52 protein-coding genes (2 of these 52 running past the window's edge) are annotated in these 57,671 nt (G+C 56.1%); 32 read left to right on the top strand and 20 right to left on the bottom strand.

The annotated features are described in order from the left end of the window. Positions 1-52, top strand: the 3' portion of a protein-coding gene (locus ACR0A1_RS13975) for an HlyD family type I secretion periplasmic adaptor subunit (protein ID WP_170625511.1). 1,259 nt of this gene lie to the left of the window's left edge; 52 of the gene's 1,311 nt are visible here — the last part of the coding sequence; the start codon falls outside the window, past its left edge; its stop codon occupies positions 50-52. A 77-nt stretch (positions 53-129) separates the two neighbouring features. Here ACR0A1_RS13975 and ACR0A1_RS13970 read toward each other — a convergent pair whose 3' ends face one another. From ACR0A1_RS13970 to aspT, 4 genes are read right to left on the bottom strand one after another with little or no spacing between them, the layout of a single operon-like run. Beyond that, positions 130-831 (bottom strand): response regulator transcription factor, encoded by a 702-nt coding sequence (locus tag ACR0A1_RS13970; RefSeq protein ID WP_480868014.1) that lies wholly within the window; start codon positions 829-831, stop codon positions 130-132. Beyond that, complete coding sequence (locus ACR0A1_RS13965) at positions 832-2,733, bottom strand: PAS-domain containing protein (protein ID WP_480614389.1); 1,902 nt, start codon at positions 2,731-2,733, stop codon at positions 832-834. Between the two features lie 55 nt (positions 2,734-2,788). After that, positions 2,789-4,405 (bottom strand): bifunctional aspartate transaminase/aspartate 4-decarboxylase, encoded by a 1,617-nt coding sequence (locus ACR0A1_RS13960; RefSeq protein ID WP_480751169.1) that lies wholly within the window; start codon positions 4,403-4,405, stop codon positions 2,789-2,791. A gap of 18 nt (positions 4,406-4,423) precedes the next feature. Next, positions 4,424-6,109, bottom strand: coding sequence for an aspartate-alanine antiporter (aspT, locus tag ACR0A1_RS13955; RefSeq protein ID WP_170394528.1), 1,686 nt, complete (start codon positions 6,107-6,109; stop codon positions 4,424-4,426). 396 nt (positions 6,110-6,505) lie between these two features. On the opposite strand from aspT, the gene ACR0A1_RS13950 reads away from it, so the two are divergent. The 4 genes from ACR0A1_RS13950 to ACR0A1_RS13935 are packed head-to-tail and all read left to right on the top strand — an operon-like array spanning position 6,506 to position 10,422. Next, positions 6,506-7,630, top strand: a complete 1,125-nt coding sequence (locus ACR0A1_RS13950; RefSeq protein ID WP_480868012.1) for an ABC transporter permease — start codon at positions 6,506-6,508, stop codon at positions 7,628-7,630. 1 nt (position 7,631) lies between these two features. Beyond that, positions 7,632-8,447 (top strand): ABC transporter ATP-binding protein, encoded by an 816-nt coding sequence (locus ACR0A1_RS13945; RefSeq protein ID WP_170394521.1) that lies wholly within the window; start codon positions 7,632-7,634, stop codon positions 8,445-8,447. A gap of 5 nt (positions 8,448-8,452) precedes the next feature. Further along, a complete protein-coding gene (locus ACR0A1_RS13940; RefSeq protein ID WP_170394518.1) occupies positions 8,453-9,769 on the top strand; it encodes an MlaD family protein in 1,317 nt (438 codons plus the stop codon). Then, positions 9,766-10,422, top strand: coding sequence for an ABC-type transport auxiliary lipoprotein family protein (locus ACR0A1_RS13935; protein WP_170596158.1), 657 nt, complete (start codon positions 9,766-9,768; stop codon positions 10,420-10,422). Before ACR0A1_RS13940 ends, ACR0A1_RS13935 begins: the two co-directional genes overlap by 4 nt. Positions 10,423-10,428: 6 nt before the next feature. On the opposite strand, the gene ACR0A1_RS13930 is transcribed toward ACR0A1_RS13935, so the two are convergent. Then, a complete protein-coding gene (locus tag ACR0A1_RS13930; protein ID WP_480868010.1) occupies positions 10,429-12,009 on the bottom strand; it encodes an FMN-binding glutamate synthase family protein in 1,581 nt (526 codons plus the stop codon). A gap of 216 nt (positions 12,010-12,225) precedes the next feature. Between ACR0A1_RS13930 and ACR0A1_RS13925 the strand changes: the two genes are divergently transcribed. Together ACR0A1_RS13925 and crcB are read left to right on the top strand one after the other, a co-directional pair. Next, the gene (locus ACR0A1_RS13925; protein WP_255612218.1) at positions 12,226-12,633 is read left to right on the top strand and encodes a fluoride efflux transporter FluC; all 408 of its coding nucleotides are present in this window, start codon (positions 12,226-12,228) and stop codon (positions 12,631-12,633) included. Then, positions 12,630-12,992 carry a fluoride efflux transporter CrcB gene (crcB, locus tag ACR0A1_RS13920; protein ID WP_170394509.1) on the top strand — a complete coding sequence of 121 codons (363 nt, stop codon included), beginning with the start codon at positions 12,630-12,632 and terminating at the stop codon, positions 12,990-12,992. The genes ACR0A1_RS13925 and crcB overlap by 4 nt, the downstream gene beginning before the upstream one ends. Here crcB and ACR0A1_RS13915 read toward each other — a convergent pair. From ACR0A1_RS13915 to ACR0A1_RS13890, 6 genes are read right to left on the bottom strand one after another with little or no spacing between them, the layout of a single operon-like run. Further along, on the bottom strand, positions 12,989-14,506 hold the full coding sequence (locus ACR0A1_RS13915) for a DHA2 family efflux MFS transporter permease subunit (protein WP_170663497.1): 1,518 nt from the start codon (positions 14,504-14,506) through the stop codon (positions 12,989-12,991). The two genes, crcB and ACR0A1_RS13915, sit on opposite strands and share 4 nt — an antisense overlap. Then, a complete protein-coding gene (locus ACR0A1_RS13910; RefSeq protein WP_170625518.1) occupies positions 14,503-15,480 on the bottom strand; it encodes an HlyD family secretion protein in 978 nt (325 codons plus the stop codon). The genes ACR0A1_RS13915 and ACR0A1_RS13910 overlap by 4 nt, the downstream gene beginning before the upstream one ends. A 35-nt stretch (positions 15,481-15,515) precedes the next feature. Continuing rightward, positions 15,516-15,842 (bottom strand): cytochrome o ubiquinol oxidase subunit IV, encoded by a 327-nt coding sequence (locus ACR0A1_RS13905; protein ID WP_255612219.1) that lies wholly within the window; start codon positions 15,840-15,842, stop codon positions 15,516-15,518. After that, positions 15,835-16,467, bottom strand: coding sequence for a cytochrome c oxidase subunit 3 (locus tag ACR0A1_RS13900; RefSeq protein ID WP_170422821.1), 633 nt, complete (start codon positions 16,465-16,467; stop codon positions 15,835-15,837). Before ACR0A1_RS13900 ends, ACR0A1_RS13905 begins: the two co-directional genes overlap by 8 nt. Continuing rightward, positions 16,464-18,554 carry a cbb3-type cytochrome c oxidase subunit I gene (locus ACR0A1_RS13895; protein WP_170422823.1) on the bottom strand — a complete coding sequence of 697 codons (2,091 nt, stop codon included), beginning with the start codon at positions 18,552-18,554 and terminating at the stop codon, positions 16,464-16,466. The genes ACR0A1_RS13900 and ACR0A1_RS13895 overlap by 4 nt, the downstream gene beginning before the upstream one ends. Further along, complete coding sequence (locus ACR0A1_RS13890; RefSeq protein ID WP_480706210.1) at positions 18,551-19,513, bottom strand: cytochrome ubiquinol oxidase subunit II; 963 nt, start codon at positions 19,511-19,513, stop codon at positions 18,551-18,553. Before ACR0A1_RS13890 ends, ACR0A1_RS13895 begins: the two co-directional genes overlap by 4 nt. 132 nt (positions 19,514-19,645) lie before the next feature. Here ACR0A1_RS13890 and ACR0A1_RS13885 point away from each other — a divergent pair, with 132 nt between their 5' ends. The 8 genes from ACR0A1_RS13885 to ACR0A1_RS13850 all read left to right on the top strand — a co-directional run bounded on the left by ACR0A1_RS13885 (position 19,646) and on the right by ACR0A1_RS13850 (position 30,540). Further along, a complete protein-coding gene (locus tag ACR0A1_RS13885) occupies positions 19,646-20,881 on the top strand; it encodes a lytic murein transglycosylase (protein WP_480868005.1) in 1,236 nt (411 codons plus the stop codon). A 391-nt stretch (positions 20,882-21,272) separates the two neighbouring features. Further along, on the top strand, positions 21,273-22,901 hold the full coding sequence (locus tag ACR0A1_RS13880) for a peptide ABC transporter substrate-binding protein (protein WP_170407804.1): 1,629 nt from the start codon (positions 21,273-21,275) through the stop codon (positions 22,899-22,901). Between the two features lie 66 nt (positions 22,902-22,967). Continuing rightward, entirely contained in the window at positions 22,968-23,891 is a 924-nt protein-coding gene (gene oppB / locus ACR0A1_RS13875; protein WP_170422826.1) for an oligopeptide ABC transporter permease OppB, read from the top strand. Positions 23,892-23,901: 10 nt separating this feature from the next. Continuing rightward, complete coding sequence (locus ACR0A1_RS13870) at positions 23,902-24,831, top strand: ABC transporter permease subunit (RefSeq protein WP_170394482.1); 930 nt, start codon at positions 23,902-23,904, stop codon at positions 24,829-24,831. A 1-nt stretch (position 24,832) separates the two neighbouring features. Further along, positions 24,833-26,638, top strand: coding sequence for an ABC transporter ATP-binding protein (locus ACR0A1_RS13865; protein WP_170818178.1), 1,806 nt, complete (start codon positions 24,833-24,835; stop codon positions 26,636-26,638). Positions 26,639-26,880: 242 nt separating this feature from the next. Beyond that, positions 26,881-27,774 carry a UTP--glucose-1-phosphate uridylyltransferase GalU gene (gene galU / locus ACR0A1_RS13860; RefSeq protein WP_480868002.1) on the top strand — a complete coding sequence of 298 codons (894 nt, stop codon included), beginning with the start codon at positions 26,881-26,883 and terminating at the stop codon, positions 27,772-27,774. A 77-nt stretch (positions 27,775-27,851) separates the two neighbouring features. Beyond that, complete coding sequence (locus ACR0A1_RS13855) at positions 27,852-29,282, top strand: mannose-1-phosphate guanylyltransferase/mannose-6-phosphate isomerase (protein ID WP_170625829.1); 1,431 nt, start codon at positions 27,852-27,854, stop codon at positions 29,280-29,282. 181 nt (positions 29,283-29,463) lie between these two features. Then, positions 29,464-30,540 carry a DUF2793 domain-containing protein gene (locus ACR0A1_RS13850; RefSeq protein WP_480868000.1) on the top strand — a complete coding sequence of 359 codons (1,077 nt, stop codon included), beginning with the start codon at positions 29,464-29,466 and terminating at the stop codon, positions 30,538-30,540. Between the two features lie 171 nt (positions 30,541-30,711). Here ACR0A1_RS13850 and ACR0A1_RS13845 read toward each other — a convergent pair whose 3' ends face one another. From ACR0A1_RS13845 to ACR0A1_RS13835, 3 genes are read right to left on the bottom strand one after another with little or no spacing between them, the layout of a single operon-like run. Further along, on the bottom strand, positions 30,712-31,791 hold the full coding sequence (locus ACR0A1_RS13845) for a helix-turn-helix domain-containing protein (protein ID WP_480867999.1): 1,080 nt from the start codon (positions 31,789-31,791) through the stop codon (positions 30,712-30,714). A 59-nt stretch (positions 31,792-31,850) separates the two neighbouring features. Further along, a complete protein-coding gene (locus ACR0A1_RS13840) occupies positions 31,851-32,588 on the bottom strand; it encodes a hypothetical protein (RefSeq protein ID WP_170611657.1) in 738 nt (245 codons plus the stop codon). Next, positions 32,585-33,109 carry an RNA polymerase sigma factor gene (locus ACR0A1_RS13835; RefSeq protein ID WP_255612221.1) on the bottom strand — a complete coding sequence of 175 codons (525 nt, stop codon included), beginning with the start codon at positions 33,107-33,109 and terminating at the stop codon, positions 32,585-32,587. Before ACR0A1_RS13835 ends, ACR0A1_RS13840 begins: the two co-directional genes overlap by 4 nt. A 98-nt stretch (positions 33,110-33,207) precedes the next feature. On the opposite strand from ACR0A1_RS13835, the gene ACR0A1_RS13830 reads away from it, so the two are divergent. Next, entirely contained in the window at positions 33,208-33,789 is a 582-nt protein-coding gene (locus tag ACR0A1_RS13830; RefSeq protein WP_480867996.1) for a YceI family protein, read from the top strand. A gap of 37 nt (positions 33,790-33,826) precedes the next feature. On the opposite strand, the gene ACR0A1_RS13825 is transcribed toward ACR0A1_RS13830, so the two are convergent. The 3 genes from ACR0A1_RS13825 to ACR0A1_RS13815 all read right to left on the bottom strand — a co-directional run bounded on the left by ACR0A1_RS13825 (position 33,827) and on the right by ACR0A1_RS13815 (position 36,762). After that, complete coding sequence (locus ACR0A1_RS13825) at positions 33,827-34,849, bottom strand: trans-3-hydroxy-L-proline dehydratase (protein WP_480751204.1); 1,023 nt, start codon at positions 34,847-34,849, stop codon at positions 33,827-33,829. A gap of 63 nt (positions 34,850-34,912) precedes the next feature. Beyond that, positions 34,913-35,971 carry an ABC transporter ATP-binding protein gene (locus ACR0A1_RS13820; protein WP_170407775.1) on the bottom strand — a complete coding sequence of 353 codons (1,059 nt, stop codon included), beginning with the start codon at positions 35,969-35,971 and terminating at the stop codon, positions 34,913-34,915. Beyond that, positions 35,968-36,762, bottom strand: coding sequence for an IclR family transcriptional regulator (locus ACR0A1_RS13815; protein WP_170394450.1), 795 nt, complete (start codon positions 36,760-36,762; stop codon positions 35,968-35,970). The genes ACR0A1_RS13820 and ACR0A1_RS13815 overlap by 4 nt, the downstream gene beginning before the upstream one ends. A gap of 140 nt (positions 36,763-36,902) precedes the next feature. Between ACR0A1_RS13815 and ACR0A1_RS13810 the strand changes: the two genes are divergently transcribed. The 12 genes from ACR0A1_RS13810 (at position 36,903) to ACR0A1_RS13755 (ending at position 51,073) form a co-directional block, all read left to right on the top strand. Beyond that, positions 36,903-38,162, top strand: coding sequence for an ABC transporter substrate-binding protein (locus tag ACR0A1_RS13810; protein WP_170394448.1), 1,260 nt, complete (start codon positions 36,903-36,905; stop codon positions 38,160-38,162). Between the two features lie 94 nt (positions 38,163-38,256). Beyond that, positions 38,257-39,183 (top strand): carbohydrate ABC transporter permease, encoded by a 927-nt coding sequence (locus ACR0A1_RS13805; RefSeq protein WP_170394445.1) that lies wholly within the window; start codon positions 38,257-38,259, stop codon positions 39,181-39,183. 1 nt (position 39,184) lies between these two features. After that, a complete protein-coding gene (locus ACR0A1_RS13800; protein ID WP_170394442.1) occupies positions 39,185-40,033 on the top strand; it encodes a carbohydrate ABC transporter permease in 849 nt (282 codons plus the stop codon). Between the two features lie 22 nt (positions 40,034-40,055). Further along, the gene (gene melA, locus ACR0A1_RS13795) at positions 40,056-41,396 is read left to right on the top strand and encodes an alpha-glucosidase/alpha-galactosidase (protein ID WP_170509616.1); all 1,341 of its coding nucleotides are present in this window, start codon (positions 40,056-40,058) and stop codon (positions 41,394-41,396) included. Between the two features lie 55 nt (positions 41,397-41,451). Then, the gene (locus tag ACR0A1_RS13790) at positions 41,452-43,161 is read left to right on the top strand and encodes an IlvD/Edd family dehydratase (protein WP_480867992.1); all 1,710 of its coding nucleotides are present in this window, start codon (positions 41,452-41,454) and stop codon (positions 43,159-43,161) included. Beyond that, positions 43,161-43,928: an SDR family NAD(P)-dependent oxidoreductase gene (locus ACR0A1_RS13785; RefSeq protein WP_170625528.1), complete on the top strand. Its 768-nt coding sequence runs from the start codon at positions 43,161-43,163 to the stop codon at positions 43,926-43,928. Before ACR0A1_RS13790 ends, ACR0A1_RS13785 begins: the two co-directional genes overlap by 1 nt. A gap of 4 nt (positions 43,929-43,932) precedes the next feature. Continuing rightward, positions 43,933-44,826, top strand: coding sequence for a 2-dehydro-3-deoxygalactonokinase (locus ACR0A1_RS13780; protein ID WP_480867990.1), 894 nt, complete (start codon positions 43,933-43,935; stop codon positions 44,824-44,826). Beyond that, positions 44,823-45,428 (top strand): 2-dehydro-3-deoxy-6-phosphogalactonate aldolase, encoded by a 606-nt coding sequence (locus ACR0A1_RS13775; RefSeq protein WP_480867988.1) that lies wholly within the window; start codon positions 44,823-44,825, stop codon positions 45,426-45,428. The genes ACR0A1_RS13780 and ACR0A1_RS13775 overlap by 4 nt, the downstream gene beginning before the upstream one ends. Next, complete coding sequence (locus ACR0A1_RS13770; protein ID WP_170511969.1) at positions 45,425-46,285, top strand: SMP-30/gluconolactonase/LRE family protein; 861 nt, start codon at positions 45,425-45,427, stop codon at positions 46,283-46,285. Before ACR0A1_RS13775 ends, ACR0A1_RS13770 begins: the two co-directional genes overlap by 4 nt. Next, entirely contained in the window at positions 46,282-48,195 is a 1,914-nt protein-coding gene (locus ACR0A1_RS13765; RefSeq protein WP_480867985.1) for a beta-galactosidase, read from the top strand. The genes ACR0A1_RS13770 and ACR0A1_RS13765 overlap by 4 nt, the downstream gene beginning before the upstream one ends. Before the next feature lie 67 nt (positions 48,196-48,262). Further along, positions 48,263-50,107 (top strand): family 1 glycosylhydrolase, encoded by a 1,845-nt coding sequence (locus ACR0A1_RS13760; protein WP_480867983.1) that lies wholly within the window; start codon positions 48,263-48,265, stop codon positions 50,105-50,107. A 39-nt stretch (positions 50,108-50,146) separates the two neighbouring features. Beyond that, a complete protein-coding gene (locus ACR0A1_RS13755; protein WP_480867981.1) occupies positions 50,147-51,073 on the top strand; it encodes a carbohydrate kinase family protein in 927 nt (308 codons plus the stop codon). 135 nt (positions 51,074-51,208) lie between these two features. Here ACR0A1_RS13755 and ACR0A1_RS13750 read toward each other — a convergent pair whose 3' ends face one another. From ACR0A1_RS13750 to ACR0A1_RS13740, 3 genes are all read right to left on the bottom strand, one after another. Beyond that, positions 51,209-52,474: an ABC transporter permease gene (locus ACR0A1_RS13750; RefSeq protein ID WP_170394412.1), complete on the bottom strand. Its 1,266-nt coding sequence runs from the start codon at positions 52,472-52,474 to the stop codon at positions 51,209-51,211. After that, a complete protein-coding gene (locus tag ACR0A1_RS13745; protein ID WP_170394409.1) occupies positions 52,471-53,277 on the bottom strand; it encodes a taurine ABC transporter ATP-binding protein in 807 nt (268 codons plus the stop codon). Before ACR0A1_RS13745 ends, ACR0A1_RS13750 begins: the two co-directional genes overlap by 4 nt. Positions 53,278-53,351: 74 nt before the next feature. Beyond that, positions 53,352-54,347 (bottom strand): taurine ABC transporter substrate-binding protein, encoded by a 996-nt coding sequence (locus ACR0A1_RS13740; protein ID WP_170394406.1) that lies wholly within the window; start codon positions 54,345-54,347, stop codon positions 53,352-53,354. Between the two features lie 176 nt (positions 54,348-54,523). Here ACR0A1_RS13740 and ACR0A1_RS13735 point away from each other — a divergent pair, with 176 nt between their 5' ends. From ACR0A1_RS13735 to hisD, 4 genes are all read left to right on the top strand, one after another. Next, the gene (locus ACR0A1_RS13735; RefSeq protein WP_170394403.1) at positions 54,524-55,498 is read left to right on the top strand and encodes a LysR family transcriptional regulator; all 975 of its coding nucleotides are present in this window, start codon (positions 54,524-54,526) and stop codon (positions 55,496-55,498) included. Positions 55,499-55,716: 218 nt separating this feature from the next. Then, on the top strand, positions 55,717-56,730 hold the full coding sequence (gene cuyA, locus ACR0A1_RS13730) for a D-cysteate sulfo-lyase (protein WP_480751227.1): 1,014 nt from the start codon (positions 55,717-55,719) through the stop codon (positions 56,728-56,730). A 35-nt stretch (positions 56,731-56,765) separates the two neighbouring features. Next, a complete protein-coding gene (gene cuyB, locus ACR0A1_RS13725) occupies positions 56,766-57,461 on the top strand; it encodes a cysteate racemase (protein ID WP_223118486.1) in 696 nt (231 codons plus the stop codon). 8 nt (positions 57,462-57,469) lie between these two features. Beyond that, on the top strand, positions 57,470-57,671 hold the beginning of the coding sequence (gene hisD / locus ACR0A1_RS13720) for a histidinol dehydrogenase (protein ID WP_480762781.1). The gene runs 1,073 nt beyond the window's last position; 202 of the gene's 1,275 nt are visible here — the first part of the coding sequence; it begins with the start codon at positions 57,470-57,472; its stop codon lies off the right edge, out of view.

The raw sequence follows: 57,671 nt of genomic DNA, 5'->3' as shown, positions 1-57,671 counted from the left end.
TTATCTGATCCAACCTGTTCTGAAGATAAAAGACGAGGCGCTGCGCGATTGAAGAGAACGACAGATGGGCAGCAGATAGCAAAGCGCCAGCCGATAGACATCTTAGGCGTCCGGGGGGGGGACCGACGACTAAGACCAGGTCACGTCACCAAGAAAGATATATCCCGCACCATATATCGTTTTAATAAGGCGCGGGTTTTTGGGATCTTCGCCCAGCTTCGTTCGCAAGCGGGAAATCCGAACATCCATAGCGCGGTCAAAGCTGTCACCTGCCCCGCCACCCAACATGTCCTGCATGCGCGCGCGGCTGATCAGGCGTTTGGGACTTTCAAGAAACAATCGCAGAACCTCACCTTCGGCGTGGCTGAAAGGTGTCTCGACGCCATCGGCATTGATCAAGACATATCGGTCAAACTGTGCGGTCCAACCATTGAATTCGGCTATATCTGAATTCGGCGTTGCTGGTCCGGTAGAACGCAGCCGGGCGCGGACCCGAGCAATTACTTCGGCGGGATCAAATGGTTTGGTGATGTAATCATCTGCGCCAAGCTCCAATCCCGTTACCCGGTCCTGTACCTGAGCACGGCCTGAAATGATGATGACGGCAACACCTTGCTCAAGCGCAAGTTTGTGCACAAGTGCAAGTCCATCAGTATCCGGCAATGATAAATCCACCAAACACAGATCTGGAGTGACCCTTTTCAGCGAAGCTTCAAATTCACGGGCACGTGAAAAGCTTTGAGTTTGAAACCCGGCATCTTCCAGCGCTTCCGTTAGGATACGGCGGATTTCAGGTTCGTCATCGAGAATGGTCACCAAAGGTTGTGTCATTCAGGCGGCCTCGGTTCGGATCAACGCCGACAATTGCGACGATGTGAATGGTTTGCTTAGGACAGGTGCACGGGTCAATGCCTGATGATGTAGCGGGTCATTTAGCGGCAGCGACGTCATCAGTATACAGGGCAACGCACCATTCAGGCGGTCGACAATGTCGATCCCAGTGCCTTCGCCCTCCAGCTTAATATCCGATAGAACCAGCGCGATATCACCGATTTCCGACGTCAAGGTCAAAGCTTCATCGACCGAGCTTGCCTCGATCACCGAACACCCCAAATCGACCAGCATATCCCGGAACTGACTGCGCAGGTCATCGCTGTCTTCAACCAACAATACGAGACCCGCTTGCGCGGACGGGGCAGGACGGTAGGGCAAACGTATCACGACCGAAGCACCAGAAGGCGTGTTGCGCAAATTAAGGTCACCGCCCGCCAGCTTTACCGTGTCGTAGACCATTGGAAGTCCCAACCCCGAGCCATCGCTGCCTTTGGTGGAAAAGAATGGGTTTAACGCCTTCTTTAATGCTTCCCCGGTAAACCCCGGGCCGGTGTCCGACACCGTGATCTCAACCCATATTGTCCCGATTGCATGCGCAGTGATCGTGATCTGGCCCGATGTGCCGCAAGCATCCCGCGCATTCAGAACCAGGTTCAGCAGTGCATCCTGAACCATGCCGGGATCTAGCATCAGCGCCTTGTCGGGTAGAGTATTGACCACCGACAACCCCATGCCCCGCGGCAAGGACGGGGTGGCAAGGATTCGCAAATCTTCAAGTAAACCGCGCATATCCGTCGCCTGAGGTTGAGGCGTGCGATTGCCGGTCATGTCTGCGATGCGATTCAGCAATTGCCCCCCGCGTCGGGCAGTTTGTTGCGTAGCCGTGACTAGCTGATCGGCTTCCTCGGGCAGATTCATCCTCTCTAATCGCGCCTGCATGCCCAGAATGATGGTCAGCAAATTAGAAAAGTCATGGGCAAGCCCGCTTGTCATCTGCGCCGCCATGGCTCTGCGCCGCGTTTGCTGAAGGGCGACACGGGCTTGAGTTTCTTCGGTGATATCCACCGACATGACATAAACACCACCCGCTTTATCCGGGGTGAATGATACCCGAATGCGGCGTGAATCCTGATCTTCGGTAAACTCGAAAACCGAAGGTTGGCCTCCATAGGCCTGTTCCAGATGTGGCTTTACCCGGTCATAGGCAGATGACCCCAAAGCCTTTGATATATGAAGGCCCAGAATGTCAGACGGACGGCCGGGCATGACCGAACTGAGGCGGCGGTTTGAGTAATCGTATCGTCCATCGGCATCCAGATGCGCGATATGAGCCGGCATCATCTCGGTCGTCATCCGCGTGCGGGCCTCGATCTCGGTCAGTTGACGCTTGGCTTCTTCCAGCGCGGTGATGGTTGCGGCCAGTTTGCGGTTGGTTGCGGAAAGCTCTTCGGCATGGCTCAGAAGTTGGCCAGACAGTTCTTCTGAACGGGCACGCAGCAAATCTTCTACCCGCTTCGTGCGAGTAATGTCGGTATAGACGGCCACCCAACCCCCATTGGGCAAAGGTGCACCTTCGACCGAGATCACCTGACCATTGGGCCGGGTCCGCTCCATATAGTGCGGCTCGAACGCGAGGGCCTGCGAAACGCGTAGCTCGACCATCTCGTCAACATCGCCGACCGAACCGTATTCCCCGCGGCTAGCGAGAAAATATATGGTGTCGCGAAACAGAGCCCCCGGCTCGACAAGTTCGTTTGGCAGGTCGAACATTTCCTGAAACCGCAGGTTGCTGACCACGAGACGCAATTGGCTGTCATAAATTGACAGCGCCTGACCGATCAGGTTCAGGCCAGCCGTGGTCATCGCCTTGATGCGCTGTTCGGAAATGTCCAAATTCATCCTCCCCTGCGCCCATGGGTATCACCAGTTCAGGCGCAGGTGTAGGGAGATTTACCTATCCGTGCAGCGGCAAATTGTTCGCGGCACGGTAGGCTTGAACATAGCCGCGTGCCACTGATCGAACGGCTGTCCCGATCTGAGAATACGCCTCGTCCGGCAGGTTCGCAAAGGACACGCGAGCCGACCAGCCCGGAGCATCAAATCCGCTGCCGTTCAGCAGAACGATCCCATAGTCTTCCGCCAATTTGAACGCAATATCCAATGGGTGAACATTCTGCTTGATCCAAGCCACGACATCTTCACCGACATATTTTCGCAACCAATATTCGAAATCGATGATGCCGTAATAGGCGTCGTAATGCTCACCTGCCTGCACCTCGACGCCCATCGCTTCGGTCAGCAGTTTGAAACGGCGATGAACCAGCTCCATGCAGGCGGTCTGATAGATTTTCTTGCTGTCGACCAATTCACTGAGTGAAAACAGCGTCATCATCACCTGCTGCGGCAGCGACAGGCCTGCTGTGTGGTTCAGGGCCACATCGCGGCTATCGGCCACAAGCCGGTCGATAAAGCGAATGTCACGTGGTGTCAGGCTAAGCGTGCCATAGCGCCTGTCCAGGGCCTGTTTGATCTCATCCGGATGATCCGCCAGCTTGAGATCGAAGATGTTGTCTTGCGCCACGGCAATCACGCCGAGACGCCAGCCGGTGCAGCCAAAATACTTCGAGTAGGAATACACACCGATTGTGTTGCGCGGCAGATGGCCCATGACCGAGGTAAAATCGTGCACAAAGGTGCCGTAAACATCATCCGTTAGCACGATCAGATCAGGCCGGTGATTCTCCACCAAATCCGCTAGTTTGCGAAGTGACGCGGTACTGAGCGCGACCGAAGACGGATTGCCGGGATTGACTAGGAAGAACGCTTTTACATTGGGATCTTTCAACTTTTCCACTGCTTGGTCGGTCAGTTGAAAACCATCCTCTTCATCGGTTTCCACATGCACGGATTCAAGGCTGTAATCCTCCAACTCAGGCATTTCCAAGTAAGGCGTGAAGATCGGAGTGCACAGAGCTATCGTGTCACCCGGGTTCAGCAATCGGTTGGCTTTGAGCGTCTTGAAGATGTAGCACATCGCCGCCGTGCCGCCTTCGACTGCGAACAGATCGAACTGAGCGTCAGGCCGGTGGCCCCGACACATGGACCACATCAGGTATTCATGGGCAATGGTGGCATTGTGTTTCAGGATGCGGTCAGGCACCGGATAGTTATCACCGATGATCGAATCCGTCAGTTCATGCACAAACTCGTCCGCATCGAAATCAAATGCGGATATGGCATGCGCCACGAGCTCAAGCAGCGTATCGACGCCCGGCGTTTCGGAATTATCAGACGCCCAGCTTTGCAGCCGCCCATGGCAACCTTTTTGCGCCGGCATTCCGCCTAAACCAGCGGGGTGATCCATCACACGTTTGGATTCAGTTATGGCAAATTGACCAAGGGCAAAGAACGCTTCACGCGGACGGGTGGCAACCCAGTTAGGATTGCCACGCCCCGCATTCAGGAAAGCGCTATTGGCCTTACGCGCCTCGGCCGAGGCCAGTTTGATCAGCTCATCCTTGATCTGAAACGGGCTGAGTGCTTCGTAATCGTGCAGCGTTACTCTATCCATAACGTGAACCTCTCCAAATCAGCTTAGGATCAAAACAACGACCATCCCGAAGATGGTCAATAATGTATTTCCAATCGCATACGGCATTCCGTAGCCAAGCGCCGGGATGCGACTTTGCGCGGCTTCCTGGATCATACCCAACGCCGCTGTCGTGGTGCGCGCACCTGCGCAGGCACCAAACAGAATGGCCGGGTGGAATTTGAACACGTAATGCCCGACGTAAACTGCAAAGATCATTGGTAGCGAAGTCGCGACGATTCCCCATAGCAGCAGCGCAATACCGGCCTGTTGCAGTCCCGCGACAAATCCCGGCCCTGCGGTGATCCCTATCACCGCGATAAACACGTTCAGACCCAGAGTGTTCATCAACCAAAGCGCCGGACCCGGGATGCGCCCAAAGGTCGGGTGCACCGTACGCAGCCAGCCCAGCACCAGCCCAGCCAGCAGCGCGCCTCCGGTGGTGGAAAGGCTGATCGGGAAACCACCCATCATGACTGACAGTGTTCCAATGATGCCACCGATGAATATCCCCCAGCCTACAAAGGCCAGATCTGTAGTGTCTACCGGGCGATCGGCATAGCCAATCTGGGCAACGGCGGCCTCGACATGCCGCTTGCTGCCCTGAATTGTGACGATGTCACCACGATGCACGACGGTCCCGGGTAGCAGCGGCAAATCCTGCATGTTTCGCATCAGTTTCGAGACATAAATGCCCCGCGCAATCGACAGTTTGCTTAGCTCTTCAAGCGTCTTGTTATGAACCTCTTTGCTGGTGATCAGCACATCCAGTTTTTCCGACGGTATGCTCAGCAGATCAGGCGCGTCAGCTTCTGTAAGATTGGTCTCAAGCAAACCCACCAGATCAGCGCGGCGGCCTGAGAACATCACAACATCTCCGGCCTGCAATACGGTGTTATCATCTACCTCTATGATCTTCCCGTCACGTCTCAGGCGTTCGGCATAGATGCGGATACCGGGCATCAGATCTTTGACCGGTTGCCCCAGCAGATCGCTACCTTCTGGGATCTCAAAGGCCCGCGCCTCGATCGCGCGATATGCCGAGACGATGCCATCACCGGTTTCAACCGACGTCGTGCCACCCAGCTTAGCTTCATATTCCTTGCAGGCCGCGACCAGATCGACGCCGATCAGGCGCGGGCCGATCTTGGCCAGAATGATGGCCGATCCGATTGTGCCGTAAATGTAGGTCACCGCGTAGGCGATCGGAATCTGGTTGGCATAGGTCTTGGCCTGTTCCGCCGACAGGCCCAGCTGACCGATCTGGTCAGTGGCAACCCCAATCGCCGCTGAAATCGTCTGCGATCCGGCATAAAGCCCCGCGGCATAGCCAAGTTCCAGACCAGCGACCTTAGCTGCGATGATCGGGATTACAAGGCAAAGTGCGAGCACGCTGAGAGCAAAGAACACCTCGCGCGCGCCGTCTGCTTTCAGGCCGCGGATGAACTGAGGTCCGACACCGTAGCCCACAGCAAAGATGAACAAGATGAAGAAAGTCGATTTGACCGCCGAGTCGATTTCAATCTGGGCCTGACCGATCACCACCGCCGCCAACAACGTTGCCGTGACCGTGCCCAGACTGAATCCCATCAGTTTCCAGGGACCAACGAGAAAGCCGATACCGATGGACAGAAACACCGCCAGTTCAGGGTAATTTTGAAGAATATGCACCAGCCAATCGACCATCAATCACCTCTCAATCCGCGCCTGACAGGCATTTGAGGCAAAAGCCGGAGACAAGGTGAAGAAGCGCCCAATTGGCCCACTTGCTGCCCGACCAAGCCGCCTGTTCGAACACACAACCGCAACAGGAAAACTTCGGCCTCACGATACCTTACAAAGGACATTTGTCTATAATTATCTGAATATTAATAGTTCTGCTTGTCCGCCCTCATTCAGAACACCCCGACTGAGCCTGCGCCACAATGCAAACACGCGAAACGCATGGCTCGCCCGCTCTGCCTGCTCCAGAACCGGAACCATGGGCTTCACTGTCGCTCTACCGCAATGCGCGGGTGCAAAATCCTGAGGGGTTCGAACAAATCCATTGCAGCGACCCGGTGTTTGCCATCACATACCGCTATGACACGGCCGACGATTATTTCCGAGACCAGCGCAACCGGCGTTTGTATCCGCCTTGCCGGAGATCTGCGCACTCAATCGTTGGATCGTGTCGAAGCGGGTTTTGCTGCCCAAAAGCCCAACGGCCAAGATGTCATTGTGGACATGTCGCAGGTGGAATCGCTGGATACCGGAGGGGCCTGGCTAGTCGCCAATTTGGTGCAGCGGATGGGAAGCGAGGGCGTTCAGGTCCAGCTCGAAGGGTTGGCCCCTGCGCATTCGTCATTGATCGAAACAGTATCGCACAACATATCCGAGGTTACAGGAGAAGAACTGCCGCCGCATGGCTTTGTGAATTGGGTTGCCCGGATTGGGCAAAAAACTTTTGGCGCCTGGCAGGACACATTATCAATCATCGGCTTTCTTGGCCTTACTCTGCATCGATTGGTCCGGACTCTGATCATGCCATGGCGACTGCGTCGTGCTGCCTTGGTGTCACAGATGGAGCAAGTCGGCTTCAAGGCGCTGCCGATTGTGTCCTTGATGGGTTTCCTGATCGGCGTCGTTCTGGCCTTTCAGGGCGCGACGCAGTTGAAACAGTTCGGGGCTGAGATCTTTGTTGTCGAATTGATCTCCATCTCGATCCTGCGTGAGCTTGGTATCCTGCTGACAGCGATCATCGTCGCTGGTCGCTCCGGTTCGGCTTTTACGGCTTCGATTGGCTCGATGAAGGTGCAGGAAGAGATTGATGCGATGCGCACCCTGGGGTTGGATCCGATTGAAGTTCTGGTCATTCCCCGTGTTCTGGCGCTGTTGATCATGTTGCCCATTCTTGGCTTTGTTGCCGATATGGCTGGCCTGATCGGCGGAGCGTTGATGAGTTGGATCGACCTCGGTGTCAGCCCCGGCATGTTCCTGACCCGGTTGAAGGAAAATACCGGCGTCGCACAGCTTGCCGTCGGGATGATCAAGGCACCGTTCTTTGCACTGGTGATCGGTGTCATTGCCTGCTGGCAGGCTATGCAGGTCAAAGGTTCATCCGAAAGCGTTGGTCAGCGGACGACGGCCTCGGTCGTGCAATCGATCTTTATGGTCATCGCCATCGACGCCCTGTTTTCGATCTTCTTCTCAGAGTTGGGGATCTGACATGGATGGAGCCGCGCTTCAGGACAAGCCCCAATCCGACACGAAACGCGAGGCCGTTATTCGTGTGCGCAATTTAACCAACCAGTTCGGCGAGCAAGTGGTCCACGACAACCTCAACCTCGATGTCTGGCGCGGTGAAGTGCTGGGTGTTGTCGGTGGATCGGGCACTGGGAAGTCCGTGCTTTTGCGTACGATCGTCGGGCTGAACAAGCCCAAGTCGGGAAGTATTGAGGTTCTTGGCGTCGATGTTCTTAATGGCCCCGAAGAAGAACGTCAGCGGATCGAAAGAAGCTGGGGCGTGGCATTTCAGGACGGTGCGCTGTTTTCCTCACTGACTGTATTGCAGAACGTGATGGCGCCTCTGCGCGAGCACACGGGTATCAGTGAAAAATTGATGGCCGCACTAGGTGGGCTGAAGATCAGTCTCGTTGGCTTGCCTCAACTAAGTTGCAGCAAGTTCCCCTCGGAACTGTCCGGTGGAATGCGCAAACGCGCTGCGTTGGCCCGCGCCCTGTCGCTGGACCCCGAAATCGTTTTTCTGGACGAACCAACTGCCGGGTTGGACCCGATCGGGGCCGCCGCATATGATGAACTGATCGGGGAACTTCAGCACACGTTGGGGCTGACCGTGTTCATGGTAACGCATGATCTGGACAGCCTTTATGCCATATGTGATCGCGTCGCGGTACTTGCGGAAAAACGCGTGCTGGTTGAAGGTCCGATAGAAGAGATGACCAAGGTCGACCATCCTTGGGTTCAGGAATATTTCACAGGCCCCCGCGCCCGTGCGGCACAACAGAAGGGGCAGGACAGGTAGAGGCGATGGAGACCCGAGCGAATTACATCCTGATCGGTGCGTTCACCCTGGCGGGCATCCTTGGTGCCTTCGGGTTCTTTCTGTGGCTCGCCAAATTCGAAGTGACCCGGCAATACGCCTATTATGATGTGTTGTTCGACAATGTCTCGGGCCTGTCGGCTGCAGGTGGCGTAAATTACAACGGCTTGCCCGTGGGTCAGGTGGTTTCCTTGGACTTGGACAAAGATGACCCGTCAAAGGTGCGAGTGCGGCTTGAGGTTGATGCCGACATCCCTGTTACCAAAGAAACCATCGCACAGTTGCAATCTCTGGGTGTGACAGGGGTTGCTTATGTTGAGCTTTCCGGCGGGTCCCCAACCGCAGAAAGGCTGGCCCAGAATAGTGTCATCCCAAGCAAGCGCAGTTCGATTCAATCCTTGCTTGAGGGTGCGCCAGAGGTTCTGGAAAAGGCGGTCACCCTGTTGGAGAACCTCAATTCGGTTGTTGATGACAAAAACCGAAAGGCGGTGTCGGATATCCTGAACAATCTGGCAGAAGCGTCGGGCAAGCTGGATAAAACTCTGACGGATTTCCAGTCGCTCTCGTCCGATTTGGGCGGTGCGGCCAAAGACGTTGGAGAATTTACCAAGAGACTGGATACGTTGGCGAATACGGCCGAGACGACGTTGAGCACAGGAACGGACACGCTGAAGAGCATCAAAGAGACCTCAGAATCCGCCAAAACAACGCTAGAGACTGCAAATAACGCCATTGCCAGTGCTGAAAGCGTGATTCAGGAAGATATCCGGCCCTTTATCGAACGCGGGTCAATCCTGGCCGAAAGGCTGACTCGGCTGTCAGATGAAGGCAGCGTTACGCTTGAAGTAATCAGCGAGACTGTTCTGAATGCAAACACCACCCTTGAGTCGGTTACATCGACTATGGATTCAGCCAAAGGGGCGCTCGATTCAGCAGAGAGGGCGTTTGACTCGGCAAACCGGGTGATGGACGAGGATATCTCACCTGTCGCTGAAGATGTGAGTAAGGCGGCTAATCAGGTTGCGGAAACCGTCTCGAATATCACCGAAAAGATTGACAAGATTTCCGACGATGTTCTCAGCGCCTCCCAATCGGCGTCGGATCTGCTGGGAACCATCGACGGGATCGTTCAGGACAACCGCCGTCAGGTTTCGGACTTCTTGCGCGTTGGGTTGCCTCAGTTCATCCGGTTCATCGAGGAATCACAGCGTCTGGTCATCAGTCTGGATAGATTGGTCGACAAGGTCGAACGCGACCCGGCCCGCTTTTTGTTAGGCACCCAAGCATCGGAGTTTCGTCAATGATACGGCCCTTAATATTGACTCTGGTTTTGGCCGCTTTGACGGGCTGCACGGGCTTGGGCACGCTGCGGCAGGCTTCTAAGCCCAATGACTTGTATTTGCTGACACCCAAAAGCACGTTCTCGTCATCGCTGCCGCGAATCCAAAAACAGATCGTTGTCGAAGAGCCCACAGCGACGGCGGCCGTGAACACCGATCAGATCGCCGTGCAGCCCACCTTGCTTCAGGTACAGTATCTGCCGCGGGCCCGATGGGTGGATCGCGCGCCGTTAATTGTGCAGGCGCTGATGGTCGAAAGCTACGAAAATTCGGGCAAGGTCGCGGCGGTAGGACGTTCGACCGTAGGCCTGAGAGCGGACTATGTGATCGCGCCTGATCTGCGCGAATTTCAGGGCATCGTCATCAGCGAAACCGAAGATACGAAGACGGTCCGCGTAGAAGTGCGCATCAATATTAAGATTATCGATGAGTATGAGGACAAGATCATCGCTTCAAGCTCATTCCAGGAAGCAGTGCTGGCGACCAGCGATAAAACACCCGAACTGGTTGAGGCCTTTGATATCGCCTTGGGCAAGACAATGCGGGATGCCGTGGAATGGAGCATCCGCAAAATCCATACGCATACGCTCAATAACCCGCGATCAACACCTAGCTAGCGGTCGCTAGAACTGGCTCGCTGAGGCGACTTGCCAGTCAGCGGCGAACTCTTCAGGGATGGTCTTGCCCAACAGAGAGCCGTCATCCAGAAAGCTGTATAGCTCGGCATAAGACCGCTCTCGTTCATCCGCATTTCGGCGCCGGATGTCGGCAGGGCGCAGGTCGGAAACTTTTGCTTTGCCCATAGCCCCTAATATCTCGCGGAAGCTTTCAAGCGTCGCGTCATGAAACCGATGCACGCGCTGTCTTTTCTGTGGCACATTCACCGCCCGCCCACGGATCGGATCTTGCGTCGCCACCCCCGAAGGGCACCTGTTGGTGTTGCAATGCAGCGCCTGAATGCACCCCACCGCAAACATCATCGCCCGCGCCGCGTTACACATATCCGCACCCAAAGCGAATTTCTCGACCATATCGAACCCAGTGGCCACTTTGCCCGAACAGATCACCCGCACCTTGTCGCGGACCCCGATACCGCGCAGACAGTTGTTTACAAATATCAGTGCCTCGTTAAGCGGCATCCCCAATCGGTTGGTGAACTCGACCGGGGCAGCGCCAGTGCCCCCTTCCGCGCCGTCCACCGTGATGAAGTCAGGCAGAATCTCAGTTTCCAACATCGCTTTGCAAATCGCCATAAACTCGGATCGACGACCGATGCACAGTTTGAAGCCTACGGGCTTGCCACCTGACATCTCTCGCAGATGCTGAACGAAATGCATCAATCCAGTCGGTCCATCAAAGGCCGAATGAATAGGTGGGGAAATCACATCCTGATGTACTGGAACCCCACGAATCTCGGCGATTTCTTCATCCACCTTTGCTGCCGGTAGGACCCCGCCATGAGACGGCTTCGCCCCTTGCGACAATTTGATCTCGATCGCTTTGACGACATCTTTCTTGGCCTTTTCGGCAAACAGGTCCTTATCGAACCCACCATCAGGCGTGCGGCATCCAAAATATCCTGTTCCAATCTGCCAGATGATGTCTCCACCTTCGGCCAGGTGGTGGGGGGACAGCCCGCCTTCGCCCGTGTTATGCGCAAAACCCCCATCTTTTGCACCGCCGTTCAAAGCACGGATTGCGTTGGAGCTGAGTGCACCGAAACTCATTGCTGATACGTTCAGACGCGACGCATTGTAGGGTTTGTCGCACTGAGGGCCGCCCAGTATCACCCGTTCCTCGCTCTCTTCGACGTGCTTGGGGGATAGCGAGTGATCAGCGCGGTGATAACCTACCGTCATGATATCGTACTGAGTGCCAAACGCCTGAGTATCCACCTGCCCCTTGGCGCGGGAATAGACCAGACTGCGGATGATCCGATTATAGGGCCGCCCGCTTTCATTGGTTTCAACGAAATACTGCCGGATTTCAGGGCTGACAAACTCCAACATATATCGGAAGTGACCCAGTACCGGGTAGTTGTTCAGCACATTATGCTTGGTTGTCAGCATATCGTAGAGACCGACAACCGCATAGGGGATCAGTATGATCAGCAACCAGTGAGCGGGTGGCCAGAAAAAACCCCAAAGCAAAGTCAAAGGCAAGCAGACATAGCTGAGGAAATAGTAAAGCCTGCGAACAATCATTTCCTATCTCCCTGAGTAGCGCTGTGACAGCGTGACCTTGAATGGACATTGGGTCCATGACCCTGCTCTTCATCCAGAACGTGGAACAAATTGACCTGTTTGCGCAAGCCCTTGCTAATCAAACAAAGATAACGGTTGGGTTAGCGAGGCCGGTTGAACCAAGCAAAAGCAGTCTGTATGCAAAATGAAACGCTGGTCAGAGCAGGATCAACCGCAGTGTCGAAAACAGCGCCTGTATTCGGGCATCGCGCCCTGATGTATACAGCCGTCTTTGTGGGGGGTGCTGCAGGGTCGTTGCTGCGCGAGCTATTTTCGCTGGAGATCCCCGGCGCTCCGTTCCTAACCGCGACTTTCGGCATTAATGTTGCGGCCTGTTTCGTTCTAGGTTGGCTCTATGCCATTCGAAATCGTGTCCACGCCCACGTCCTGCATCTAGGGGCCGTTGGATTTTGCGGTGGGCTATCGACGTTTTCCTCATTCGTCGCCGAGCTGGAAAGACTGGCAGAAACCGGGAATTGGTTTGTGGTTATCGCCGTAAGCGCGGAGATCGCATTTGGTCTTACGGCGGCGGTTCTTGGGGAAGCGCTGGGTCGGCGGCATCATTCCCGGGAAACATCGGAATGACGACCTTGTATCTGCATGCCATGTTCGCATTGGGCGGAGGATTGGGGGCTGTACTGCGGCATTGGCTGGCGCTTCGGGTGACGCATGATCTGCCGTACTCGACCCTGATCGTGAATGTTCTGGGCAGCCTTCTGCTGGGTCTATGGATTGGTTATCTGGGTGGCTCTGCGGAAATGGGCGAAGAGGAAAAACGCCTTGTATTCGGGTTTTGCGGCGGCTTTACCACATTCTCAAGCTTCGCCTATCAATCGCTCCAATTGCACCGTGAACGGACGATCGTATTTGCCGCCGGTAACATCGTTCTCAGCCTCGTCTTGTGCTGGTTCGCGCTATGGCTGGGCCTTGTTCTGACGCGCTAGTGAACGGGTGCTGCAGCCCTTTGATCGGGCCTGGGCGCGCGGCAGAAGAACAACAGTGGGATCGTGGCCAACGCCAGCAGTCCAAGATTGTTGAATACAGTAAGGTACGAGATCATCTCGGCCTGTCGAGAAATTTCTTGCCCCAGAATGGAGGCACCCTGGGCGCTATCGGGTGTCAGCCCCAGCGGCGCAAGATAAGCCTGTGCAGCAGGATTGTAGGGTGTCACATTCTGGCTGAGCACTGCCGTATTGGTTTGCAGGCCTCGCACGACCCAAGTCCCCACCAATGAAATACCTACCGAAGAGCCAAGCTGCCTGGTGACGTTGAATAGGCCCGAGGCCTCATCCTGCCTTGATTTACTGATGCTCTCGAATGCCAGAATAGACATCGGCACAAACACCAGCCCCATCCCCAGACCACTGACAAAGCCCGGCCAAGCCAGTTGCCAGAAACCGGCGTCGAGGTTGAGCGTGCCCAACATGAAATTCCCCACTGCTGTCAACAGCATCCCCAACCCGGCTAAAACTCGTGGATCAAACCGGGTGACCAGTACGGCCCCGGTCAGCACCATCGATGCACCTGCGGCGATCCCGCGCGGTATGAACAAATGACCGGATTCGATCACGGGGTAATCGAGCAGGCTTTGCACAAAGGTTGGCAGTATGGCGATCCCGCCAAACAATGAGATCGCGAACCCCGCTATCACCAGGTTGCACAGGGCAAAGTTGCGATCCGCAAAAAGGCGCAAATCAACGACAGAATGCCGGGATGTCAGAGAATGGACTATGAACCCCAGCGCCCCAAGAACCGAAGCGATCAGCGCCAGCTGTATCATCCTCGATGACAGCCAGTCCTTGGTCTCACCTTGGTCAAGAATGAATTGAAGGCATCCAATGCCAACTGCCAGCAGCGCCAGGCCTTTCCAGTCGATGCGCACCTCTTCGGTTTTGTCGTCCGGCAACTCGCCCGCCAAAAGCAGCAGGGCCATGGCAGCGACCGGAAGGTTGACGAAAAACACCATTCGCCACGAAAAATACTCAGTCAGGACTGCACCTACAGTTGGGCCCAACACCGGTGCGACCACCACGCCCAAGCCAAAGACCGCCATGGCCTGTCCCCGTTTTTCACGCGGAAAGGCGTCAAACAGGATGGACTGCGATAACGGGATCAGGAACGCGCCGAACATCCCCTGCGCCAGGCGGAACGCGACGATAGTCTGAAGACTCCATGACAGGCCGCACATGACAGACATTGTGGCAAAACCCGTGACCGCAGTCAGGATCAGCCTGCGCCGCCCGACCCGACGCGCGACAAACCCGGTCAGCGGCATGACCACAACGGCTGAGACGATATAGCTGGTTAAGATCCATGTCGCCTGATCGGTTGTGGCCCCAAAAGCCGCCTGAATATGCGGCAACGCAACATTGACGATGGTACTGTCCAGAACTTCGAGAATTGCACTGAGCACGACGGCCACGACAATCACGCGATTGATATGGCCGGCATCAGTCATTGGCTGGGTCCGGTTGTATCCACCGTAACTTTGCTGCTGCCTCCTACACGCAGCGGAGCATCAGTTGGATCAAGCTCAATCCGCACCGGGAAACGTCGAGTGACCTTGACCCAGTTGCCGCTGGAGTTTTCGGACGGCAACAACGAAAACGTATCGCCCGAGCCTCGACCGATCGACGCAACCTTGCCGGTCAGGGTCGTGTCTGGAAGCATATCCACCTGCACTGTGACCGGCTGACCGGGTCGGATGCGTGGCAGTGATGTTTCCTTGAAATTTGCATCGACCCACCAGTCAGACGACTCGACAATGGAAAATTGCGGCGCATTGGCCGAGACAGACGACCCTGGCCGCAGCGTCAGATTTGCGATCCAGCCATCGGCCGCGGCATAGACCTTGGTCCAGACAAGATCGGCCTGCGCGATTTCCAACGCAGCCTGCGAGGACAACACATTGTCCTGCCGGGCCGCGAGACCACTTTGCAATGCGGAAAGCTCGGACCGGCTGGTGGTCAACCGGGCCGAAGCCTGTGCGAATTCGGATGTAGTTTGGTCCAGCGAGGCCTGCGCGAGGTCCCCGTCCGAAAACAAAGCTCGGGCGCGTTCAAGATTGCTCTGAGCCGTTTCGTAGAAAGAGTTGGCGCTTTCGACAGCGGCCTGTGCAGCGGTGATCTGGTTCGAGAAGGAGTCAGCCTGCTGAATGGCACTGTCCAGATTAGCTTTGGCCTGATCGACCGAGGCTTGGAACTGTGTCGGATCAATCGAGAACAGCAAATCGCCTGCATTGACCGGCTGGTTTTCGACCACCGCAACGTCTGAAACCTGCCCGGTCACCTGTGCGGCCACATAGATGATATTCGCGCCGATATAGGCGTCTTTTGTTGACGGATACCGCTCTTCATGCCGCCAGAAAAGGAACAATCCAACAGCAATCGTGACCAGGATCCCTGCGGCGGCAATTGCCTTGAATGACTTCATAAGCAGCTTCCTTTTCGGTGCCTAATCGAGCGACCTCACATCACCTGCATATGCATGCGCATGGCCAGATTGCCCAGAATCCAAACTGTCCCGCCGATGATAATCAGCAGAACAAGTGTCGAGAACAGAACCAGGTCCAGATCCTCTCGGCTGCTGCGGCGGCGGTCGATGTGTAGAAAATAGATCAGTTGAACAACCAGTTGTGCCAACCCCAAAAGGCCGATGGTCATATAGACGCCTGGTGTTTCAATACCGAAATGATAGGCGATCACAAATACCACCAGCGTGAGCAGCAGTGACCCACCATAGCCAATCACGTAACGCCGCCGTTCGCGGTGATGCATCTCGGATCGTTTATCCATAGGCCAGCCCTCCGAAATACACGATGGTTATTATGCCGATCCAGATCAGGTCGAGGAAATGCCAGAATAGCGCCAACCGCACCATACGCGACATCAGCAGATCGGTCAGCCCGAACACACGCAGCTGAATACCCAGCACGATTAGCCACAGACACCCGGCTGCAACATGCAAGCCGTGGAGCGGTACGAGACCATAGAAGGCCGACAAAAACCCGCTACGCTGTGGGATACCGCCTTGGGCTGCCATGTTCATGAAATCACGGATTTCCAAAACCAGAAAACTGAGCCCCAGCAGCAGAGTCACTCCGAACCACAGCACGATCCGTGCCCGAGGCAGGTTGTATTTCAGCGCCAACATCGCCAGCCCGACGGTCAAACTGCTGGTCAGCAGAATGAGAGTCTGGGCAAAGATACTTTTCAGGTCGAACAGCTCATGCGGGCCCGGACCGCCGGCCTGCGCGTCTATCATGGTGATATAGATCGCGAACATCAGGCCGAAATAGACCAGATCGCTCATCAGGAAGACCCAGAAGCCGAAAGTGACGACCTCGGTCGCCTTGTGGGCGCTGGCGTGGTCCTCACCGAGGTTTATCCCCGGATAGCTGTGCTTGGGTGCGCGCCTCATATCACGGCCTCCATATCCGGGCGGGCGAGGCCGCGATTCTCCGGTGTACTTTCATGATCGCGATCCACAGCGGCGGTGCTGTGGACCAGCGCCAACCACGCCTCGTGTTCTTTGCGGACCTCTTCGGCGGGGATGATGACCTCGGTGCTGGTGTCGAAACTCCAGATGATAATGGCGAGGATCATCGCGATGGTCATCAGTGCTGCCAGCCACCAGATCCACCAGACCAGAGAGAACATCCAGATGCCACTGAGCACGCAGAGGATAAACCCGATGCCGGTGTTGCGCGGCATCTCGATATCTTCGTAGGCCGCGGGTGCAGGATAGGCTTGTCCGCGCTCCTTAGCTGCAGCAAAGTCATCGCGGTCACTAACCTGCGGAATAATAGCGAAGTTGTAGGGTGGCGGTGGAGACGGGATCGACCATTCCAGCGTGCGCCCGTCCCAAGGATCACCGACCGGTGCGCGGGTCTGTTCTCGGTCGCGTATACTGACCCACAATTGGACCAGGATCGAAAGCAACCCGCAAGTAATCACCAGCGATCCTATGGCGGCGGTGATCATGTAGGGGTGAAAGCTGGGATCCTCCCAACTGAACGACCGGCGGGGCATGCCCATCAGACCAACGAAGTAGAGCGGCATGAAGGTCAGCAGAAACCCAACCGTCCAGCAGAAAACCGAAACGCGGCCCCAGAACTCGTTTAGACGGAACCCAAAGGCCTTGGGGAACCAGTAGTTATAGCCGGCGAGCAACCCGAACAGCACACCGGGTAGCAACGCGTTGTGGAAATGAGCAACCAGAAACAGCGTATTATGGACCTGATAGTCGACGGTTGGATTGGCAAGAACCACTCCGCTGAGGCCGCCGATGACGAACAACATCAAGAACGCAAGGCCATAAAGCATCGGGACCGAGAATCGAATCCGCCCACGGTACAGAGTCGCCATCCAGTCATAGACCTTTACCCCGGTCGGAATGGCGATCAGCATCGTGGCAATCCCGAACACCGCGTTGATCAGAGCGCTTTGCCCCATGGTGAAGAAATGATGCAACCAAACCGTGAAGGACATGACCGCAATCGACATTGTTGCGATGACCAGTGAATTGTAGCCATAAAGCCGCTTGGCCGAAAAGGTGGCAAAGACCTCGGAATAGATGCCGTAGGCGGGCAGGACCAGCAGGTAGACCTCGGGGTGACCGAACAGCCAGAACAGGTTGGCATAGTTCATCATGTTGCCGCCAAGGTCATTGGTGAAGAAGTGGAAATCGAGATATCGGTCAGCGGCCAGCAACAATGCAGCTACGCCAAGGGGGGGCATGGCAAAGATGATCAGAATCGAGCTGCAGATTATCGTCCAGCAATACATGGGCAACCGCATGAACTTCATCCCCGGCGCACGCAGCTTGTAGATCGTGACGGCAAAGTTGATGCCAGTCAGTGTTGTGCCCACGCCAGAGACCACGATGGCCCAGATCCAGTAATCCGGCCCAACGCCGGGATTGAACGCGGCCCCGGTATAGGGCGGATAGGCGGTCCAACCACCTGTTGAGAATTCACCCACCACAAGCGAAACCATCAGCATCAGCCCGGCCGAGACGGTTAAGCCAAGCCCGATCTGGTTCATCACCGGAAAGGCCACGTCGCGCGCGCCTATCATGAGCGGAATTATGTAATTAGCGACGCCAAAGACAAAAGGTACCGCGACGAAGAACACCATTATGGTGCCATGAGTGCTGAACAGTTCCGCGAAATGCTCTGGTTCCAGGAATCCGTCCCCCGGTCCCGCCGCCTGTTGGGCCCGCATCACCACGCCTTCCAAGACGCCCCGCGCCAGCATGACGATGGCGAAGACAATGTACATGATGCCGATCTTCTTGTGATCAGCGCTGGTCAGCCAATCGCGCCAGAGCGGGCCCCACAACCGGAACCACGTCAGGATGCCAATCACTACCACTACGCCCACGATCACAATAGCAGCAGCAGCGTTTGCAATGATCTCATTTGCGCCAGGGTTCTGGATCAGTCCAGCGATGGGAAAGGCATCCCAGCTCAGGCGACCGAAGAAGCCGGTCTCGGCATTTGTCATTGGCTTGCCTCCTGCCCGTATTCAGCCGTTCCGGGTTGCTGATCCAACTGCAGAGGCTCTCCGCTGTGATAACGACGCAGGATCGAATGGAACAGGTCGCCCTCTTCCAGCGTGAAATAAAGCGCATTCAGCGGCATGAGTTCGGTGCCCAATGCCGCCTGCACCTCATCCCGATCCGTACGCATCGCCAACGTCCGATAGGTGCTTTCGGTCAACGGTATGCCATGCGCTTTAACACTGGCGACCCATGCCTGAAAATCCTCGGGCTGCATCGCTTGCGCCAGGAATTTCTGCTTTGTGAATCCTCGGCCATTATACTGTGTGTTCTCGCCTTGCATCGTCTCAGGCGAGTCTGCCACCAGGTGTAGCCGAGTCGTCATCCCCGGCATGGCATAGATTTGCCCTGCCAGCGCCGGGATCATGAACGACTGCATCACCGTGTCTGTGGTCAGCGTCATCGCAACTTGCTGTTTGATCGGTATGCCCAGTTCTCCCACCGTTGCGATGCCATGATCTGGATAGATGAACAGCCATTTCCAATCGAGGCCAACCACCTGCACATTTAGGGCAGGCTCTTCTCCAAAAGGGGCCGAATAAGGGTCAAGACGATGTGTCGCTTTCCAGAGATAGAAAGACAGGATCATCACGATCACGACCGGGACGCCCCACATCACAAATTCAAGCTTCGCCGAAAAATCCCAATGCGGCGTGTATGCAGCATTTCCACCCTTACGTCGGCGATAACGCAGGGCAATCAGCGGCACCAGAGCCAGAACCGGTATCACAGCGATCAGGATAAGAGCCGTCGCGCGCAAAAGGTGTGTCTTTTGCACCGCTGCAATCGGGCCTTGGGGGTCCATGAAGCTATCACTCGCCCCGGCAGACTCAGCCGTCAACAACAGAGCAACAAAGATCACCAAGGCTGGCACAGCGACTGAATGTATCCGAGACAAGGTCACACCTGATGATCCTCTTGCGGCGGGGTTTCCCGGCAACTATCGGCAGAGTCACGGATTTTCTCAAGAACTTTTCCAAAATCACCCTGCGGCGGCGCTGTTGACATGAGGTCAAGCGCGCGCGAGACCAATCATATGCGTTTGGTTCTTGCTATAGTCTCCCTGGTTTGTCTTGCCGCCCCCTCGGTAGCGCAAGATCGCGCTGAGGTTGAACGTCAGTTCCAGAACTGGCTGCAACAAGCCATATGGCCTCGGGCAAAAGCCAAGGGCGTTTCGAAACGCACGTTCCAAAGTGCCTTTGACGGGGTAACGCTAAACTGGGACCTTCCTGACCTGGTTCCGCCGGGCAGCCCCAAAAAGACACCCAAGCAACAACGGCAGGCCGAGTTCGGCTCACCTGGTCGATATTTCAATGCCGGATCAGTCCAAGGTGCCACCTCCGTCGGTCGCAAGATGGCTAGGCGCCACGCGGACACGCTATCACGTGTCGAGACAGAAACCGGCGTACCTGCCCGTATCATACTGGCCATCTGGGGCCGCGAAAGCGGATACGGACAAGTCCCGATCCGCCATAATGCGTTTCAGGTGCTGGGCACCAAAGGGTTCATGAGCACACGGGCAGAGTATTTCACGGCTGAACTGATTGCTGCGCTACAGATCGCTGAATCCGGTCACGGCCAAGGCCACGCACTGAAAAGCAGTTGGGCGGGTGCCTTGGGGCAGCCTCAGTTCATGCCCACAAATTTTCTGACTTACGCGCGCGATGGCGATGGGGATGGCCGAACTGATATCTGGGGCTCAGCCTCGGACACGATTGCATCGATCGGCGCGTATCTTGACGAGCACGGATGGGTGACAGGCCGCGACTGGGGGTTCGAAGTTATCCTACCCACGACCGTTTCTTGCGCGTTGGAGGGCCCTGATCAGGGGCGGTTGATCCGCGATTGGGTCGCCATGGGCGTAAATCGCGTTTCCGGCAAACCTTTTCCGGCACATGAACTTGATGCCGAGGGCTATCTTATGATGCCTGCCGGTCGTAGCGGTCCGGCCTTTATCGTAACGCCCAATTTCTATGTCCTCAAAGACTATAACACCAGCGACCTTTATGCGCTGTTTGTGGGACATGTCGGTGATCGCATCCAATACGGAGTTGGCGATTTTCGGGGTCGTTGGGGCGATGTCGGCAATCTCTATCGTTCAGATGTCGCCAGCATGCAGCAGGTGCTTGTTCAACAGGGTCATGACGTCGGTGGCGTCGATGGCCTGCCCGGATACAAAACCCGACGCTCGATCGGGCGCTGGCAAGAGGCTTCTGGAAGCACACCAACCTGCTTCCCCGATGCCTCATTGAAGGCCGTTCTGAAGCCGTAGCAGCGTACTGATTCGCCATTTACGAGCATCAATGCGAACACATTCACCCACGGTGATATGTTGAGCTTCACGAAAATGTCACTGCCACGAAGCGTTTCAAAATAAAATTTTAACACCTCCGCCGGCTGCGGTTCTAATCAGCCTTTGTGGTCTTCACCCACCGCAAAACCCTTTACCTTTGCTTCAAAACTGACAGGTTCATGGGCAGTGAAAGATAGCTTTCGCATTCGGATCTCTGACATTGCCTGATGCATGAATGCCGAAATTATCGATCTTGGCACGATCTAGATCAAGGTAAAGTCCAGACAATTGCCGGAGACAAAATGGCAGACAAGCGCCCACCGCGAATGCGGTTTGGACGTTCGAAACCATACAAAATGGGAGTAAACACATGAACAAAATAATCAGAACCTCTTTGGCAGGACTGTTGTCCTCGACCATCATTACTGGTGCTGCAATCGCTGCCGGCACACATCCCGAAACCGGAGAAGCCCTGGCCGACGATCAGACCTTCACCTATCGGATTCTCGATGAACACAGCTCGGTCGACCCGCAAGTCGTAGAAGATGTGTCGGGTGCAGAAATTGTTCGCGATCTGTTTGAAGGCCTGATGAATCAGGATGAAGACGGTAACCTGGTTCCTGGTGTCGCCACCGAATTCTCGGTCAACGATACCAAGGACGTTTACACCTTTACCCTGCGCGATGAAGCGAAGTGGTCGAATGGTGATCCGGTGACCGCAGGTGACTTTGTGTATGCCTGGAAGCGCGCCGTCGATCCCGAACTGTCGTCGCCCTATGCGTGGTTCATGGAACTGATGTCGATCGAAAACGCTGCCGAGATCATCGCGGGCGAAAAACCGGTAGATGAGTTGGGTGTCAAAGCCATCGACGACAAAACGCTGGAAGTCCGCCTGAGCGCCCCCCTGCCCTATTTCCCGCAGATGACCACACATTCGACAACCTTCCCGGCACCGCAGAAAGTGATCGAAGAATTTGGTGACGCCTGGACCAAACCGGAAAACATCGTCTCGAACGGCGCATATGTTCTGACCGAGCACCTGCCGCAGGAACGCTCGGTACGTGAACGCAACACCGCCTATTGGGACAACGATAACACCATCATCGACAAGGTCGTGGCGCTGGTCATCAATGATGAAAACGTCGCCCTGACCCGCTATTTGGCTGGCGAACTGGACCGCACCGAAATTCCAGCCGGCCAGTACCCACGTCTGAAGGAAGAGCACCCCGTAGAAGCCATCAGCTTCCCACGCCTGTGCAACTATTATTACACCTTCAATCTGTCTGATGGTGGCCCCGAGGCTTTCAAGGACCCGAACGTCCGCCAAGCCCTGTCACTGGCCGTTGATCGTGCGATTATCACCGAAAAAGTGATGGCAGGCGGTCAGCCCGAAGCCTACACCTTCGCCCCCGAAGCAACCGCAGGCTTCACCGTTCCGGCCGTTGAGATGGCATCCATGTCCCAAGCCGAACGCGACGAGTTGGCGAAGGAGCTTCTAGCAGAAGCAGGTTATGGGCCTGACAACCCTCTGAGCTTCCAGATGGTTTATAACACCGCGGAAAACCACAAGAAGGTCGCCGTTGCGCTGAGCCAGATGTGGAAGCAGAAGCTTGGCGTGAACGCCGAACTGGCAAATATGGAGTGGAAAGTCTTCCTCGAGGAGCGCGGCAACCAAAACTTTGAGCTGGCACGTGGTGCTTGGTGCGGAGACTACAACGAGGCGTCGACCTTCCTGGACCTGCTGCAGTCGGACTCGGGCTATAATGACGGGAAATATGCCAACGCGCGCGTTGATGAGCTGCTGGCCGAGGCCAAAACCTCGGACGATCCGGCTCCGCTTTACACCGAAGTTGAACGCATCATCGCCCAAGAAACGCCTGTGATCCCGATCTATCACTACGCAGGCGTCTATATGATGGACAGCGATGTAGGCAACTGGCCGGTGAACAACGTCGAGCAGAACTGGTACTCGAAGAACCTCTACAAGCTCGCTGAATAATCGTCTTTGAACCACGCCCTGCCCCGGAGACATCCGGGGCAGGGCCAATAAACACGGGGGCATGAAATGCTTGCCTACAGTTTAAAGCGGCTGCTGGTCGCTATTCCGACGATCCTGTTATTGATCGTCGCCTGCTTTTTCCTCATGCACATCGCGCCTGGCGGGCCATTCACCTCGGAACGGCCATTGCCGCCGCAGGTTCTGGCCAATATCGAGGCGCGTTATGGATTGGACCAACCGCTGTGGAAACAGCTTTGGGACTATCTGTACAACATCGTGGTGCATTTTGATTTCGGACCGTCCTTCAAATTCAAGGATCGGGATGTGAACGACATCATCGCGCAGGGTTTCCCGATTTCGCTGACCTATGGTTCGTTGTCTTTCCTTGTTGCAACTTCCGTTGGCGTCGCGCTGGGAATTGCCGCTGCAATCAAACACAACAGCTGGATTGACTACTTTGCGGTGGGTCTGGGTATCGCCGCTCAGGCGCTTCCTAACTTCATCATGGGGCCGATCCTGATCCTGACCTTTACCCTGTGGCTGGGGTGGCTGCCGGGTGGCGGCTGGCATGGCGGTCAATGGCAGTATCTGGTGATGCCGGTGATTGCGTTGGCGACCTCCTACATGGGATCGATCGCAAGGATTACGCGGTCATCGATGCTGGAGGTTCTGAACTCGAACTTCATTCGAACTGCACGGGCCAAGGGATTGCCGACAAGAACCGTGATCTGGCGCCATGCGCTTAAGCCGACATTGCTTCCCGTGGTCTCGTACCTCGGGCCGGTTTTTGTCTACGTTCTGACCGGTTCGGTTTTTGTCGACATCTATTTCTCAACCGGTGGTCTGGGGCAGGCCTATGTCGGCTCGGCCTTGTCTCGCGACTATGCTGTGCTGCTGGGGGTCACCATTCTTTACGGCGCGTTGACCGTGGTTGTGAACCTTCTGACCGACCTGGCTTATGCCTGGTTCGATCCAAAAATCCGATACTGAGGGGCAGGCAATGCTTGGAAAATCACAAAAAGCCGCCCATCTGGCCGAGGAAATCACTGATTACACGGTCATTCAGGGGCGCTCGCTTTGGCAGGACGCACGGATACGTTTTGTCCGCAACAAGGCCGCAATGGCCAGCGTTTTCATTTTAGGTCTGATCGTGTTGTTCACAATTGTTGGGCCTTACTTCGCGGTCTGGAACAATGAAGAGATCGATTGGAACGTCATGGGGGACGTGCGCGGCATGGGCATGCCGTCCATCGAAACCGGACACTTTTTCGGCGTCGATGATCTGGGGCGCGACCTATACAGCCGTGTCATTCAGGCCACCACCACATCGCTGCTGGTCGGTTTGATCGGGGCCGCGACCGCTCTGATCGTCGGCACCTGCTATGGCATCACCGCTGGATATATTGGCGGACGCACCGACAGTGCCATGATGCGGTTCGTGGACATCCTGCTTGCTATTCCGGCAACACTGATCATCATTTTGCTGCTTGTCGTGGCGGGACGATCCTTTTTCATGCTGTTCATCGCCTTGGGCGCTGTTGGTTGGCTGACGATGGCACGGATTGTTCGGGGGCAAACCCTGACCCTGAAGAACCGCGAATTTATCGAAGCCGCGCGCGCCGCCGGTGTCAGCGAATTTACCATCATGTACCGTCACATTCTGCCCAACCTGTTGGGCGTTGTGATCGTGTACGCTTCGTTACTGGTGCCTGAGATGATCCTGACCGAAAGCTTCATCTCGTTCCTCGGCCTCGGAATCTCAGAACCCTACACATCGTTGGGCCGCCTGATCGCCGAAGGGGCTGGCACCATGGCGTATGGTACGCTCTGGCAGCTGATGTTCCCTCTTACTTTTTATGTCGCCATCATCATCACCATGTTCTTCATCGGTGACGGTTTGCGCGACGCTCTGGACCCGAAGGATCGCTGATATGAGTCTGTTTTCCGTTAAGGACCTGAGCGTCCGATTTGATACACCTGACGGCGTGGTTGAAGCTGTAAAAGGCATCAGTTTCGACATCAATCCCGGCGAATGTCTGGGCATCGTCGGCGAAAGTGGCTCGGGCAAAAGCCAGACGTTCATGGCAGCGATGGGGCTGTTGCCCTCCGCTGGCCATGCGTCTGGTTCTGCTTTGCTGAATGGTCAGGAAATCCTGAATCTACCTGTGAACAAAATCAACAAGATTCGTGGCTCAGACGTCGGCATGATTTTTCAGGATCCGCTGACCGCCCTGACCCCACATCTGCGGGTCGGCCAGCAGATGCGCGAAGTGCTACAGGTTCACGAAGGTTTGCAAGGCTCGGCTGCCCGCCAACGTTGCCTTGACTGGCTGAATCGCGTTCGCATCCCCGAAGCGAAACGGCGGCTGGATCAATATCCACATGAATTGTCTGGTGGCATGCGTCAGCGTGTGATGATCGCCATGTCGATGCTGTGTAATCCCAAACTTTTGATCGCGGATGAGCCGACTACTGCGTTGGATGTGACCGTTCAGGCCGACATTTTGGACCTGATGGTACGGTTGCAAAAGGATGAAGGTACGGCCATTGCTCTGATCACCCATGACATGGGCGTTGTTGCGCGCATGTGCGACAATATTCAAGTCATGCGTATGGGTGAGTTTGTGGAGGCCGGTGACACGCGCGAAGTCTTTCGTTCTCCTCAGCATGATTATACCCGAACGCTACTTGAGGCTATGCCGCGAATTGATGCGGGCGATGCTCCGAAAGCTCTTACGCAGACGGGAGAACCGCTACTGAAAGTGGATGACGTCAAGGTTCATTTCCCCATCCATGTCTCGGGAGGTCTTTTTGGGCACAAGGTACCGCTGAAAGCCGTTGATGGCGTGAGTTTCGACATCCGAAAGGGCGAGACCCTGGGTGTTGTTGGAGAATCCGGCTGTGGCAAATCCACGCTGGCCCGGGCTGTGCTGCAACTGATCGAACCCAGCGCGGGCAATGTCAGCTGGCTGGGGCATCCGATCGTCGGGCTGAAACGGGCCGAGTTGAACAAGTACCGCAAGGACCTGCAGATCGTGTTTCAGGACCCGCTGGCGAGCCTTGATCCACGGATGACGATCTCGGCCTCGATCGCAGAACCGCTGAAAACCTATCGCCCGGATCTGACCGAGCGGGAACGCAAAGAGCTGGTCGCAGAGATGATGGAGCGTGTTGGCTTGAAGGCCAACATGATCAACCGGTATCCGCACGAGCTGTCCGGGGGGCAAAACCAGCGTGTTGGAATCGCGCGTGCCATGATCAACAAACCAAAACTGATTATCTGTGACGAGGCAGTTTCTGCGCTGGATGTGTCCATTCAAGCCCAGATCGTAGGATTGTTGCGTGAACTGCAACAAGAGTTTGGCCTATCGATGATCTTCATCAGCCACGATTTGTCTGTGGTACGCGCGGTTTCGAACCGGATCATGGTTCTATATCTGGGCCGCATCGTTGAATTGGGCGATGGTGAAGTGATCTGTTCCGAACCGAAACATCCTTACACTCAGTCCCTGATTTCGGCGGTTCCGATCCCTGATCCGGATGTCGAGCGCAGCCGCCAACGGCTTAAACTGCCTGGAGAATTGCCTTCTCCCATGGATCCGAAAGCAGCTTTGCGCTTTTTGCCCAGCAGATTGTCTATGGGTGAGACCGACTATGTACCTCAACTCAGTGAGATTGCCCCGGATCACTTCGTCGCCGAACACGATCCGCTTGAGGCGATTATGGCCAATGCATAATCTTACGCGCCCCGATCTAAGGGGCGCGTTTTAAACTTCATAGAACAAGTGATTAGTGGATTGGTTCGGTGATCCCGCTTTCGGTCGTGTTTCGTTTTGACTCTGCCCTTAAGTTAATGGCAGATTCCAGCGAACCCGTAGCAGACCAGCCGGGTGTGATTGATTGGTAGGATTTTAGATTATATGTGGGGGCTCCGGCATCACCGAGAGTCGTCGGCAATATATAGAATTAGTGAGGTAATATGGTACGCAAAGTCACCAAGGCGATATTTCCCGTAGCGGGAATGGGCACTCGGTTTCTTCCGGCGACAAAGTCGGTGCCAAAGGAAATCATGACATTGGTTGATCGTCCGCTGGTCCAATATGCCATCGACGAAGCGCGTGCGGCCGGGATCACTGAATTCATCTTCGTGACATCGCGCGGAAAATCAGCACTTGAGGACTATTTCGATCACAATCTCGTGCTGGAGCAGGACCTCAAGTCTAAGGGCAAAGACGAACTGCTTGGAGTCTTGAACGCAACCAATATGGAAAGCGGAGCGATTGCCTATATCCGTCAACACAAGGCTTTGGGATTGGGACATGCGGTCTGGTGCGCCCGTCGACTGATCGGGGATGAACCCTTTGCCGTGATGCTGCCCGACGATGTGATTGCCGCCGACAAACCCTGCCTACAGCAGATGGTCGAAGCCTATGAGGAAACCGGCGGCAACATGGTCGCCGCGATGGAAGTTCCCAACGAAAAAACCAGCTCCTACGGTATTCTGGATACCGGCCAGAATGTTGGAACGGTTGTCCGTGCCAAAGGAATGGTGGAAAAACCGAGACCAGAGGACGCGCCATCCAATCTTGCGGTGATCGGTCGTTACATCTTAGGTCCTTCGGTTCTGTACAATCTGAACCAGAAAAAGAAGGGAAGTGGCGGCGAAATCCAACTGACCGACGCAATTGCTGAGGATATTGGCAATGGTGTCCCTGTCTTTGGCTACAAGTTTGACGGACAGCGGTTCGATTGTGGTTCAAAGGCTGGCTTTCTGCAAGCAACGGTCTCGTTCGCATTGGCCCGCGATGATCTGCGCGACGACCTAAACCAATATCTGCATGAAGTCGTGGCCTCTGATCGGGCCGCGCAGTAGGCCTAGTTGTGTCAGCTATTCCGATTTCAATTCAATAGTTTAAGCTAAAAGGTTCAGAAGGGGCAGGCACCGTGAGCATGGTCTATCCTGTAATTTTATGTGGCGGATCCGGCACTCGGCTTTGGCCGTTGTCGCGTAAAAGCTACCCCAAACAGTTTGTTCCGCTGATTGGTGAAACCAGCCTGCTGCAGCAATGTGCCGAGCGGTTGAAAGGCCCGACCGACACGCCTTACGCCAAACCTCTGATCCTGACCAACGAGGCTTTCCGCTTTGTTGTCCCTGAACAATTAATGGCCATCGGAGTCGATCCGGGTCCGATCTTGATCGAACCCGAAGGACGCAATACTGCACCTGCAGTGCTGGCCGCTGCCCTGCACCTTTCATCCACTGACCCCGACGCGATGATGCTGGTGGCCGCGTCGGATCACGTCATTCCAGACAGTGCGGCCTTTCATGCGGCCGTCGCCGAAGGGGTCCGCACAATAGCCGAGAGTGGAGATCTGGTGACGTTTGGGATCACACCCGACCGACCCGAAACCGGATATGGCTACCTTAAGCTCGCCCAAGCACCGGACTCGTCAGGCGCTTCTGTGCAACTTGACCGGTTCGTTGAAAAACCCGATCTTGAAAACGCCAAGGCAATGGTGGCTGAAGGGAGTTATCTTTGGAACTCGGGCATCTTTTTGTTCGCGGTCCGAGATATCCTTGAGGCTTTCGACCAGCATGCACATGATCTAATTGCGCCCGTTCAGAAGGCGGTTGAGCATGCACAGTGTGATCTGGGCTTCCTGCGGTTAGATCCCGAGGCCTGGGCAACAGTTCAGGACATCTCTATCGACTATGCGGTTATGGAGAAGGCCGACAATCTCAGCGTTGTCCCTTATGCCGCCGGGTGGTCAGACGTGGGCAGCTGGTCTGCCGTACAAGAGCTGAGCAACCCCGATACGGACGGCGTTGCAACTGCCGGCGAAGTGACCGCCATAGATTGTCGCAACGTGCTGGTGCGTTCTGAATCGCCCGCGCAAGAAGTTGTTGCAATGGGGTTAGAGAACGTAATCACCGTGGCTATGCCTGACGCGGTTTTGGTCGCCAGCATGGACCGGGCGCAAGACGTCAAGCAGGCCGTCGCAGCATTGAAGGCAAAAGGCGCCAAGCAGGCGGAAGCATTGCCCGTTGATCATCGCCCTTGGGGATGGTTCGAAAGCCTCGTCATCGGCGATCGGTTTCAGGTCAAACGCATTCACGTCCATCCCGGCGCTTCGCTGAGCTTGCAATCGCATCACCATCGGTCCGAGCATTGGATTGTCGTGGAAGGCACCGCCGAGGTGACTATTGACGACAAGGTACAGCTCGTGTCTGAGAATGAATCCGTCTATGTGCCGCTCGGGGCCGTGCACCGGATGGTAAACCCAGGCAAAGTGCCAATGGTTCTTATCGAGGTGCAGACCGGGACCTATTTGGGTGAAGATGACATTATTCGCTACGAAGATGTCTACGCGCGTGACTGAGATCTGATTTCAAGAACTGATCCAAGTTTTGGGGCATCTGCAAGGCAGATGTCTCCATATTTCTGAGACCAAATCTTAAAAATTCGAAACCTGGGCGTTCGGCTGGGTCAGGCGGGATTTACGCACATCACGGCAGTGTGGCGCGCAATCATCATCGGACCGACACCACAGGAGGATGCCCATGCCACAGAACACTCCCCGTCTAAATCTGCCCTATCTGCAACCCGCGCAGGCCCAAAAACATGTGACCCATAACGAAGCGCTGCGTGCGCTAGATCTGGTGGTGCAGCTAAGCGTTGCGTCCGTTAACGCGACGATCCCACCAGCTGCTCCTGATCAGGGTGAAACCTATGCATTGGGCACGTCTCCGACCGCGGCATGGTCCGGACAGGATGGAAAACTGGCGGCTTGGTTGGACAACGGGTGGCATTTCTTGACTCCCGACATGGGCTGGCGGGCCTGGGATCAAAATGCAGGGCTGTTGAAAGTCTGGGACGGGTCGGCGTGGATCGACCCGCCGGTCAATACACAGAACCTTTCCGGGATCGGCATCGCAACCGGATCAGACAGCACAAACCGTCTGGCCGTACGTAGCCCTGCCACCTTGTTGACGCATGAGGGCGCTGGCCACCAACTCAAGATCAACAAGGCTGGTGCCGGTGATACTGCCTCGCTGCTGTTTCAATCGAACTGGACCGGCCATGCCGAAATGGGCCTATCCGGCGATACAAATTTTTCAATCAAGGTCTCGCAGGATGGCGGAAGCTGGGTCGATGCTTTGCGGTTTGACGCCACAACCGGAACAGCCAGCGGAGCGGCTGTTCAAAGCAGCGCCGATGACACCACCTCGGGTCGCCTGATGCGGGCAGATTACGGATACGGACCGGGCAATGTGCTGGGCACCGTATCCGAAAGCAGCGGCGTACCCAGCGGAGCGGTGATCGAGAGGGGCGGCAATGCAAATGGTGACTACACGCGCTTTGCCGATGGAACCCAGATTTGCACCGCCGTTCTAAGTGCTGTGGCCTGCACGACCGCAACTGGTAGTATGTTCGCCAGCGGTACCGCCAATTGGGATTTCCCTATTGCCTTTGCTGACAGAAGTTCTCCCGCTCTCAGCGGGAACGGCGGCGGTATTGGCCGATTTATGGGGTTTGATGCACCTTCAGAAACTCAAGCGACGTATCAGGTGATGGCTCCATCCTTGGACGCTACCAGTATAGCGCCAACAGTGATCGCAGTCGGTCGTTGGTACTGAATAAAGACCGTTCGGGCCATCGCCCGGACGGTTATCGTTCTTGCAAATTGGTTTCTGACCGATCCAGACAACACGCAAAGATCTGTCTTATCCTGTACCAAGATCGATACCAGGAACCCAGCTAACAACCCTATCATTTCACTCTTTGTGAAAGCGACAGATCAATGCCAGTTACAAGGCCGCCGTCCATACGCGATATCGACCCTGCCCGGTTACTTCGCGGATCAGCCCCCTATCGCTGAATTTGTCCAGATTTCGCTGTGCCGCTGCACGCGAGGCATGGGTCAGTTCTTCGGCCAGCGGGGCGGAAACCATCGGCCAAGCCGTTAATGCATCAATCAGCAAGGGTGGGGTTCGACCGCTTAGGTCCGAAATGGCGTCGCGGGCGCGCCCTTCCCAAGCGCTGATCCGGTCCAAATGCAGCAAAGCCGCAAGTGAGGCCTGGCCTGCCCCCTGAATCCAGGCCGAAAGTTTCTCGTCCAACGATCCTGCCCCCCGCAATGCACCTGGGCCCGACAGAGAAAGCGGCATGAACAATGCGCCACCTCGACCCATCGCGGCGGCATGGCGGGCCGCGATGACCGCGGCCTCGGTATCCTGTCCGATGCCAGGAGACAACGCGCGCCACGCGTGAAATCCGATGGCGGCCTGGGTAACCGGGTGCAAACCGGCGACATTTCGCATGGTTTCCGCCAGATCAATCACTGCTTCGGGTGTATCTTCGAAACCTTGGGCCTGACGGTCTAGAAAAGCGGTCAGCCCCGCATCCCAGCCGCCCTCTGATGGCGCAGCACCCGACGACAGCCGCCTCACTGCCCATCCCGCCCGATACAAAGCCTGCACATCATCACCGGTTGCTCCGATCCGCAAACCGGTCCAAAGCGCAAGGCGGTCGACGCTGATCCGATCGCCCGTCCACCAGCCCAGATCCGAGACCTCCATCAGGGCCAGACGGTGACCCCACCCCTTGGGACCCGCGCGCAAACGTTCATCCAGAGCTCCAAATGTCACGGCCAGATCGGCAAGTTCAGCTGATAACTCGGATTGGGCCGCACTCCAGTCCCTTGGGTCAAACAGCAAACGCTGGTCCGGTCTCGGTACAGAGGGCAGAAATTCTCCCGGGTCTTCTCCGCCGTCGGGCGGAAGGAACCACAAATCGTCGTCTTCCGGCGGATCGGCGTCATAGATGCTGCGCGGCCCTTCTTCCAAGGCCTCATCATCCGGGTCCGGTATCTGAGGGTTCGGCTTCATGTCGGGTATTCTTCGGGCATTTACCGCGGTTCACAAGTGGTTTTGCGGATTCTTGTCGCTCAGCCTGAGAACGCCTCGGTCAAAACACTTAGTTCTCCACTCAGGTCTGTTTGCGCATCTCCACCCAACAGCATATAGCCGTAGCCATCATTCGCCCATGTCGCTGTCGCAAGACCACTGAGCACCGCAAGGTTCACATCCTTGACCGGTGCTCCCGCGCCTTGCCGGATCACACAAAACGCCACCGGATTACCCTGGGCGTCAGCAAAGACCACCTGCACCAAAGGTTTACCTTTGAACGACAGTACCTGAGCACGTTTCAGATCAAGGCCCGGCAGAGTTTCCAACACGTCCCGGTTCAGTGAACGACCCAACTGAGCCTCGGCCTGAACAAACTGCGCGTCCAGCGTTTGCTGAGAATTGTCCAGATCGGCAATCGTGTCCGGTGAATAAAGCGATTGATAGATCGCAGCCTGCTCCGCCCAGCCCAATGCCTGTGGTCGCGTGGCCCAGAATGTTGCAGACGCAGCAATAACAGCAACTGAGGCTGCGACCGTCAGCAAACGGAGCGGTCCGGCATTGGATTGTTGAGCGCTCGGAATGGGCAGATCGATCGAAGGCGCCTCAGTTGGAATGCCTTCAAAAGCCTGCTGCACAACCTGGGCAAATGGGTCGAGCGCCATGAGACGGTGTTCGAGTGCAGAATCCTCGGCCACCGCGTCTTCGATGGCGCGGGCTTCGGCCTCATCGAGGCTGCCTTCCAGATAGGCCAGAAGTGTTTCGTCGGAAAACTTCATTTGCCACTCCGTTGCACGGTGTCAGCCGCATCGTGCTGCATAACGGTTTTCAGTTTCTGCCGGGCATTGGAAAGCCGGCTCATGATTGTGCCGATGGGTACGTCCAGCATATCCGCAGCTTCGCGGTAGCTGTAGCCTTCGACAAACACAAGCATCACCGTTTCACGTTGCGCCTCTGGCAGTTGCATCACTTGAGTAAACACCTGAGCGGCGAAAATATTCGTTTCTGAATCAGGCCCTGTCGCGACTAATTCCGCCTCGGGCGTGACCGAAAGCGCCTGCGCCTTTCTTACGGATCGCGCCCGTATCTCGTTCAGCCATATTGAACGGCAGATCGTCATCAGCCAACTGTCCAGCCGTTCATACGAGGTGACCTGGTGGTGTTTCTCCAACGCACGCAATGCCGTCGCCTGCAACAGATCATCCGCAACGTCCGACGCACCCGACAAAGCCAGCCCAAACCGCCAGACCCGTTTCGAGTGGGTCTGGATTGCGCCGCGCACGGCTTGTTCGGTGCTCATCTCAACACTCATCGAATAAAACGCGACCTGTGTGTGTTTGCTTTGACATGGGACCGGGCCCGCTTGGTCAGAACTGTCATAGATCCTGGAGGAAAGAAATGAAACTTCTGTTCAAAACAATCACGATTGCGTCGGCTAATATTGCAGGCCCGGGTCTGGCCGCTGATTGGACACTAAACCCGGATGCGTCTCATCTGGCTTATGGAACGGTCAAGATCGATGATGTAGGAGAGGTCAATTCTTTCACCAACCTTTCGGGTCATGTCAGCGAAGATGGCAAGGTTAATATCGATATCGATCTGTCGTCGGTCGAAACGAATATCGACATCCGTAACGAACGGATGATCGAGTATGTGTTTCGCAAGGCCGCGACCGCGACATTGAGCGCGAATATTGATATGGACCAAGTGTCGAAGCTGGATGTGGGGGCCAGTAACACGATTGAGGTGGATGCGAAGCTGGCTCTGGCGGGGACCGAGGTGGAATTCTACACCGATATGTTTGTCCTGCGTGTGGCCGAAGATACCGTCATGGTTTCAACCAACGACATGGTGTTCATCAGCACCGAGGATGCGGGCGTTTCGGCAGGCGTAGACAAGCTGATGGAGTTGGCGCAACTACCCAGCATCACCCGCACCGTACCGGTGACCGCACGATTGATGTTCAGTCTCGAAGGTTGAAACCAAAGAATAGTACGGGGTCGAATTTGGCCCCGGCTTATGCCCCCCAAGTGTCGCTTAGGCGATAGCCGCCAGGCCATGGGTCATCGGGGTCCAGCATGTGCTGGTGCGTACCCGTAATCCAGCCTCGCCCCGAGATTTCCGGGGTGATCGCCACGCGGCCGTTCAGATCATGCCGCTCTACGATACGACAGCGAAATTCACTGTTGATGACTGAACGCGCGTGGTAGCGATCGGTCATCGTCATTTCTCCCTTGGCCAGCAAAACCGCCATCCGCGCTGAAGCACCGGTGCCACAAGGTGAACGATCCAGCTTACCCGGTTTGATGGCGACAGTATTACGTCCGATGAGAATATCGCCCTGACGATCGAGCGGGCCTGCAATCTGGCAGAACGAAATGTGGCTCCAGTCTTTACTAGGGTGATCGAAGCCAAGCTGCTCATTGGCGGCATCGGTGATACGCGCGCCAGTCCTTGCAAGATCAGCCCCTTCATCAGGGGTAAGCTCGAAACCCAGATCGGCGGCATCTACAATTGCAAAACTGTCGCCACCAAACGCGGTATCCACGCGCAACGTCCCGATGCCCTCAACCTCGATCCGGGCATCCAGCTTGTCGACGAAACTTGGCACATTATGCACAAAGATACGTTCGGCCTTGCCATTTCGGCATTCGGCGCGGACGCGGATCAACCCTCCTGGGGCTTCCAATGTCAGATGGGTTTCAGGCTCGTGCATCGGAAGAATGCCACTGTCCAACAGAACCGTTGAGACACAAATCGAGTTGGAGCCTGACATCGGTGGCGTGTCTTCCGGTTCCATGATGATGAACGCTGCATCCGCCTCGGGTTTTTTTGGTGGAACCAGAAGATTCACATGGCGAAAGACACCGCCGCGAGGTTCATTCAGCATGAAATCCCGCAATGTCTGGTCTTCAGCGATAAAGGTCCTTTGGTCCCATACCGTCTCTCCCGGAGGCGGAGCGACGCCGCCGACGATAACGTCGCCCACTTCGCCTTCAGCATGGGCCGAGATCACATGGATGGTTTTGGAACTGCGCATAAAGCCTCCGGAAAGCCGATGGATAATGCGCAGTCATGCAAAACAGATCCGGTCTGGCAAGCCCTATCGCAGCCGCTGACCCGTCTCGGGATCGAACAGCATCGCACGCTCAGGACGAACCGAAAGCCCGATGCGGTCACCGGTCGTACTGCGTTGGTCTTCCCGTTCTTCCACAATCAGCTTATCGCCATTTGGCGTCAGCAGATAAGAATATGAAACACCACCGAGCGCTTCGGTCAGATCAACTGTGCAGGTGTCACCGTTTCGATCCACCTGAATATGCTCGGGGCGAATACCCAATGTTACTTTCGTCGCTCCTTTGGGAACGCTCTCGGTGACCGGGACATCATCAGTAAGTGCAGGGTGCCGCACCATGCCGTCCACGACATCGCACTCAAGGAAGTTCATTGCAGGAGACCCGATGAAACCCGCCACGAACTTATTGTCGGGGTCGCGATACAGGTCCATAGGGGCTCCCACTTGCTCAATCCGACCGTCGCGCAATACCACAATCTTGTCGGCCATGGTCATCGCCTCGACCTGATCGTGCGTAACGTAGATCATCGTCGCGCCGATTTCCTGATGAAGCCGCGCAATTTCAACCCGCATTTCCACGCGAAGTTCTGCATCCAGATTCGAGAGCGGTTCGTCGAACAGGAACACCTCGGGGCCGCGCACAATGGCACGCCCGATCGCGACACGCTGACGCTGACCGCCGGACAACGCTTTGGGTTTGCGTTTCAGATATTGGTCGAGCTTCAGAATATTTGACGCTTCCTGAACCTTCTGATCGATCTCGGCCTTGGCAACACCGTTCATACGCAGACCAAATCCCATGTTCTCGGCCACGGTCATATGAGGATAGAGCGCATAGGTTTGAAAAACCATCGCCACTCCGCGTTTGGCAGGATCCACATGCGTGACTTCACGTGCGCCGATATGGATTTCCCCGTCCGAGGTTTCTTCCAAACCCGCGATCATCCTCAACAGCGTGGACTTACCGCAGCCCGAGGGGCCCACGAACACGCAAAACTCACCATCTTCAATCTGCAGATCAATCCCGTGAATGACCTGCGTCTGGCCATACCGTTTGATCGCGCCTTTCAGGGTTACACCTGTCATGTTGCTTGCATCCTATTCTGTTGGCCCTCGGGGAACCGCCACGCCTGTGCTTCTGTGCCGATCTGTTCAGCGACGCGCCGGACGCGCGGCACCCAAGATTGCAATTGCTCGAAATCCATTCGCCCAGTCGATCCTGTCACCGATAGGGCCCCCAACATGCGGCCCCCATTAGTCAGAATCGGGCAGGCAATGCAGATGATGCCAGGCTCATGCTCTTCATCATCAACTGCGTAACCCCGGCTGCGGATCTTAACGAGATCAGCCCGTAATGCCTTTTCCGAGGCCAAGGTCTTGTCAGTGAACCGATGAAAGCTTTGTTGCGAGATCGTCTTTTCCAACTGCGCCTCGTCCAAATAGGCCATCATCGCTTTGCCAACGCCTGTGCAATAGGCCGGGCCGACCTTGCCGGCCTCGGAATACATCTCAATTGGTCGTTGCGCGTTGCGCTTATCCACATAAAGCACCTGCCCGGAATCAAGTTGCGCCAAGTGCACGGTCTCCCCTGTCTCGGCGCTGAGAGCGTCCAGGAAAGGCCGCGCAATTGGAGCTAATGAGCTATGCGTCCATGCCGAATGTGCCAGGCGCACCAATCGCATACCTGGCGAATAGGTCTGCCGTTCCGGTTCGTAATGCAGCATGCCCTGATTGGTTAGCGACTGCAGAAAGCGGTATAGCGTCGCCTTGGGAAATTCACTGCGCTCCAGCAATTCCCCGAACCGCACCGGGCGTTCGAAGGCCGCGACCTGTTCCAACACGTCACATGCTTTTCCTATTGTTCCGTCACCTGCCACGGGTGCCTGTTCTCCTCCACTTTCCCTCGGCTTTGGGCACGAGGGTCTTGACAAGAGTAGCCGAGTCGATGTGTAGTTTTCAATATATAAAACAAGGTTTCAATATTTGAGACCAATATGGAAGCTTAAGGGAGGAAACTATGCATTCCATGTTCAAGCGCACAGCGGCTGCTTTGGCTGCCAGTGTGGCACTTGCTGCGCCCGTCGCAGCAGAGCTGACCGGCGAGCTGCGAATCTTCCTCGATACGTCCAACCCGGCGCCGCGCGCGACGATGGAAGCGATGATCGAGCGATTCGCGGCCGAGCATCCCGGTCTAGAAATCGAAACCACCGTGATCGACCGTGAGGCCTACAAGACCCAGATTCGCAACTTCCTGACGGCTGACACGCCAGACGTTGCCACCTGGTATGCAGCCAACCGGATGAAGCCTTATGTTGAAGCGGGTCTTTTCGAAGACGTCTCGGACCTGTGGGCTGAACCTGAAATCGCCGACAATCTGGCCTCGACCAAAGGTGCGATGACCATTGATGGCAAACAGTGGGGCGTTCCGTACACCTACTATCAATGGGGCGTTTATTACCGCAAAGACATCTTTGATGAGCTGGGTCTGACCGAGCCGACCACTTGGGAAGAAGAACTGGCCAACTGCCAGAAGATCGTCGATTCCGGCCGCGCCTGTTATACCATCGGCACCAAGTTCCTGTGGACAGCAGGTGGCTGGTTTGACTATCTGAACATGCGCACCAACGGGTTCGACTTTCACAATCAACTCGCAAATGGCGAGATCAGCTGGGAAGACGACCGGGTTAAGCAGACCTTCGCCAACTGGAAACAGCTGATCGACATGGGCGCATTCATTGACAACCACCAGACATATAGCTGGCAAGAAGCCCTGCCCTTTATGGTCAACGGTGAGGCCGCCGCCTATCTGATGGGTAACTTCGCTGTGGCTCCGCTGCGTGAAGCAGGCCTAACCGACGATCAGTTGGACTTCTATCAGTTTGTCGCCATCAACCCCGATGTTGAACTGGCTGAAGACGCGCCGACCGATACGTTCCATATCCCGGCCAATGCCTCGAACAAGGAAGCCGCGCGTGAGTTCCTGCGTTTCGCAGTCTCTGCGGACGAACAGACCGAAATCAACAACGGTGCAAACCTCGGCCAGTTGCCTGTGAACGCGCAATCCGCAGTGGACGACGACAAGTTCCTGCAGCAGGGCTTTGTCATGCTATCGTCTAACAGCCCCGGCGGTGTTGCACAGTTCTGGGACCGCGACGCACCAGCGGAAATGGCAAAAGTGTCGATGGAAGGCTTCCAGGAATTCATGGTCAAGCCGGACAACGCTGACAAGATTCTGGCCAAGCTGGAACGTGCGCGCGAGCGCATCTACGACAACTAAATCTTGTCCAGGGTCGGGCTGAAGCCCGGCCTACACCTTGCACAATAGTAGGGCGGGCTTCAGCCCGCCTTCACCCACCAGATCCGAGATGCCCATGACCGCTGCCGTTGACGCCCCCGAGCAAGAAAGCTGGTTCCACAGAAACCAACAGCGCATCGCGCCCTGGCTGTTTTTGGCTCCGGGTCTGTTGTTCTTCATGGTCTATGTGATCATCCCGGTCTTTCAGTCTTTCAATCTGTCTCTTTATGAATGGGACGGTTTAGGTGCAGCTGAATATGTCGGCTTTCGCAACTATGAAGATCTGTATTGGGAATGGGTGGACCGCGACGCTTTCTACATCTCGCTCAAGAACAACCTGATCTGGCTGATCCTGTATCTGGCCGCAATCCCTGCAGGCTTGTTTATTGCACTGTTCCTGAACCAGACGGTCTGGGGCATCCGCCTCTACAAGTCTTTGTTCTTCTTTCCCTTCGTCATCTCTCAGGTCGTCGTTGGGCTAGTATTCACATGGTTCTACGACCCAACCTTTGGCCTGCTAAATGAATTCCTAAGCCTCTTTGGCCTCGGTCCACTGAACGTGCTGGGGGATGAGCGCTTCGTAACCTACGGCATTATCTTCGCAGGTCTATGGCCACAAACGGCCTATTGCATGATCCTCTACCTCACCGGCCTGAACGCCGTCGACCCCGAACAGATCGAAGCCGGGCGTCTGGACGGCGCAAAAGGTGGGCGAATGCTGTGGCACATCATTCTGCCGCAGCTGCGCCCGGCAACATTCATCGCATTCGTTGTGACAATCATCGGCGCGCTGCGCAGCTTTGACCTGATCTCGATCATGACACAGGGCGGTCCTTTTGGCTCGTCCCGCGTGCTGGCCTACTACATGTTCGAGGTCGCGCTGTCCGAATACGGCTTCCGCATGGGATATGGCGCAGCTATCGCTGTGATCCTGTTCCTGATTATGCTCTGCTTCATCGCCTACTTCCTGTGGTCGATGTACCGCGAAGAAAGGGGGCACTGAGATGTTTCCCAAACCGATCGAAAAACAACCCCGTGCGGCACAGATCACTTATCAGGCGATGTTGCCTCTGGCACTGCTACTATGGCTGGGCCCCCTTTTGGCGGTCGCGCTTTTCTCGGTCAAACCAGCCGCAGACTTCACCAATGCGAATTACTGGGGGATGCCGTCCAGTTTTGAGGGCGCGTTCAACTATGGTCAGGTCTTTTTCAATTCGGATATGCCACGTTACTTGATGAACTCGTTCCTGATCACCGTACCAACGGTAATCGGGGCCGTTGCACTCAGTTGCATGACAGGCTTCGCGCTGGGGATCTACAAATTCAAATCGAACCTCTGGATCTTCTTTATGTTTGTGGCGGGCAATTTCGTACCCTTCCAGATCCTGATGGTCCCCGTGCGCGATCTCACGCTGGAGTTGGGCCTTTACAACACCAAAACAGGGCTTGTGCTATTCCACATCGCCTTCCAGACCGGGTTCTGCACGCTCTTCATGCGCAACTTCATCCGCGCCCTGCCATTCGAACTGATCGAGGCCGCACGGGTCGAGGGCATCAGCGAATGGCGAATCTTCTGGTACGTCGTTCTACCACTGATGAAACCGGCCATCGCCGCACTCAGTGTCCTGATTTTCACCTTCATCTGGAACGACTATTTTTGGGCTGTTGTCCTGACCCAAGGGGCCGAAAGCCAGCCCGTGACAGCCGGGATCACCAGCTTCAACGCGCAATTTCGCGCTGCCTATCAGTTGATGAGTGCCGGTTCTATAGTGGCAGCCCTGCCGCCGGTTGCCATGTTCTTCCTGATGCAGAAACACTTCATCGCGGGCCTGACCCTCGGTGCCGTAAAATAACGTCAAACCAGAGGTTTACCTCATGACCAAGATCACCTTTGTAGGTGCAGGTTCCACGATCTTCATGCAGAACATCGTGGGCGACGCCCTGCTCACCCCTGCCCTTGCAGACAGCCACTTTGCGCTGATGGATATCGATCCGGTGCGCTTGGCCGAAAGCGAAGCTGTGGCCAAGGCCATGATCCGCTCAGTCGGCACGGGTGCAACCGTCTCAACCCACACGGATCGTCGCGCGGCGCTGGACGGCGCAGATTTCGTGATCACTGCCTTTCAGGTTGGCGGGTATGAGCCTTGCACGGTGACAGATTTTGAAATCCCAAAACAATATGGCCTGCGTCAGACTATCGCCGATACGCTGGGTGTTGGTGGCATTATGCGCGGCCTGCGCACTGTGCCCGTTCTGTGGGGCGTCGCGCAGGACATGATGCAGTTGTGCCCCAACGCAACGCTGCTGCAATACGTGAATCCGATGGCCATCAACACCTGGTCTCTGGCTGAGCGCTTCCCTAATCTGAAACATGTCGGCCTGTGCCATTCTGTCCAGAACACGGTCGAAGAACTGGCGCATGATCTAGACCTGCCCAAGGCGGACTTTCGCTACAAAGTTGCCGGTATCAATCACGTCGCGTTCTTCCTCAAGCTCGAGCATGAAGGCCGCGATCTGTATCCGGCTTTGCGTCAGGGCTATCGCGCCGGGCATTTACCCAAGCCTCCGCTGCTAATGCCGCGCTGTCCAAACAAAGTCCGGTACGAAGTGATGGACCATCTTGGATACTTCTGCACCGAAAGTTCCGAGCATTTTGCAGAATACGTTCCTTGGTTCATCAAAGACGGTCGCAATGACCTGATCGAACAGTTCAGCATACCGCTGGACGAATACCCGACCCGCTGTGTCGAGCAGGTGGCCAATTGGAAGGAACAGGCCAAGACCCTGACAGATGGTCGGAACATCGAAGTAACCCGAAGCCATGAATTCGCCGCCGACCTTATGAACGCAATCGTGACAGACACGCCGTACACAGCTTACGGCAACCTGCCAAATACGGGTCAGATTCCGCAACTACCCCTAGGTGCAGCGGTTGAAACGCCGTGTCTGGTTGACTCGAATGGCGTCCAACCTTCCGTGGTCACGGATATCCCGCCACAACTGATCGCGTTGATGCGGACCCAGATCAACGTACAAGAGCTAACGGTTCGTGCGCTGACCGAAGAAAACCCCGAATACATCTATCACGCCGCAATGATGGATCCCCATACTGCGGCCGAGCTGGATCTGCGCCAAATTCGCAACCTCGTCACCGATCTGCTTTCTGCCCATGGCGATTGGCTGCCAGATTGGTGCCGTCCAGCCCGCGCAGCTTGATCTTCGTCTTCTAAAAAAAACTTTCAATTCCAACGCCAGACAGACAGAGCCAATAATGACCAAGAAACGCCGTTCACAGCATTGGTACGGAAAACTCGATAAGGACGGGTTCATTCACCGGTCCTGGATGAAAAACCAGGGCTTTCCGGATCACGCTTTTGACGGGCGCCCCATCATCGGCATCTGCAACACATGGTCGGAACTGACGCCCTGCAATTCGGGCCTTCGTGATCTGGCCGAAGGCGTGAAACGGGGCGTGTGGGAGGCCGGCGGCTTTCCAGTGGAATTCCCCGTTATGTCGCTGGGCGAGACCCAGATGAAACCCACCGCCATGCTGTTTCGCAACCTGCTGGCGATGGATATCGAGGAATCGATCCGCGCCTATGGTATCGACGGCGTTGTCCTGCTGGGTGGATGCGACAAGACCACCCCGGGGCAGCTGATGGGTGCAGCCTCGGTCGATTTACCGTCCATCGTGGTTAGCTCTGGCCCGATGCTGAACGGCAAATACCGGGGTCAGGATATCGGCTCGGGCACAGATGTCTGGAAGTTTTCCGAGGCTGTTCGTGCCGGAGAAATGACACTTCAGGATTTCATGAACGCTGAATCAGGCATGTCGCGTAGCGCGGGTGTGTGCATGACTATGGGCACCGCTAGTACCATGGCCTCATTGGTTGAGGCGATGGGCATGTCGCTGCCCACCAACGCCGCCCTGCCTGCCGTTGATGCCCGCCGCATGGCACTGGCGCATCTGACCGGCAAGCGCATTGTCGAGATGGTGGACGAGGACCTCAAACCATCAGATATCCTGACCAAGGAGGCGTTTGAGAATGCCATCCTCGCCAATGCAGCCGTCGGAGGATCGACAAACGCAGTGGTCCACCTGTTGGCACTTGCAGGTCGCGTGGGTGTCGACTTGACGTTGAAAGACTTTGAAATCGGATCGGAAATCCCCCTGCTGGTCAATTGCATGCCTTCTGGCAAATACCTGATGGAGGATTTCTGTTATGCAGGCGGTGTGCCAGTGGTTCTGAGCGAACTCAAACCTTTCCTGCGCCCGGCAAGAACAGTTCTGAACAAGGACATCTCGGCCCACTGTGAAGGGGCTGAGTGTTTCAACACAGACGTCATCCGCCCATTTGACGATCCGATAAAACCCGCCGCAGGCCTGCGGGTTCTGCGCGGCAATCTTGCGCCCAACGGGGCAATCGTGAAGCCTTCAGCGGCCACAGATGCACTGCTGGAAACCGAGGCCGAAGCATACGTTTTTGAGAGCATCGAAGATCTGAAAGCCAATATCGACCGCGACGACTTACCAGTAACACCTGAGACCATTCTGGTCCTCAAAGGTTGTGGGCCCAAGGGCTATCCCGGGATGCCTGAGGTTGGGAACATGCCAATTCCGGCCAAGCTGGTAAAAGACGGCGTGCGCGACATGATCCGTATTTCGGACGCGCGTATGTCTGGTACCGCATTCGGGACAGTTATCCTGCATGTCAGCCCTGAGGCTCAGGCTGGTGGTACGTTGGCGTTGGTCAAAACCGGTGACCGTATTCGCGTGTCCGCCAACAAGGGCGAGCTGCAGCTGCTGGTCGACGAAAAGGAACTGGACGCCCGCCGCGCCCTGTGGCAACCGGACGATCCGCATTACTCGCGCGGGTATGCGAAGCTATATATCGACCACGTGTTGCAGGCTGATCGCGGCGCGGACCTTGATTTCCTTGTGGGCAAAGACACGCGCCTAGTGACGAGAGAGAGCCACTGATGGATCAACCTGCTACATTTCAAGACCTCAACGGAGCCTCTGTTTATATCACCGGCGGCGGTTCGGGCGTTGGTGCAGCGTTGACTGACGGGTTCATGGCCCAAGGGGCTAAAGTTGCCTTTATCGGTCGGTCAGATGCCGGTGAATTTGTCGAACAGATGCGTGACAAGCACGGCCGCGCCCCCTTGTTCCTGCAGGGTGACATGACTGATACCGAGCTGTTGCACGCCACCATGGCCAAAGCAGCTGAAGCCCATGGCCCGATTAAAGTGCTGGTCAACAACGCCGCGAATGACAAGCGGCACTCACTTGAAGAATCTACAACCGAGTTCTGGGACTGGATGATCGAAGTCAACCTAAAGGCCTATTATTTTGCCTGTCAGGAAGCCGCGCGACAGATGAAGGACAAAGGCGGTTCGATCATCAATTTCAGTTCGATTAGTTACCTGATGGGGAACGCAGGTTATCCAATCTATACAAGTTCAAATGCGGCAATCACCGGCATGACACGCTCATTGGCGCGTGAACTTGGGCCACATAAAATTCGCGTCAACGCGCTGGCACCGGGATGGGTTCTGACACAGAAACAGCTGGACATGTGGGCCACACCCGAAGATCTGGCTGCGCATATGGATCGCCAGAGCCTGAAAGAGCATCTGACGCCCGAAGACATGATCGCACCAACCCTGTTTCTGGCTTCAAGCGCAAGCCGTGCAATGACCGGGCAGTGCATGGTGGTTGACGGCGGCGTGGTAGGAACGGGGTGACGCTATGAATGTCGAGTGGATCGCTGTTGACTGGGGAACATCTCATCTGCGGGCATGGGCCATGCAAGGTGATAGCGTTTTGGCACAGGCCGCGTCGTCAGATGGTATGTCCCGCACAGCCGGCGGAGGTTTTCAGGCAGCCCTGCTAGCTTTGACCGAAGATTGGCTGCCCGGGCAACCGGTAGATGTGATCGCCTGCGGAATGGTTGGGGCACGGCAAGGTTGGGTCGAGGCCCCGTATTCCGCTGTTCCGTCCGAACCAATCCCGATCGTACCATTCCGTGTTCCAAACACCGATCCGCGCATTCGGGCCTTCGTTGTTCCGGGGCTGAAACAGACCAGCCCTCCCGATGTGATGCGCGGCGAAGAGACTCAGATCGCGGGGTTCCTCAGCACGCATCAGAATTGGGACGGTGTGATTTGCCTGCCCGGTACTCATACGAAGTGGGCCCAGATCAGTGCCGGAGAGGTGGTCAGTTTCCGAACCTTCATGACCGGCGAGTTGTTTGATCTGCTGCGCGGGCAATCCGTTCTGCAGCATTCAATTGACGAGGGCTGGGACGACGCGAGTTTTACCGAAGCGGTTGCCGACATGCTGTCGAAACCCGAGCAGCTGGCAGCGCGCCTATTCGGGCTACGGGCCGCTGATTTGCTGCACGGTCAAAGCAAGAGCGTTGCACGCGCCCGTCTTTCAGGGTTCCTGATTGGCGCCGAGCTCGCCGCATCGCGGCCCTATTGGCTGGGCCAACAATTGGCGATCATCGGCTCGGAAAGTCTGACCAAGGCCTACGCGACCGCCCTGCAGCAACAAGGTGCCATGGTCGAAACCGCAGACGCCACAATCGCAACACTTGCGGGTCTGTCGCAGGCCCGAACATTAACGAGGCAAACCGCATGAGCCGCCCAATCATCGCCATTCTGCGTGGGTTAACCTCTGACGAGGCGCTACCGGTCGGTCACGCCCTGCTGGAAGCGGGCATAGACCGGATTGAGGTTCCGCTGAATTCTCCCGATCCGCTAGAAAGTATCCGAGTTCTCGCCTCGGAGATCGGGGACCGCGCGCTTATCGGAGCGGGTACTGTATTGACCCCCGATCAGGTTGACGCGGTTGCCGATGTCGGGGGCAAACTGATCGTTTCGCCAAATTGCGATGTGTCCGTGATCCAACGCTCTGTCGCACTTGGGCTGCAAAGCTGGCCGGGTGTGTTCACCCCGACCGAAGCCTTCGCAGCGCTCCAGGCCGGGGCTACGGGGTTAAAACTTTTCCCCGGTTCGCTTGCCGGTCTTGCAGGGTTGGCTGCGCTGCGCCCTGTTTTGCCGCCGGGTGCTCAGGTCTTTGCCGTGGGCGGTGCAGGCCCCGAGAACTTTGGAGCCTGGATCGAGGCCAGCGCCGACGGCTTCGGAATTGGATCTGCGCTCTACAAGCCCGGAATGTCAGTTGGAGATATAGCAAACCGTGCCCGGCAAATCGTTGCTGCCTATGATGAGGCCGTTGGATGAGTCAGGTCTATGACGACCGCCCCTGCGAATTGGGCGAGGGGCCATTGTGGCACCCTAAACGGCAACAGCTTTTCTGGTTCGATATCATCGGCAAGCGATTGATGACGCGAGAAAATGAACAAGCGCATAGCTGGGCGTTCGATGAACATGTCTCAGCCGCAGGATGGGTAGACCGTGACACTTTGCTGATCGCGTCGGAAACCGGCCTGTGGCGATTTGGGCTTGAGAGTCGAGCCAAAGATTTGATCGCCCCGCTTGAGGTCGACAATCCGGTGACTCGATCCAATGATGGGCGCGCCGATCCTTGGGGCGGGTTCTGGATTGGCACCATGGGCAAACAGGCAGAAGTAGGCGCAGGTTCGATCTATCGCTATTGGAATGGCGAGCTACGGCCATTGGTCCGAGATATCACCATCTCAAATGCAATTTGCTTTGCGCCGGACCGATCCTGCGCCTATTACAGCGATACCGCCACCAAGCTGGTCATGCGTTGGGAACTGGACGCGCAGACAGGCTGGCCCATAGGAAAAGCGGCGGTCTTCCTTGACCTGCAAAGCGAAGATCTGAACCCGGACGGTGCCGTGGTTGATCACGACGGAAACATCTGGATCGCCCAATGGGGTGCCAGCCGGGTTGCAGCCTATACGCCCGGCGGTCAATTCCTGAGAGCGGTTGGTTTCGATGCCAAACACACTTCGTGCCCGAGTTTTGGTGGTGATGACCTGACTACACTGTTCTGCACCACCGCCCGCCAAGGGCTGGACGCGGACACTCTTGTAAGAACGCCGACGAATGGCATGACACTCACCGCGCCAAATGTGGCGCAAGGTCAAGCTGAACACAGAGTTATACTATGAAGCCGGAACTTGGCGTTTGCTATTACCCTGAACACTGGCCCGAAGAAAACTGGGCTCAGGACGCCGCGCGCATGGTCGAGACTGGCTTGAAATGGGTCAGGATCGGCGAATTCGCCTGGAGCCGAATGGAACCCACTGCTGGAGACCTGCAATTCGACTGGTTGGATCGCGCGATTGAAACCTTGGGTGCGGCAGGGCTGAAGATTGTGCTGGGCACCCCGACGGCAACACCTCCGCGATGGATGCTGGACAAGCATCCCGACATGCTGGCTGTGGATGTTGATGGCAATCTACGCAAGTTCGGCTCACGCAGACATTATTGCTTTAGTCACACCGGCTATATCGACGAATGCAAGCGGATCACGAAGATCATGGGTCAGCGCTATGGCCGCAACCCGCATATCGCTGCTTGGCAAATCGATAACGAATATGGCTGTCACGATACGACGCTCAGCTATAGTGCTGCGGCGTTGTATGCTTTTCACCGCTGGCTGGCGAACCGATACAACTCGATCGACGCGTTGAACGATGCCTGGGGGAATGTGTTCTGGTCGATGGAATATAACAGCTTCGATCAGATCGAGCTGCCGAACCAGACCGTGACCGAGCCCAACCCGGCACACGTCTTGGCGTTTCGCAGGTTCAGTTCGGATCAGGTGGTGGCGTTCAACAAGGCCCAGGTCGATGCGCTGCGGCCGCTAACGGATCAACCATTGCTGCACAATTACATGGGGCGCGTGCTGGAATTCGATCATTTCGATATAGGCAGGGATTTGGACATCGCGACGTGGGACAGCTATCCGATTGGCTTCCTGTCGGATCGGTTGGAAGTGGACGAGCCGCACAAGACTGCATTTCTGCAGCAGGGTGATCCGGACATGCAGGCCTTTCACCACGACCTATACCGCGCCGTCGGTCGAGGCCGTTGGTGGGTCATGGAACAGCAACCCGGTCCAGTGAACTGGGCCCCCTACAACCCGGCACCCCTACCCGGCATGGTGCGCCTCTGGTCGCTTGAGGCGGTGGCCCATGGGGCCGAAGTGGTCAGCTATTTCCGCTGGCGGCAAGCGCCATTTGGGCAGGAACAGATGCATGCCGGTCTACTTACCCCGCATGGCGACGAAGCACCCGGTTTGGCAGAGGCGCGTCAGACCGCCGATGATCTGGCCGCGATAGACACGGTTCAGCCTATCCATGCGCAGGTTGCTATCGTCTTCGATTATGCATCTGACTGGGCCTGGACAACGCAGCCTCAGGGCGCGGGGTTCGATTATTTCCGGCTCGTATTCTCTGCCTACCGCGCGCTGCGGCACGCTGGGTTGTCGGTGGATTTCGTGCCTCAGGACGAGGTCGGCAAGGAGCACTATAATCTGATCCTAGCACCGGGCCTGGCTGCCCTAGGCGATCTTGAACAAAGGCTACTACAAGGATGTGATCTTGCCGTTCTGGGACCGCGCAGCGGGGCAATCACCGAAGATTTTCAGATCCCTGATTCGGGGCGCCCAGGTCTTGATGGCCTCAGCAGCCATGTCGATCTGATCGAGACTTTGCCACCCGGCGTAACCCGCATTGTCGAAGGGGGCGGTGCTGCGGAACATTGGGTTGAGCGCTTGTCAGGCTCCGCGCAAAAATTGCTTTCTTTCGCAGATGGCACTGCGGCGTTGCATGGCGGTGCCGGTCTTTGGTATTTAGCGGGGTTCCCCGATGAGGCCCTTTGGGATCGCGTCATAGCCATGGCGGCCCAGAAAACGGATCTGGCGCTCCATCCGATGCCCAAAGGGCTGCGGCGGCGCGAGACGCAGTCGCACGAAGTGCTGATCAACTATAATGCGCATTCAGTGACATGGGACGGCCAGCAGATCGAGGGATGTGATGTCCTGTTCAGGACGCGCGGTTCATATAAACGTTAATCTAGATACCGCTAACATAACCTGTTAGATGGCGTGACGCTGGTCATGGCTCCAACAGGTTGCGACAATGAAATATACCCGTTCTGACTTTCCCAATGGCTTTCTGTTTGGTGCGGCTTCTCCTGCAGAACCGGCAACTGGGCTAGACATGCACCGCTTTACAGTCCGTTGGCAGCAAATCATGCCAGACGGTCGCATTCCTGATGCACGCGCATTGGATCAGTGCGAGCAGCGGATTGATCAGCTTTTGGCACACAGCATTCGGCCATGCATTGTGCTGGATCACAACGATATCCCCCCAGCGCTGGAGGATATCGGCGGGTGGCGCAATCGAGTAATGGCCGACTATTTTGCAGCGTTTTCTGAGGCAGTCGTCGCTCGGATGGGTGATCGGATATTCAACATCTCTACCTTGAACCCGTCCGTCGGAATCGAACGCGACCCTCGCACTAATGCCCGCAGCCTGCACCATCAATTGCTTGCACAGGGCGCGGCGCGTCAGGAAATGCGGAGCTATGGGATGGCCAATCTGGGTGTAGAGGTCGATCCGCTCATCCTTGATACGATAACCAACGGGCAATACCCGCAGTCTTTGCTGGATCGATTGGCCCGCCACTTTCCCGAAAATTGGCGGGATGATTTTTCCATCATCGCCGAGCCGATTGATTGGTGCAGCGTAGTCGTGAAAGAGGGCACCGATATAGTTGCGCTGATGCGCAGCGCGCATGAGCTATCTCTGCCTTCTTTCGTGACTATAGCCGCCGATACGGGATCTGACCTGGCGCAGATTCTGGAGGCGGTACATGAAGCGCTTGAACCCGGCACGTTGGTACAGGGCATATTCGTTCAGTCCGGAACTGACGTCGGGGCGCTGCAAACAATCCAAGCAAGTGACGCCCACCCGGCCCCATGGGTTCGACCCAAGGGAGGGCTGCACGCCCATTGGAATCTGGTGGCCGATATTGGCGGAACCAACACAAGACTGGGTGTCGTGACCGAGGGGGAGTTAACCGATCTTCGCAAACATCCCACCGGCGCCGTAAGTGATCTGCAAGACGCATTGCACAGCCTCTGCGACGAGGTCGGAACACAGCCGCGCGCGGTCGTCGCTGCCGGGGCTGGTCCGGTTCAGGACGGCACCATTCGCCTGACCAATGCCAATCTTGATCTTTCCGAAGACGCTCTGGCTCGAGCAACCGGCGCGCACCATACCTATGTCATCAATGATTTCACTGCTGCCGCATGGTCAGTCGCCGAGATTACCGAGAATGATGTTGAGGTATTGCAGGGCTCAGCCGCTCCACCACTGGGGACACGGCTAGTTGTCGGGCCGGGAACCGGGCTGGGCGTGGGCGCCCTGCTCTACTCCGAAGGACATTTTCACACCGTTTCCGGCGAGGGCGGCCATGTTGGATTGTCTCCGCGCCATCGTGACGAGGTCGAAGTTTTCAGCGCAGCGCGCCAGATCATACCCGACTGCTTTTTTGACGATACGCTCACCATCGAGGCCGAGATGTTCCTGAGCGGAACTGGCCTACCGGTTCTCTATCAGGCGATCGGAATGGCCGAAGGTCAGCCCAACGGCATGATACGTTCGGCAAAAGACATTCTGCAGGATGCTCAGGATGGCTCGGATGCCTGCGCTGTTAAGGCGGCGCGAATGTTCACCGAGCATCTGGGCGCCATAATGGGCGATCTTGCTGTTGCTCTTATCCCCTCCGGAGGTGTGTTTCTTGTTGGCGGGGTGGCCGAAAAGAACCGCTGGCTGTTTGGTCAGGATTTTCTGCGTGCCTTCAACGCAGGAGGTCGGTTCGATGAATTGCGGCAATCGATGAACCTGTATGTGTCAGAACAGGATGAGTTTGGCATTGTTGGCGCTAACAATTTCTGTAAGAATGCCTTGGCACGGTAATTTGGCCGCGCATTTTCAAGCAGGCCGAGGGATAGCAGAATGATCCTGTGCTGTGGAGAAGCTCTGATCGATATGATCGCCGAACCAACGGTTTCTGGCGGCAAAGGGTTTGTCCCACATTCCGGTGGTGCAATCTTCAACACCGCGATTGCACTGGGTCGTCTGGGCATACAAACGGGGCTGCTGTCAGGGCTATCTACCGACATGTTCGGAGAGCAGTTGATCGCCGCCTTGCAGATCAGCCATGTCGCGACCTCGCACGTTATCCGCTCGGACCGTCCTACGACACTTGCATTCGTGCAGTTGCGGGATGGGCACGCCACATACAGTTTTGTCGATGAGAATACGGCGGGCCGGATGCTGCGGCCCGAAGACATGCCGGATCAACTACCGGGCGTTTCCGCACTGTATTTCGGAGGGATCAGCCTGGCTTGCGAACCCTGTGCCGATGCCTACGCGGCCACACTTGATCGTCATGGCGCGGATCATGCAGTGATGTTGGATCCCAATATTCGACCCAGCTTTATCAAGGATCAGACCCGATACCGGACCCGCTTGAACCGTATGATCGCAAAGACCGACATCATCAAAGTTTCCGATGAAGACCTTGATTGGATTATACCGGGCCCCGAAAGCCATGCCGAGAAAATCCCCCTGCTGCTTCGTGCAGGACCAGCGATTGCAATCGTGACCAAAGGGGGGGATGGCGCGACAGGCTATCTTTCTGATGGAACGGACGTATCCGTACCCGTCCAGAAAGTTAAGGTTGTGGATACTGTTGGTGCTGGCGATACGTTCAACGCAGGTGTGCTGGCCGCGTTGAGCCAAACCGGTCACCTCAACAAACCCGCCTTGCGCACTTTGCCCACAAGCAGTCTTCGCGACGCGCTTGAATACGGTGCAAAGGTCGCTGCCGTCACCGTATCCCGAGCGGGGGCAAACCCGCCTTGGGCACAGGAGCTCTGAAGGTATACAGACCGATGCCGTGTTCAAGCTAAAACAGCAGCAAGGTCCAACGCCGCATTCATAATCGCAGCTGAAACAAAAGGCCCCCGAGATTGCTCGGGGGCCGCTTTGTTACCACAGTATCGGAAAGACCGATCAGCTGCGGCCTTTCCATGGCACCAGCCAGTTCTCGGCCTTGCGCATCAGGATATCGATTCCATATCCGATCACCCCGATAAGGACGATCCCCATGATGACAATGTCGGTCAGCTGGAATTTGGATGCGGCGATGATCATCATACCGGCACCCTTTTGTGCGGCAACCAGTTCAGCCGCAACAACAGTTCCCCAACAGACACCCATGGCCACACGTGCACCGGTGAAAATCTCGGGCAGCGAGTTGGGCACAATCACATGGCGCATGATCTGCCATTTCGACGCCCCCAGAGAATACGCTGCGTGGATTTTCGAGATGTTCACACCGGACACACCAGCCCGCGCGGCGATGGTCATGATCCAAAGGGCCGCAAGGAACAGCAGAACGATCTTGCCGGTCTCCCAGATGCCGAACCAGATGATCACCAGTGGGATCAGCGCAAGTGGCGGCACCGGTCGCATGAACTCGACAATCGGATCGAACCAGCCGCGGAACCAACCGGATAGGCCCATTGCATAACCCAGCGGAATCCCCACAAGCGCACCTGCGATAAACCCAGCAATCACGCGCAACAGCGACCAACCCAGATGCTCCCAAAGCGAGAAGTTCTGGTAGCCTTCATTCGCAATCTCAAAGAACCGGGCCACAACGGTTTCAGGGGCTGGAAGCCAGATGGGGTTCATCTGCAAGCCCTGTTTGGGGGTGAAACTGATCGCCCCTTTACCGGTCAGCGTTACAGTACCATCGCCTGTATCAACCTTTTGGCCTTCACCTATAGGTGTGCCGTTGATCGCGACGATCTTTGCACCCTCATTACGTTTGGCATCATCGTTCTTGTCGAACAGGATCGTCGATGAGCGGCCCGCAGCAGCGGCAACCGCATCGTCTTTGGCAAATCCGCTGCCGGGCTCGACCTCGAATTTCTCTGCTTCCTCACCGAAGGCTGGAACGCGAACAAAAATCGTGGCTTCATCCGTGCTGCCATCCGCGTTTTCGAGCGTATAGGTGAATTGCGTATCACCCACAAATGGGCCCGGCACATGGATCGGAAACAACTTCGAGCCGGTGAAAGCCGCCCAGATTACAAAGATCACGAGAACCGAGATTATCGATGCAGCCCTATCCGCTCGTACGGCACTTTCGTCGCCGAAAGTCACAGTTTTCAAGCTTGTGAAATCCTGACGCGATTGCAAACCGCGGCGTAACGCGTAGACGATAAAAAACGCGCCACCGAACAGGCCGATATAGAAGAGAAGTACAATCATGATGCCTGCTCCGTCCGACCCATAATTTCTTCTTCCATCTCCCAGATCATCGAGAGGATCTCATCGCGCTTTTCCGCAAAACCTTCGGATTTCTTCACATCACGCAGATCGGCATTCACACCGCGTTCAGCAAAAGGCAGATTGTATTCGCGGTGAATGCGCCCCGGTCTGGGGGCCATGACAATCAAACGCTCACCCAGCAACAAGGCCTCTTCGACCGAGTGGGTGATCAGGATGATCGTCTTGCCCGTTTCTTTCCAAAGCTTCAGGACAAGGCCCTGCATTTTCTCACGGGTCAGTGCATCCAAAGCACCCAGCGGTTCGTCCATCAGGATGACGTCCGGCTCGTTTGCCAGGCACCGCGCCAACGCAACACGCTGCTGCATCCCGCCCGATAGTTCATAAACCGCCTTGTCTTTGAAATCCTGAAGCCCGACGACCTCAAGCAGATGGTCGGAAATCTGGTCACGCTCGGCTTTGGGCATGCCTTTCATGCGCGGGCCAAACTCGACATTTTCCCGCACGTTCATCCATTCGAACAACGCGCCCTTCTGAAACACCATCCCTCGTTCAGCATCAGGGCCTTTGACCAGATGGCCGTTCAGTTCAATCTTGCCAGATGTCGGCGCCAGAAATCCTGCAACGATGTTTAGCAACGTCGTTTTACCACAGCCCGACGGGCCAAGGACAGACATCAGCTCACCCTCTTTAAGGCTGAGTGAAACATCTTGTAGGGCCTGTACTGAGGAGCCGTTGGGTAAGTCAAAGCGCATGGACAATTCTACGATGTCCAGTTCAGGCATCCTGCCTCCTTCCTGCTTTCATAGCTGTCGACCGGCCCGAAACCGGGGCCGGTCGCATGAAATGTCCTGCGTGATTAGTTATTCGCAGCTGTCAGCGGGCCTGCATTAACGGCACCATCATACGAATCCAGAGCGGATTCGATGCTGCCTGCCGACACGAACACGTTTGCAACACCCTGCATGAAGTCTTGCGCGCCACCACCTAGCCACTTCTCGGACAGCTGGTCTTCAACTGACGGGAAGGTGAAAGTCGCGATTGTGGCTTCAGCGTCTGCAGGATCCATACCAGCATCCTTGGCAATCACCGGCAGCATTTCATCTTTGCTGTCGCCTGCGTTCCACTTGGCGTTGGCATCTGCGGTAACCTTAAGGAACTTCGACAGAAGCTCAGGCTCTTCTTCGATGAAGCTTGCCGGAGCGCTAGTGACGTCGAACACCAGGATACCGATCTCTTCTTTTTCAGCACCGGTCAGCAGGATGTTGCCATGCTCGGTCATGCGACGAAGCGCGCCACCCCAGCCGCAAACCATGTCGAGGTTGCCCTGCGCAAATGCCGCGGCGCCATCGGCCGGAGCCATGTCAACAATTTCCATTGAACCGATGTCGACACCAAAGTGAGACATTTGCGACAGGAAACCGTAATGCGCAGCTGTGCCGATCGGAACACCGACCTTCTTGCCGTTCAATTCACCCGCATTGCCCTTGTCGATTTCAAGCGCTTCGGCAACAACGCAGTTGTCGTTGTCTGAATAGCTGACCGCCACATCGACGATCTGGATGTCCTGACCGGCCGAAGTGGTTACCACAAACGGTGGTACCCCTTGGCTGACCGCGATCTGTACATCACCCGAGGCCATCGCAGCTGACATGGCGGTACCGGTGTCGAAAGACACCCAGTTGATCTTGACGCCCAGTTCTTCTTCGTAGGTTCCGTTTGCTTTCGCATACTGGAACGGCATCGGCCATTCGAGGAAATATGCAACCGTCAGTTCATCAAGCGCGGCGGCTTGTGAAGCGGTAACGGCCGCAATCCCGGCATATGCTGTTGTGAGCAGATATTTCTTGATCATTTTGACTATTTTCTCCCTGCTGGTTCCACTTGTCGGCTCTTGAAACGTCCGAACTCTGGAACAGTAGAAAAACCATAGTCCTTACGCGTTGAATTAGTAAATCAAAATACTGGTTGCGTAAAAAGCGAAACTTTGTTTCGCTTTTGACTGATAGTTCGCTGGTTTGGGAGCACCCGATGACAAAGAAAGCACTCAGTCTCAGGTGGCTGGAGGTCTTCCAACTTATTTCCAAGTTGGGTTCAATCCAAAAGGTGTCAGCTGAAACCGGTTTGTCAATCAGTACGGTCTCCAATCACTTGCGCAGTCTTGAAAAGGCGCTGGATGTGGATTTGGTGGACCACAGCCGCAGACCCATGGGTCTGACACCCGCAGGCACGGTGTTCTCACGACATGTGCATGACGGCCTGATCGCCTTGAAACGGGGCGAGGCCGAGCTTCGCTCGGGCAGTTGGCAACATGCAACAGATTTGCGTCTGGGCCTGATTGACGATTTTGACAGCCGGGTCGCGCCAGAACTCTTCCGTCATCTCTCTGCAAGCCTGCCGCGGTGCAATTTTCGCCACTTTACCCGCCCCAGCCATGAGATTCTTGACAAACTGCAGTCTCAAAAGCTGGATGCAGGCGTTGCGACCCGACCTCCTGAGCACTTTGAGGGGTTAATCGAATTCCCGCTACTTCGAGATCCGTTTATCGTCATTCTTCCGCCTGCATATGACGGACCGGTCGAGGAACTGACCAAATCAGACAGTCCGCTTCCGCTTTTACGATATTCGCGTGATCACACCATAGGCAGACTCATCGAAATTCAGCTAACCCGCAGCAAGATTAACCTACCCAACCGGTTCGAACTTGAATGTAATCAGTCAATTATCGGACTTGTCGCCGGGGGCAGTGGTTGGACGATCACGACTGCCGCCAGCTACTATCGCGCACGGCGATTCCACAAAGATACACGCGCATTACCTTTCCCGGGCAAAAGCTTTGCGCGTACCGTATCGTTGTTCACGACCAATATCTATCCGTCGACAACCACACGACTGATCCACAACACACTGCAAAACCTGATCCGTCGTCATGTGACCGAGCCCATGAATTCGCGGTTTCCGTGGTTGAATGACGACTTTCGAACCATTCCCGCACCCCCCGAATGAGCAACCAGGTAATCTGAGCGCAATATCGAAGTTATTTTCCGGCTTTTTCGAAACCGGGTACAGTGCGCTTGACCGACGCGCCCCATCCGCTGTGATTAGGCCTAACCTTGCGGCTTGACTACAGGCGGCATTCTAAACCCAGAAACCTACCCAGCGGCCCGTGTTGGCAAGACCTACCGGTCTTGAACCATGTGCCGGGCTCAGATTAGGACAGCTTGATGCATCTTTCCCGTTTTCCCCGTGTTTTTCTTGCCCATCTGCCAACACCGCTTGAACGGATGGATCGTATGTCCGAGGCTCTGGGAATCGATCTTTGGATCAAGCGAGACGACTGCACCGGCATGTCGACGGGTGGCAACAAGACCCGCAAACTAGAGTTTCTGTTCGGCGAAGCGCTCGAACAAGGCGCAGACATGGTGATGACACAAGGGGCAACGCAATCGAACCATGCGCGTCAAACCGCTGCATTCGCTGCCCGGCTGGGTTTGAAATGTCATATCCTACTGGAAGACCGCACCAGCTATAACAACGCCAACTACAACAACAATGGCAATGTCCTGCTGGATCATCTGCATGGCGCAACCACCGAGAAGTTTCCCGGCGGCCACGACATGCCCGCCGAGATGGAGCGTTCGGCCGCGAAGAAGCGTGAAGAAGGTCACAACGTCTATGTCATTCCGGGCGGAGGTTCGAACCCGACCGGAGCGCTTGGCTATGTAAACTGCGCGCTAGAGCTTGTGAGCCAGGCCAATAACGCCGGTCTCAAAATCGATCGCGTGGTGCATGCGACGGGCTCCTCGGGCACGCAAGCCGGGCTGGTCACCGGGCTTTGCGCCATGAATACGGGCATTCCGGTTCTTGGCATTGGCACCCGCGCACCGCAGCCCAAGCAAGAGCAGATGGTCTATGATCTAGCCTGCAACACGGCTGAGAAATTGGGTTGCCCAGACGTGGTGCAGCGCGAGGATGTGATGGCCAATACCGACTATGTAGGCGACGGCTACGGCTTGCCGACCGAAAGCGGCATTGAGGCGATCCGCATGTTTGCCGAACTGGAAGGCATTCTGCTCGACCCGGTCTATTCCGCCAAAGGGGCCGCCGGTCTGATCGATCTGGCGCGCAAAGGCTCGTTCAAGGATGAGCGTGTGGTGTTCTTGCATACCGGAGGCTCGGTTGGCCTGTTCGGTTATGATTTCGCTTTCGATCACACCGACCGCTGGGTCAATCTGTAAATCACGGTGATAAGTTCCAGCAAGCAGGTCTTCGCATGAAACCCCGCGTCACCGGCATATTGGGCGGAATGGGCCCAGAGGCGACAATTCTGTTGCAGCAGCGCGTGTTATCCAAGGTACAGGCGGCGGATGATGCCGATCACCTGCCACTATTGATTGACATGAACCCACAGGTGCCTTCCCGCATCGCGCACCTGATCGAGGGCAACGGGTCTGATCCCGGGCCGGTTCTGGCCGATATGGCGAGAGGATTGGAGCAATCAGGGGCAACCGCGCTTGCGATGCCGTGTAACACCGCACACCACTATGCGGCGCAGATAGAGGACGCCGTCTCGATCCCCTTTCTAAACATGGTAGACCTGTCCGTGGATCAAGCGGCGCAGCTCCTGCCTTCTGGCAGCCAGGTCGGAATTCTTGCCTCCCCAGCGCTGCGAAAGGTCGGAATTTTTGACGCCCCCCTGAACCGCGCCGGATTTACCGCAATCTGGCCCGAGGATGAAGATAGGATGCTCGGCACGATCCGCCACATCAAATCTGAAGGGCCAACCGGCGCTGCACTCAGCACACTTTCCGACGCTGCTAACGCCCTTTCGGGCCGGGGTGCCGCGCTTTTGTTTGTGGCCTGCTCCGAATTCTCTCTGCTCACCCGCGACTTGCCCAAAAGCGTTCCGATCATCGACACCGTCGATGTTCTGGCGGGCGCTATCCACTCCCACTCTCTGACGCGTTGAGGTTTCCCATGGCCGTCTCTTATCTGAAAACCGCCCTGCCCCGCCCCGATGCAGAAAATTCGGATATCCGCGATATCGTCGCAATCATGCTCTCCAATATCGAGCGTGAGGGCGAAGAGGCCGTTCGGCGCTATGCCGGAACGCTCGATGGCTGGACGGGAGAGTTCGTGTTGACTGATGAAGCGCGCAAAGCCGCATGTGACCGCGTGC

The sequence above is a fragment of the Ruegeria sp. D6 genome, assembly GCF_056534365.1.
The sequence above is the reverse complement of the archived record's forward strand: the minus strand, read 5'-3'. Positions and strand labels throughout refer to the sequence as shown.

Excerpts from the sequence above, each read along its gene's own strand:
- ACR0A1_RS13970 (WP_480868014.1), bottom strand. The coding sequence starts at position 831 with ATGACACAACCTTTGGTGACCATTCTCGATGACGAACCTGAAATCCGC.
- ACR0A1_RS13965 (WP_480614389.1), bottom strand. The coding sequence starts at position 2,733 with ATGAATTTGGACATTTCCGAACAGCGCATCAAGGCGATGACCACGGCT.
- ACR0A1_RS13960 (WP_480751169.1), bottom strand. The coding sequence starts at position 4,405 with ATGGATAGAGTAACGCTGCACGATTACGAAGCACTCAGCCCGTTTCAG.
- aspT (WP_170394528.1), bottom strand. The coding sequence starts at position 6,109 with ATGGTCGATTGGCTGGTGCATATTCTTCAAAATTACCCTGAACTGGCG.
- ACR0A1_RS13950 (WP_480868012.1), top strand. The coding sequence starts at position 6,506 with ATGACACGGCCGACGATTATTTCCGAGACCAGCGCAACCGGCGTTTGT.
- ACR0A1_RS13945 (WP_170394521.1), top strand. The coding sequence starts at position 7,632 with ATGGATGGAGCCGCGCTTCAGGACAAGCCCCAATCCGACACGAAACGC.
- ACR0A1_RS13940 (WP_170394518.1), top strand. The coding sequence starts at position 8,453 with ATGGAGACCCGAGCGAATTACATCCTGATCGGTGCGTTCACCCTGGCG.
- ACR0A1_RS13935 (WP_170596158.1), top strand. The coding sequence starts at position 9,766 with ATGATACGGCCCTTAATATTGACTCTGGTTTTGGCCGCTTTGACGGGC.
- ACR0A1_RS13930 (WP_480868010.1), bottom strand. The coding sequence starts at position 12,009 with ATGATTGTTCGCAGGCTTTACTATTTCCTCAGCTATGTCTGCTTGCCT.
- crcB (WP_170394509.1), top strand. The coding sequence starts at position 12,630 with ATGACGACCTTGTATCTGCATGCCATGTTCGCATTGGGCGGAGGATTG.
- ACR0A1_RS13915 (WP_170663497.1), bottom strand. The coding sequence starts at position 14,506 with ATGACTGATGCCGGCCATATCAATCGCGTGATTGTCGTGGCCGTCGTG.
- ACR0A1_RS13910 (WP_170625518.1), bottom strand. The coding sequence starts at position 15,480 with ATGAAGTCATTCAAGGCAATTGCCGCCGCAGGGATCCTGGTCACGATT.
- ACR0A1_RS13905 (WP_255612219.1), bottom strand. The coding sequence starts at position 15,842 with ATGGATAAACGATCCGAGATGCATCACCGCGAACGGCGGCGTTACGTG.
- ACR0A1_RS13900 (WP_170422821.1), bottom strand. The coding sequence starts at position 16,467 with ATGAGGCGCGCACCCAAGCACAGCTATCCGGGGATAAACCTCGGTGAG.
- ACR0A1_RS13895 (WP_170422823.1), bottom strand. The coding sequence starts at position 18,554 with ATGACAAATGCCGAGACCGGCTTCTTCGGTCGCCTGAGCTGGGATGCC.
- ACR0A1_RS13885 (WP_480868005.1), top strand. The coding sequence starts at position 19,646 with ATGCGTTTGGTTCTTGCTATAGTCTCCCTGGTTTGTCTTGCCGCCCCC.
- ACR0A1_RS13880 (WP_170407804.1), top strand. The coding sequence starts at position 21,273 with ATGAACAAAATAATCAGAACCTCTTTGGCAGGACTGTTGTCCTCGACC.
- oppB (WP_170422826.1), top strand. The coding sequence starts at position 22,968 with ATGCTTGCCTACAGTTTAAAGCGGCTGCTGGTCGCTATTCCGACGATC.
- ACR0A1_RS13870 (WP_170394482.1), top strand. The coding sequence starts at position 23,902 with ATGCTTGGAAAATCACAAAAAGCCGCCCATCTGGCCGAGGAAATCACT.
- ACR0A1_RS13865 (WP_170818178.1), top strand. The coding sequence starts at position 24,833 with ATGAGTCTGTTTTCCGTTAAGGACCTGAGCGTCCGATTTGATACACCT.
- galU (WP_480868002.1), top strand. The coding sequence starts at position 26,881 with ATGGTACGCAAAGTCACCAAGGCGATATTTCCCGTAGCGGGAATGGGC.
- ACR0A1_RS13855 (WP_170625829.1), top strand. The coding sequence starts at position 27,852 with ATGGTCTATCCTGTAATTTTATGTGGCGGATCCGGCACTCGGCTTTGG.
- ACR0A1_RS13850 (WP_480868000.1), top strand. The coding sequence starts at position 29,464 with ATGCCACAGAACACTCCCCGTCTAAATCTGCCCTATCTGCAACCCGCG.
- ACR0A1_RS13845 (WP_480867999.1), bottom strand. The coding sequence starts at position 31,791 with ATGAAGCCGAACCCTCAGATACCGGACCCGGATGATGAGGCCTTGGAA.
- ACR0A1_RS13840 (WP_170611657.1), bottom strand. The coding sequence starts at position 32,588 with ATGAAGTTTTCCGACGAAACACTTCTGGCCTATCTGGAAGGCAGCCTC.
- ACR0A1_RS13835 (WP_255612221.1), bottom strand. The coding sequence starts at position 33,109 with ATGAGCACCGAACAAGCCGTGCGCGGCGCAATCCAGACCCACTCGAAA.
- ACR0A1_RS13830 (WP_480867996.1), top strand. The coding sequence starts at position 33,208 with ATGAAACTTCTGTTCAAAACAATCACGATTGCGTCGGCTAATATTGCA.
- ACR0A1_RS13825 (WP_480751204.1), bottom strand. The coding sequence starts at position 34,849 with ATGCGCAGTTCCAAAACCATCCATGTGATCTCGGCCCATGCTGAAGGC.
- ACR0A1_RS13820 (WP_170407775.1), bottom strand. The coding sequence starts at position 35,971 with ATGACAGGTGTAACCCTGAAAGGCGCGATCAAACGGTATGGCCAGACG.
- ACR0A1_RS13810 (WP_170394448.1), top strand. The coding sequence starts at position 36,903 with ATGCATTCCATGTTCAAGCGCACAGCGGCTGCTTTGGCTGCCAGTGTG.
- ACR0A1_RS13805 (WP_170394445.1), top strand. The coding sequence starts at position 38,257 with ATGACCGCTGCCGTTGACGCCCCCGAGCAAGAAAGCTGGTTCCACAGA.
- ACR0A1_RS13800 (WP_170394442.1), top strand. The coding sequence starts at position 39,185 with ATGTTTCCCAAACCGATCGAAAAACAACCCCGTGCGGCACAGATCACT.
- melA (WP_170509616.1), top strand. The coding sequence starts at position 40,056 with ATGACCAAGATCACCTTTGTAGGTGCAGGTTCCACGATCTTCATGCAG.
- ACR0A1_RS13790 (WP_480867992.1), top strand. The coding sequence starts at position 41,452 with ATGACCAAGAAACGCCGTTCACAGCATTGGTACGGAAAACTCGATAAG.
- ACR0A1_RS13785 (WP_170625528.1), top strand. The coding sequence starts at position 43,161 with ATGGATCAACCTGCTACATTTCAAGACCTCAACGGAGCCTCTGTTTAT.
- ACR0A1_RS13780 (WP_480867990.1), top strand. The coding sequence starts at position 43,933 with ATGAATGTCGAGTGGATCGCTGTTGACTGGGGAACATCTCATCTGCGG.
- ACR0A1_RS13775 (WP_480867988.1), top strand. The coding sequence starts at position 44,823 with ATGAGCCGCCCAATCATCGCCATTCTGCGTGGGTTAACCTCTGACGAG.
- ACR0A1_RS13770 (WP_170511969.1), top strand. The coding sequence starts at position 45,425 with ATGAGTCAGGTCTATGACGACCGCCCCTGCGAATTGGGCGAGGGGCCA.
- ACR0A1_RS13765 (WP_480867985.1), top strand. The coding sequence starts at position 46,282 with ATGAAGCCGGAACTTGGCGTTTGCTATTACCCTGAACACTGGCCCGAA.
- ACR0A1_RS13760 (WP_480867983.1), top strand. The coding sequence starts at position 48,263 with ATGAAATATACCCGTTCTGACTTTCCCAATGGCTTTCTGTTTGGTGCG.
- ACR0A1_RS13755 (WP_480867981.1), top strand. The coding sequence starts at position 50,147 with ATGATCCTGTGCTGTGGAGAAGCTCTGATCGATATGATCGCCGAACCA.
- ACR0A1_RS13750 (WP_170394412.1), bottom strand. The coding sequence starts at position 52,474 with ATGATTGTACTTCTCTTCTATATCGGCCTGTTCGGTGGCGCGTTTTTT.
- ACR0A1_RS13745 (WP_170394409.1), bottom strand. The coding sequence starts at position 53,277 with ATGCCTGAACTGGACATCGTAGAATTGTCCATGCGCTTTGACTTACCC.
- ACR0A1_RS13740 (WP_170394406.1), bottom strand. The coding sequence starts at position 54,347 with ATGATCAAGAAATATCTGCTCACAACAGCATATGCCGGGATTGCGGCC.
- ACR0A1_RS13735 (WP_170394403.1), top strand. The coding sequence starts at position 54,524 with ATGACAAAGAAAGCACTCAGTCTCAGGTGGCTGGAGGTCTTCCAACTT.
- cuyA (WP_480751227.1), top strand. The coding sequence starts at position 55,717 with ATGCATCTTTCCCGTTTTCCCCGTGTTTTTCTTGCCCATCTGCCAACA.
- cuyB (WP_223118486.1), top strand. The coding sequence starts at position 56,766 with ATGAAACCCCGCGTCACCGGCATATTGGGCGGAATGGGCCCAGAGGCG.